Origin of the sequence: Streptomyces sp. NPDC048172 (genome assembly GCF_043202595.1) — a bacterium.
Taxonomy (GTDB): Bacteria; Actinomycetota; Actinomycetes; order Streptomycetales; family Streptomycetaceae; genus Streptomyces.
Genome location: NZ_JBIDAT010000010.1, coordinates 235,691 through 293,361 on the forward strand (window position 1 = coordinate 235,691; position 57,671 = coordinate 293,361).

At 73.4% G+C, this 57,671-nt stretch carries 40 protein-coding genes, 1 other RNA gene and 1 pseudogene (2 of these 42 running past the window's edge); 16 read left to right on the forward strand and 26 right to left on the reverse strand.

Features of this window, described 5'->3' with window-relative positions; all coding sequences use genetic code 11:
- The 7 genes from ACGF3A_RS37030 to ftsE form a co-directional block, all read right to left on the reverse strand.
- A protein-coding gene (locus ACGF3A_RS37030) for an oxygenase MpaB family protein (protein WP_393734894.1) crosses the window boundary here: on the reverse strand, positions 1–457 show its start. It extends 470 nt beyond the left edge of the window; only the first 457 of its 927 coding nucleotides appear in the window; the start codon lies at positions 455–457; its stop codon lies beyond the left edge, outside the window.
- A 119-nt stretch (positions 458–576) separates the two neighbouring features.
- Entirely contained in the window at positions 577–1,230 is a 654-nt protein-coding gene (locus ACGF3A_RS37035; protein WP_393734895.1) for a GPP34 family phosphoprotein, read from the reverse strand.
- A 122-nt stretch (positions 1,231–1,352) separates the two neighbouring features.
- Positions 1,353–1,724: a transfer-messenger RNA gene (gene ssrA, locus ACGF3A_RS37040) on the reverse strand.
- A gap of 134 nt (positions 1,725–1,858) precedes the next feature.
- Positions 1,859–2,383: an SsrA-binding protein SmpB gene (gene smpB / locus ACGF3A_RS37045; RefSeq protein ID WP_393734956.1), complete on the reverse strand. Its 525-nt coding sequence runs from the start codon at positions 2,381–2,383 to the stop codon at positions 1,859–1,861.
- A gap of 27 nt (positions 2,384–2,410) precedes the next feature.
- Positions 2,411–3,817, reverse strand: a complete 1,407-nt coding sequence (locus tag ACGF3A_RS37050) for a S41 family peptidase (protein WP_393734896.1) — start codon at positions 3,815–3,817, stop codon at positions 2,411–2,413.
- A gap of 67 nt (positions 3,818–3,884) precedes the next feature.
- Positions 3,885–4,796, reverse strand: a complete 912-nt coding sequence (ftsX, locus tag ACGF3A_RS37055; RefSeq protein ID WP_393734897.1) for a permease-like cell division protein FtsX — start codon at positions 4,794–4,796, stop codon at positions 3,885–3,887.
- A 68-nt stretch (positions 4,797–4,864) separates the two neighbouring features.
- Entirely contained in the window at positions 4,865–5,554 is a 690-nt protein-coding gene (ftsE, locus tag ACGF3A_RS37060) for a cell division ATP-binding protein FtsE (RefSeq protein ID WP_393734898.1), read from the reverse strand.
- A gap of 278 nt (positions 5,555–5,832) precedes the next feature.
- On the opposite strand from ftsE, the gene ACGF3A_RS37065 reads away from it, so the two are divergent.
- The gene (locus tag ACGF3A_RS37065; protein WP_393734899.1) at positions 5,833–6,027 is read left to right on the forward strand and encodes a hypothetical protein; all 195 of its coding nucleotides are present in this window, start codon (positions 5,833–5,835) and stop codon (positions 6,025–6,027) included.
- A gap of 112 nt (positions 6,028–6,139) precedes the next feature.
- On the opposite strand, the gene ACGF3A_RS37070 is transcribed toward ACGF3A_RS37065, so the two are convergent.
- The 4 genes from ACGF3A_RS37070 to ACGF3A_RS37085 all read right to left on the reverse strand — a co-directional run bounded on the left by ACGF3A_RS37070 (position 6,140) and on the right by ACGF3A_RS37085 (position 11,588).
- Entirely contained in the window at positions 6,140–7,018 is an 879-nt protein-coding gene (locus tag ACGF3A_RS37070; protein ID WP_393734900.1) for a collagen-like protein, read from the reverse strand.
- A gap of 222 nt (positions 7,019–7,240) precedes the next feature.
- Positions 7,241–8,356, reverse strand: a complete 1,116-nt coding sequence (prfB, locus tag ACGF3A_RS37075) for a peptide chain release factor 2 (protein ID WP_393734901.1) — start codon at positions 8,354–8,356, stop codon at positions 7,241–7,243.
- A gap of 108 nt (positions 8,357–8,464) precedes the next feature.
- Complete coding sequence (locus ACGF3A_RS37080) at positions 8,465–9,733, reverse strand: serine/threonine-protein kinase (RefSeq protein ID WP_393734902.1); 1,269 nt, start codon at positions 9,731–9,733, stop codon at positions 8,465–8,467.
- A gap of 124 nt (positions 9,734–9,857) precedes the next feature.
- Positions 9,858–11,588, reverse strand: a complete 1,731-nt coding sequence (locus ACGF3A_RS37085; RefSeq protein WP_393734903.1) for a serine/threonine-protein kinase — start codon at positions 11,586–11,588, stop codon at positions 9,858–9,860.
- A 595-nt stretch (positions 11,589–12,183) separates the two neighbouring features.
- Here ACGF3A_RS37085 and ACGF3A_RS37090 point away from each other — a divergent pair.
- The 4 genes from ACGF3A_RS37090 to ACGF3A_RS37105 all read left to right on the forward strand — a co-directional run bounded on the left by ACGF3A_RS37090 (position 12,184) and on the right by ACGF3A_RS37105 (position 20,104).
- On the forward strand, positions 12,184–16,122 hold the full coding sequence (locus ACGF3A_RS37090) for an FtsK/SpoIIIE domain-containing protein (RefSeq protein ID WP_393734957.1): 3,939 nt from the start codon (positions 12,184–12,186) through the stop codon (positions 16,120–16,122).
- Positions 16,123–16,357: 235 nt separating this feature from the next.
- Entirely contained in the window at positions 16,358–17,707 is a 1,350-nt protein-coding gene (locus ACGF3A_RS37095) for an ABC transporter substrate-binding protein (protein ID WP_393734904.1), read from the forward strand.
- Between the two features lie 211 nt (positions 17,708–17,918).
- Positions 17,919–19,199, forward strand: a complete 1,281-nt coding sequence (locus ACGF3A_RS37100) for a carbohydrate ABC transporter permease (RefSeq protein ID WP_393734958.1) — start codon at positions 17,919–17,921, stop codon at positions 19,197–19,199.
- Positions 19,196–20,104: a carbohydrate ABC transporter permease gene (locus tag ACGF3A_RS37105; RefSeq protein ID WP_393734905.1), complete on the forward strand. Its 909-nt coding sequence runs from the start codon at positions 19,196–19,198 to the stop codon at positions 20,102–20,104. Before ACGF3A_RS37100 ends, ACGF3A_RS37105 begins: the two co-directional genes overlap by 4 nt.
- Here the strand turns inward: ACGF3A_RS37105 and ACGF3A_RS37110 are convergent.
- The 3 genes from ACGF3A_RS37110 to ACGF3A_RS37120 are packed head-to-tail and all read right to left on the reverse strand — an operon-like array spanning position 20,097 to position 21,994.
- Entirely contained in the window at positions 20,097–20,528 is a 432-nt protein-coding gene (locus ACGF3A_RS37110) for a GtrA family protein (RefSeq protein WP_393734906.1), read from the reverse strand. The two genes, ACGF3A_RS37105 and ACGF3A_RS37110, sit on opposite strands and share 8 nt — an antisense overlap.
- Before the next feature lie 13 nt (positions 20,529–20,541).
- Positions 20,542–21,522, reverse strand: a complete 981-nt coding sequence (locus ACGF3A_RS37115) for a decaprenyl-phosphate phosphoribosyltransferase (protein ID WP_393734907.1) — start codon at positions 21,520–21,522, stop codon at positions 20,542–20,544.
- Complete coding sequence (locus ACGF3A_RS37120; RefSeq protein WP_393734959.1) at positions 21,512–21,994, reverse strand: phosphatase PAP2 family protein; 483 nt, start codon at positions 21,992–21,994, stop codon at positions 21,512–21,514. Before ACGF3A_RS37120 ends, ACGF3A_RS37115 begins: the two co-directional genes overlap by 11 nt.
- Before the next feature lie 239 nt (positions 21,995–22,233).
- Between ACGF3A_RS37120 and ACGF3A_RS37125 the strand changes: the two genes are divergently transcribed.
- From ACGF3A_RS37125 to ACGF3A_RS37145, 5 genes are all read left to right on the forward strand, one after another.
- Positions 22,234–23,649 carry an FAD-binding protein gene (locus ACGF3A_RS37125; RefSeq protein WP_393734908.1) on the forward strand — a complete coding sequence of 472 codons (1,416 nt, stop codon included), beginning with the start codon at positions 22,234–22,236 and terminating at the stop codon, positions 23,647–23,649.
- A 90-nt stretch (positions 23,650–23,739) separates the two neighbouring features.
- Positions 23,740–24,522, forward strand: a complete 783-nt coding sequence (locus tag ACGF3A_RS37130) for a decaprenylphospho-beta-D-erythro-pentofuranosid-2-ulose 2-reductase (protein ID WP_393734960.1) — start codon at positions 23,740–23,742, stop codon at positions 24,520–24,522.
- 128 nt (positions 24,523–24,650) lie between these two features.
- Positions 24,651–27,026 carry a CDP-glycerol glycerophosphotransferase family protein gene (locus tag ACGF3A_RS37135; protein ID WP_393734909.1) on the forward strand — a complete coding sequence of 792 codons (2,376 nt, stop codon included), beginning with the start codon at positions 24,651–24,653 and terminating at the stop codon, positions 27,024–27,026.
- Positions 26,975–29,257, forward strand: coding sequence for a CDP-glycerol glycerophosphotransferase family protein (locus tag ACGF3A_RS37140; protein ID WP_393734910.1), 2,283 nt, complete (start codon positions 26,975–26,977; stop codon positions 29,255–29,257). The genes ACGF3A_RS37135 and ACGF3A_RS37140 overlap by 52 nt, the downstream gene beginning before the upstream one ends.
- A gap of 72 nt (positions 29,258–29,329) precedes the next feature.
- A complete protein-coding gene (locus ACGF3A_RS37145) occupies positions 29,330–30,982 on the forward strand; it encodes a serine/threonine-protein kinase (protein WP_393734961.1) in 1,653 nt (550 codons plus the stop codon).
- A gap of 6 nt (positions 30,983–30,988) precedes the next feature.
- On the opposite strand, the gene ACGF3A_RS37150 is transcribed toward ACGF3A_RS37145, so the two are convergent.
- From ACGF3A_RS37150 to ACGF3A_RS37165, 4 genes and pseudogenes are all read right to left on the reverse strand, one after another.
- Positions 30,989–32,080 (reverse strand): glycosyltransferase family 2 protein, encoded by a 1,092-nt coding sequence (locus ACGF3A_RS37150; protein ID WP_393734911.1) that lies wholly within the window; start codon positions 32,078–32,080, stop codon positions 30,989–30,991.
- A 48-nt stretch (positions 32,081–32,128) separates the two neighbouring features.
- Positions 32,129–33,931 (reverse strand): hypothetical protein, encoded by a 1,803-nt coding sequence (locus ACGF3A_RS37155; protein WP_393734912.1) that lies wholly within the window; start codon positions 33,929–33,931, stop codon positions 32,129–32,131.
- A 90-nt stretch (positions 33,932–34,021) separates the two neighbouring features.
- A pseudogene (locus ACGF3A_RS37160) lies at positions 34,022–35,272 on the reverse strand (nucleotide sugar dehydrogenase); the annotation flags it as partial.
- Positions 35,157–36,872, reverse strand: coding sequence for a glycosyltransferase (locus tag ACGF3A_RS37165; protein ID WP_393734913.1), 1,716 nt, complete (start codon positions 36,870–36,872; stop codon positions 35,157–35,159). The gene ACGF3A_RS37165 and the pseudogene ACGF3A_RS37160, both read right to left, overlap by 116 nt.
- Before the next feature lie 269 nt (positions 36,873–37,141).
- Between ACGF3A_RS37165 and wecB the strand changes: the two genes are divergently transcribed.
- The 3 genes from wecB to ACGF3A_RS37180 are packed head-to-tail and all read left to right on the forward strand — an operon-like array spanning position 37,142 to position 42,053.
- Positions 37,142–38,245 (forward strand): non-hydrolyzing UDP-N-acetylglucosamine 2-epimerase, encoded by a 1,104-nt coding sequence (gene wecB, locus ACGF3A_RS37170; RefSeq protein WP_393734914.1) that lies wholly within the window; start codon positions 37,142–37,144, stop codon positions 38,243–38,245.
- A complete protein-coding gene (locus tag ACGF3A_RS37175) occupies positions 38,242–39,948 on the forward strand; it encodes a glycosyltransferase (protein ID WP_393734915.1) in 1,707 nt (568 codons plus the stop codon). The genes wecB and ACGF3A_RS37175 overlap by 4 nt, the downstream gene beginning before the upstream one ends.
- The gene (locus tag ACGF3A_RS37180) at positions 39,945–42,053 is read left to right on the forward strand and encodes a glycosyltransferase (RefSeq protein WP_393734916.1); all 2,109 of its coding nucleotides are present in this window, start codon (positions 39,945–39,947) and stop codon (positions 42,051–42,053) included. Before ACGF3A_RS37175 ends, ACGF3A_RS37180 begins: the two co-directional genes overlap by 4 nt.
- Before the next feature lie 96 nt (positions 42,054–42,149).
- Here the strand turns inward: ACGF3A_RS37180 and ACGF3A_RS37185 are convergent, their stop codons facing one another.
- The 3 genes from ACGF3A_RS37185 to ACGF3A_RS37195 form a co-directional block, all read right to left on the reverse strand.
- Positions 42,150–43,235: a Gfo/Idh/MocA family oxidoreductase gene (locus ACGF3A_RS37185; protein ID WP_393734917.1), complete on the reverse strand. Its 1,086-nt coding sequence runs from the start codon at positions 43,233–43,235 to the stop codon at positions 42,150–42,152.
- Complete coding sequence (locus ACGF3A_RS37190; protein WP_393734918.1) at positions 43,232–44,377, reverse strand: DegT/DnrJ/EryC1/StrS family aminotransferase; 1,146 nt, start codon at positions 44,375–44,377, stop codon at positions 43,232–43,234. The genes ACGF3A_RS37185 and ACGF3A_RS37190 overlap by 4 nt, the downstream gene beginning before the upstream one ends.
- Before the next feature lie 429 nt (positions 44,378–44,806).
- A complete protein-coding gene (locus tag ACGF3A_RS37195) occupies positions 44,807–45,391 on the reverse strand; it encodes a DapH/DapD/GlmU-related protein (RefSeq protein WP_393734962.1) in 585 nt (194 codons plus the stop codon).
- Positions 45,392–45,643: 252 nt separating this feature from the next.
- Between ACGF3A_RS37195 and ACGF3A_RS37200 the strand changes: the two genes are divergently transcribed.
- A complete protein-coding gene (locus ACGF3A_RS37200) occupies positions 45,644–47,458 on the forward strand; it encodes a hypothetical protein (RefSeq protein ID WP_393734919.1) in 1,815 nt (604 codons plus the stop codon).
- Positions 47,459–47,487: 29 nt separating this feature from the next.
- Here the strand turns inward: ACGF3A_RS37200 and ACGF3A_RS37205 are convergent, their stop codons facing one another.
- The 3 genes from ACGF3A_RS37205 to ACGF3A_RS37215 form a co-directional block, all read right to left on the reverse strand.
- Complete coding sequence (locus ACGF3A_RS37205) at positions 47,488–48,423, reverse strand: class I SAM-dependent methyltransferase (RefSeq protein ID WP_393734920.1); 936 nt, start codon at positions 48,421–48,423, stop codon at positions 47,488–47,490.
- Between the two features lie 186 nt (positions 48,424–48,609).
- Positions 48,610–49,986 carry an acyltransferase family protein gene (locus ACGF3A_RS37210; protein WP_393734921.1) on the reverse strand — a complete coding sequence of 459 codons (1,377 nt, stop codon included), beginning with the start codon at positions 49,984–49,986 and terminating at the stop codon, positions 48,610–48,612.
- Positions 49,986–51,080 carry an acyltransferase family protein gene (locus tag ACGF3A_RS37215; RefSeq protein ID WP_393734922.1) on the reverse strand — a complete coding sequence of 365 codons (1,095 nt, stop codon included), beginning with the start codon at positions 51,078–51,080 and terminating at the stop codon, positions 49,986–49,988. The genes ACGF3A_RS37210 and ACGF3A_RS37215 overlap by 1 nt, the downstream gene beginning before the upstream one ends.
- Positions 51,081–51,298: 218 nt before the next feature.
- Between ACGF3A_RS37215 and ACGF3A_RS37220 the strand changes: the two genes are divergently transcribed.
- Positions 51,299–53,716: a glycosyltransferase gene (locus tag ACGF3A_RS37220; RefSeq protein WP_393734923.1), complete on the forward strand. Its 2,418-nt coding sequence runs from the start codon at positions 51,299–51,301 to the stop codon at positions 53,714–53,716.
- Complete coding sequence (locus tag ACGF3A_RS37225) at positions 53,713–55,476, forward strand: glycosyltransferase family 2 protein (RefSeq protein WP_393734924.1); 1,764 nt, start codon at positions 53,713–53,715, stop codon at positions 55,474–55,476. The genes ACGF3A_RS37220 and ACGF3A_RS37225 overlap by 4 nt, the downstream gene beginning before the upstream one ends.
- On the opposite strand, the gene ACGF3A_RS37230 is transcribed toward ACGF3A_RS37225, so the two are convergent.
- Together ACGF3A_RS37230 and ACGF3A_RS37235 are read right to left on the reverse strand one after the other, a co-directional pair.
- Complete coding sequence (locus ACGF3A_RS37230; protein ID WP_393734925.1) at positions 55,434–57,533, reverse strand: hypothetical protein; 2,100 nt, start codon at positions 57,531–57,533, stop codon at positions 55,434–55,436. The genes ACGF3A_RS37225 and ACGF3A_RS37230 overlap by 43 nt on opposite strands.
- Positions 57,534–57,633: 100 nt before the next feature.
- Positions 57,634–57,671 carry the 3' portion of an NAD-glutamate dehydrogenase gene (locus ACGF3A_RS37235; RefSeq protein ID WP_393734926.1) on the reverse strand. 4,966 nt of this gene lie beyond the right edge of the window, so 38 of the gene's 5,004 nt are visible here — the last part of the coding sequence; the start codon falls outside the window, past its right edge; its stop codon occupies positions 57,634–57,636.

Here is a 57,671-nt window from a genome sequence, read left to right on the forward strand (position 1 = left end):
TGCTCATCCCGTACAGCCGCCACCAGCGCACGTGTTCGTCGAAGAGCCGCCGCTTCTCGTCCTCGGTCAGGCCCGGGCCGAGCCGGTCGGCGACCAGCACGGTGAGCATGAAGAAGGTGGCGTGCGCCCAGTAGAAGACGTCCGGGTTCAGCGCGTGGTACGGGCGGCCGCGCGCGTCCACCCCCTTGATGCCCTCGTGGTAGCCGCGTACCTGGTGCGCGGTCTCGACGGCGCGCGGGCCGTCGTAGACCACGCCGCCTATCGGGTAGAGCGAGCGCAGCAGCCGCTGCCAGCGTTCCTCGAAGAACCGCGAGTGCTCGGCGACCCCGGCGCCGAGCTGCGGATGCATGTTCTGCATTGCGCCCGCCCACGGAGCGAGCAGCACGCCGCGCCAGTCGCCGAAGTACTTCCAGGTCAGCGTCTCGGGCCCGAGAGGCTCCGGTGGTTCGTCCCGCATGGCACGCTCCCCTCCGTCACCCGCAGGGTAGATGCCTGAGCCAACGAAAACAGCCCCGCGCCGGACCTCAGCGTTCCAGCGGCTCCCCGGTCTCCCGATCTCCCCAGCCTCCCCGCGCTTCAGCCGCCCCCGCCGCCGCTCGACATGGCCGCCTGGCGTGAGTCGAGGGCCCTCTTGAGCGCGGCGCCCGTGACGCCGGTGTGCCGGATCAGTTCCTTCAGGCGCTTCCGGTTCTTGGCCGTGGCCCAGCGCGACAGCCCGGGCGAGAGGTGGGCCAGCGACGCCATCGTGGTCAGCGCGGCGCGCTGCCGGGGAACGGCTGTGACCGGGCCGCCGTCGAGCAGCGTCGCCTCGGCGTCGGAGCGCAGCCGTGCGGTGAGCGCCGGGTCGGCCACCTGGAACCGCTTCCGGCCGAACGTTCCCCGCCCGATCTTGATCAGGCCCGCGGACTCCAGCTGCTGCTCCAGCGCCAGGCAGGTGTCCTTCCGCTTACGGTGCACCAGCCAGTGCCACTTCCTGAGCCGCCCGTACCCGGCGATCTCGCGCAGCACCCCGTCGAGCACGGGGTCTCCCGTGCGCCGGTCCCCCGCGGGACGCGCCCGTCCGCCCTCGTCCCTGAGGCAGCCCCGCTCCTCCAGTTCCGAGAGCACGGCGGCACGCACCGCATACCCGAATTCCGCTCCCCCCGTCAGGCGGCCCTTCTGCGCGTCGCAGGCAAGCAGAAAGAGCCGCGCGGGCAGGGTGTCCGTCACACGCGTGTCCATACCGTTCATGACACCACGCTCACCAGCGCGGACGGCAGTGCTCCGCACGACGGAACAACGGAACACCTGCGGGAACGACGAAGGCGACGTGCCCCGCGCGGATTGCGCGGCACACGTCGCCTGTCGTCACCTTGTGGAGATGGCGGGAATCGAACCCGCGTCCAACGAAGTGGAAGAAGGGCTTCTCCGAGCGCAGTCTGCTGCGATTTTCTCAGCCCCGGAGATCACGCAGACAAGTCTCCGACGGGCTCAGTCACTGTTTGATGTCCCAGCAGGCCCCGTGACCGGGCCTACGTGGTGAGTCCCCTAGCTGATGCCAGGAACCGGGATGGGAACAACCCCGGGCTGACACTTCGCAAGTCGCTGCTTAGGCAGCGAGGGCGAAGGAATCGCGCTTAGTGTTGGCGATTATTTTTTTGCGGCACATGGTTAACGAGATCATTGCCGCGTTCCTCGGCTCGCTTCACCTGCTTCGACATCCGCTGTCGAAACCGATCATCCCCGTGTGGAATTTACAAGGTGCGCCGCCCTCTCGGGCGGTGCTGTGACCATGGTACGGGACCAGGGCGCACTGGTGCCAACCCTTTACGGGCCGGTCTTGTTCCCGTCGCCCCGTGGTCCCCCGCGGAGCCCACGATCACCCCGCGGCGGCCCGCTGCCGCCGCCGGACCGCCGAGATCGCACGGTCCGTCTCGCGGCGGTCCTGCTTCTCGCGGAGCGTCTGCCGCTTGTCGTACTCCTTCTTGCCCTTGGCGAGCGCGATCTCGACCTTCGCGCGGCCCCGGTAGAAGTAGAGCTGGAGCGGCACCAGCGTGTGGCCCGTCTCCTGGGTCTTGCCGATCAGCTTGTCGATCTCGGCACGGTGCAGCAGCAGCTTCCGCTTGCGCCGGGCCGCGTGGTTGGTCCAGGTCCCCTGCGCGTACTCGGGGATGTGCACGTTGTGCAGCCAGACCTCGTTGTCGTCGATCTGCGCGAAGCCGTCCACCAGGGAAGCCCGGCCCTGGCGCAGCGACTTGACCTCGGTGCCGCTGAGCACGATCCCGCACTCGAAGGTGTCCAGGATGACGTAGTCATGCCGGGCCTTCTTGTTCTGCGCGATGAGCTTCCGGGCGTCCTTGTCGTCCTTGGCCTTCGCCTTCGCGTTGCTCCGTTGCGTCTTCATCTTCGCCATAGCCAGGCCATTCTTCCACTACGACCGGGCTTCGAGGCCACTCAATACTGTGCGCGCACGCTCCGTGGACTCCTTCTTGGAGTCGACCGGGAGGTCCGGCGTGATGCCCTCGCCCTCCACGTCGCGGCCCGCCGGAGTCGTGTAGTGACCGACGGTCAGCTCGGCGACCGAGCCGTCCGGCATCGTGTTCGGCACCTGGACCGAGCCCTTGCCGAACGTGCGTGAGCCGACGACCACCGCGCGTCCCCGGTCCTGGAGCGCGCCGGTCAGCAGCTCGGCGGCGCTCATCGTGCCGCCGTCGACCAGCACGACCACGGGCCGCGCCGCGTCGCCCCCGCCCCGCTTCGCGTACAGGGCGCGCTGGGTGCCGTTGTCGTCGTACGTCGCGACCAGGCCGCCGTCCAGGAAGGCGGAGGCGGCGGTGACGGCCTCGTCGACCAGGCCGCCGGAGTTGCCGCGCAGGTCGAGGAGTATGCCCGAGCCGCCGGGGACGCGGTGCCGGACGGCGTCCCTGACCCGCTTGCCGGAGCCTTTGGTGAAGGAGCTGACCTTGATCCTCGTCGCGCCGGGGCCCAGCTCGTCCACGGTCACGGGCTCGGTGGCCAGGCGCTCGCGGACCAGCGTGCGCTGCCACTCGCGCCCGCCGCGCCGCAGGACGACGGTGACCTCGCTGCCCGCCTCGGCCGCCGCGCCCGGGCCGGAGTCCTTGTCAGCGCCCTGCCCCGTGCCCCCTCCGGTGCCCTGGCCCGAGCCGCGCAGCCGCGCGACCACGTCGGTGACCGGCAGCCCCGTCACGGTCTCGCCGTCGATGGAGCGCAGCCGGTCGCCCGCGCGGATGCCCGCGCGGTCCGCGGGGCTGTCCGGTTCGACGCGGTCGACCTCGACGTCGGGCCCGTCGGCGGCCTCACGCCCGCCGCCCCGGGGCTGCTTCCGGTGCCCCTGGGGCTCCTGGCCCTTCCCGTACTCCCGGCCCTTCTCGTGTTTCTGGTGCTCCCGGTGCCTCTGACGCACGGAGATCCCGACGCCGACGTACGAACCGTCGAGGGCCTGGCGCAGTCCCTCGTACTCGCGCGCCGAGTACGCCGCCGACCACCGGTCGCCGCTGCGGCTGACCAGCTCCTCGGCCGCGTCGGACCCCGTGCCGGAAGAGCCGCCCCTGCGGTCGCGGCGGAAGCCCTCGGGGCCGCCGCCCTTGCCGTCGTCGGCCGTGCCCGCCTCCGGCGTGCCCTCGGGGGCGCCGCCGCCCAGGGCGAGGCGGTCCGTCGAACGTGTGGCGGACCCGGGTGCGTTGGAACCGAGGTCGCGCACCTCGTCGCCCCATGAACCGGTCGCCGCGCCCGTCGCCAGGACACTCGCGAAAACCAATGTCAGGGCTGCCCCGCGGCGGATGCGGCGGGGCGGAGCGGAGAACCACGAGCCCTGCATGGTCCGGAGTCTAGGCCAGACGCGGTCGCCGCACGGGACGTTGGGCGTACGGCGGTCGCGGCATGCGTCACACCTTCAAGTACTTGCGCAGCGTGAAGAACGCGGCAACGGCCGGCATCAGCACACCCACGGCGACGATGAACGGCAGCACCCTGATCACCGCGTCCCAGCCGATGAAGTTGATCAGAACGATCTTCTCCTGCAGCCAGTTGTTGATCAGGAAGTACTTGCCCCCGACCAGCAGCACGCAGGCGAAACCGGCTCCGATCAGGCCCGCGATCGCGGCCTCCAGGATGAACGGCATCTGGATGTAGAAGCTGGAGGCCCCCACCAGCCGCATGATCCCGGTCTCCCTGCGCCTGCTGAACGCCGACACCCGCACGGTGTTGACGATCAGCAGCAGGGCAACCACCAGCATCAGCGCCATCACACAGAGTGCCGCGATGTTCATGCCGTTCAGCAGGTTGAAGAGGTTCTCCAGCAGGCTCCGCTGGTCCTGGACCTCCTGCACGCCCTGTCTGCCGGAGAACGCCGTCTGGAGCACCTGGTACTTCGTCGGGTCCTTCAGCTTGACGCGGTACGACTCCTGCATCTGGTCCGGCGTGAGCGAGTCGGCCAGGGGCGAGTCCTTGAACTGCTCCTTGTAGTGCTTGTACGCCTCGTCCGCCGACTCGTGGTAGACCTTCTCGACCACGTCGAGCTTGTCGAGGTCGGTCTTGATCTCGCTCTTCTGCTGCTCGGTGACGGCGCCCTTGGCGCAGGTCGGGTCGTTCGAGGCGTCGTTCTTGTTGCAGAGGTAGATCGAGACCTGGACCTTGTCGTACCAGTACCCCTTCATCGTGCTGACCTGCTCGCGCGCGAGCAGGGAGCCGCCCGCCAGGGCGAGCGAGAGGGCGACCGACACGATCACCGCGAAGGTCATCGTGAGATTGCGGCGGAGACCGACGCCGATCTCCGACAGTACGAACTGGGCGCGCATGGCGTCCTTTCTGAGCGGGAGCCTGGGGGCCTTGGTACCGGGGTGACCTGGTGCGACTAGTGCGTCGTCTAGTGCGAGTAGCCGTAGACGCCGCGCGTCTGGTCACGTACGAGGCGGCCCATCTCAAGCTCGACCACGCGCTTGCGCATCTGGTCGACGATCTGCTGGTCGTGGGTGGCCATCACGACGGTGGTTCCGGTGCGGTTGATGCGGTCGAGCAGCTTCATGATGCCGACCGAGGTCTGCGGGTCCAGGTTGCCCGTCGGCTCGTCGGCGATCAGCAGCATCGGACGGTTAGCGAACGCCCGCGCGATGGCCACGCGCTGCTGCTCACCGCCCGACAGCTCGCCGGGCATCCGCTCCTCCTTGCCGCCCAGCCCCACCAGGTCCAGCACCTCGGGGACGGTCTTGCGGATCTGGCCGCGCGACTTGCCGATGACCTCCAGCGCGAAGGCGACGTTCTCGCCGACCGTCTTGTTGCCCAGCAGGCGGAAGTCCTGGAAGACCGTGCCGAGCTGGCGCCGCATGTGCGGCACCTTCCAGTTGGAGAGCCGGGCGAGGTCCTTGCCGAGGACGTGCACCTGTCCGTGCGAGGCACGCTCCTCGCGGAGGATCAGCCGCAGGAAGGTGGACTTGCCGGAGCCGGAGGAGCCCACCAGGAAGACGAACTCGCCGCGCTCGATATCCAGCGACACATCGCGGAGGGCGGGGCGGTTCTGCTTCGGGTAGGACTTGGAGACGCTGCTGAATCGGATCACGGATACACCACGTCGGCCTGGGTAGGGGCATGCGGAAGCCGCGGTGCGGCCCCCTGGGGAGACCCCCGGCGCGGGCCGGAGGTCGGTGTGGGCGACCATACGCGAATCGGCGTGCGCCGCGCAGTCGGGCACTGGCCTTGGTCCGGTGTTGCGTGGTTTCTCCCCGCGCCACCTGCCCTTTTCTGCGGTACGCGCCGACACCTGGCAGAGTGGACGTATGAACCCCTGGGGAACGAATCACTCCCGGGTGGCGTTGGCGCGGCAGAGGAGGAGTTCGCATGACATGCGACCGACTGGTGTGTGCCAACTGCGCGGGTCCCGTCAGTGAGGGCCGCTGCTCGGTCTGCCGGGCCCACCGTGAGCGCCTGCACCGCGAGGCGCCCCTCGCGGGGCTCTCGCCCGCCGCGCTCATCGGGCTCCTGCTGACCCTGATCGCCGTGGCCCTGCTGGCCCAGCGTGTCGCGACCGCCTAGACCTTCCAGGGCGGATCCGCCCCACGAACACCGGAGAGGGCCGGGAACGCTGAGCGTTCCCGGCCCTCTCGTGTGCGCTGAGTGATCAGGCGCCGTGATCAGACTGCCGTGATCAGGCCGCCGTACGACGGTTGATCACGCGCGGCATCAGGCGGAAGCCGATGCCACCCGCGATCATGGTCGCGGCGCCGACCAGCAGGAAGGTCGTCTCGCCGGAACCGGTCTCGGCCAGCTCGTCCTGCGGCTTCTCCGGCGTGGTGGTGTCCTTCACCGGCTGGCTGCCCGCGCTGTCGGGGTTGGTGTTGCCCCCCTCACAGTTGACCTCGTCGCCCTCCAGCTCGCAGGTGTCGTCCCCGCCGCCGGAGCCGCCGATGGTCGCGGGCTCCTCGCCGCCACCGGTGCTGCCGCCGTTGCCGCCGGAACCGCCGGTGTCGCCGCCGTTCCCGCCGTTGCCGTTCCCACCGGAACCGCCGGTGTTGCCACCGTTGCCGCCGTTCCCGTTGCCGCCGTTCCCGCCATTGCCGGAGCCGCCGTCGTTCCCGCCGTCACCGCCGTTGTTCCCGCCGTTCGTCGGGTCGCCGGTGGTGGGGTCACCCGTGGTGGGGTCGCCCGTGGTGGGGTCACCGGTCGTCGGGTCACCCGTGGTGGGGTCACCGGTGGTCGGGTCGCCCGTCGTCGGGTCACCGGTCACGGTGCCCTCGGTGTCACCACCGGAGTCATCGCCACCGGTGTCGTCACCGCCGGAGTCCTCGCCGCCGATCGTGACGGTGCCGCCGGTGTCGTCGCCACCGTCGGTGTCGCCGCCGATGATGCCGCCGAGCGGATCGTCCTCGTCGGCCATCGCCTTCTTGGTCGAAACCTCGGTCTTGACGTCGCTGTCACCCAGACCGGCGGCCTGGGCGGCGCCGGCTGCGGTGAGCGAAGCGCCGGCGGCGAACACCGCGCCGGCGGCTATGCGCGCAACACGCAGCCGCGTCTTCGAATTGGTCATCTGCCAACTACCCCCAGTAGCTGTCTCGTCGATAGGGCAGCTATGTGCCGGGCTCGTTGACCGCGCCGGGCTTCCCTCCGCCGCTCTTACGCCTCTGACACAGGCATGCCGAGCGAACAGCTTTCCCAGTTTTCACATCTTCGTCAAGCGAGTGCAGGGCGAAATGTCCGGTGATCAGGGGGAGTTCACATGCCTCAAGGGGTGAAATACGTCCCGTGAGGGTCAGTCCTGAGCCTGCTCCTGCTGCTTGCGCCAGCGGATGCCGGACTCCAGGAAGCCGTCGATGTCGCCGTCCAGGACCGACTGCGGGTTGCCGACCTCGTGCTCGGTACGCAGGTCCTTCACCATCTGGTAGGGGTGCAGCACGTACGAACGCATCTGGCTGCCCCACGAGTTTCCGCCGTCGCCCTTGAGCGCGTCCATCTTGGCCTGCTCCTCCTGCCGGCGGTGGGCGAGGAGGCGGGACTGCATGACGCGCATGGCGGCGGCGCGGTTCTGGATCTGGGACTTCTCGTTCTGACAGGAGACGACGATGCCGGTCGGCAGGTGCGTCATACGGACGGCGGAGTCCGTCGTGTTCACGGACTGGCCGCCGGGTCCGGAGGAGCGGAAGACGTCGATCCGCAGCTCGTTCTCGGGGATGTCGATGTGGTCGACCTGCTCCACGACGGGCAGCACCTCGACCCCGGCGAACGAGGTCTGGCGGCGGCCCTGGTTGTCGAAGGGCGAGATGCGGACCATACGGTGCGTGCCCTGCTCGACGGAGAGCGTCCCGTACGCGTACGGGATCTTCACGCTGAAGGTCGCGGACTTGATGCCCGCCTCCTCCGCGTAGGAGATGTCGAAGACCTCGGTCGGGTAGTTCTTCCGCTCGGCCCAGCGCAGGTACATCCGCATGAGCTGCTCGGCGAAGTCCGCGGCGTCCACGCCGCCCGCCTCGGCCCGGACGCTGACGACCGCCTCACGCGGGTCGTACTCACCGGAGAGGAGGGTGCGGACCTCCATCTCGTCCACCGTCTTGCGGACGGACTCCAGCTCGCTCTCGGCCTCGGCCCGCGCGTCCGCGTCGTCCTCGCTCTCGGCCAGCTCGAACAGCACCCCGACGTCGTCGATGCGCCCCCGCAGCTCCTCGACCCTGCGCAGCTGGCCCTGGAGGTAGGACAGCTTGCTGGTCACCTTCTGCGCGTTCTCCACGTCGTCCCAGAGATCGGGGGCCGCCGCCTGGTCCTCAAGTGCGGCGATGTCCGACCGCATCTTGCCCAGGTCAAGGACGGCCTCGATCGACTCCATGGTGGAGGAGAGGGACTTCAGCTCTTCGGATACATCGACGACTGCCACGCCCTCCAGCCTAACGGCACACCGGCCCGGTCCCTCCGCCCCGAAGGGGCCGGGCGGAACACGTCCCGCGCCCCGCGCGCCTACCCGCCACCGGCGGTGAGCGCCTGGTCACCGACCGGTCGTGTACCGCGCCCCGGGTGCGGGCAGGGAGCCCGTCTCGCTGTCGGAGGTGGCCAGCCAGCCGCCGACGGCGACGATCACGCCCACCCCCACGGCGGCGGCACCGATCTTGAGCCGCCGCTTGCGCGACGCCTCCTGGTGACTCCGGTTGGTCCGGTTGCCCCGGTGGTTCCGCGCGGACCCGGCGCGCGGCTCTCCTACGGCCCGGGGCGTACGGGCGGTGCCGTGCGCCCCGCCCGCCAGCTCGTCCGCGCCGGGCACCCGCATGCTCGTATGCGTGTCCCTGTTCGAGTCGGGACCGGCCCCGCTGTGCACCAGCGGCACGGCGCCCACGCCCTCCTGGAGCGGCGTGGAGGCGGCTGCGGCGGGCTCGGCCTCGGCCTCCTCCGCGTACGCCGACTCCGGGTGCTCGTCGATGTCGAGCGGGGGCAGCCCGGCCAGCGAGGGCAGCAGCTCGTGCAGCCGCGCGGCCATCTCCGCCGCCCGCAGCCGGGACGCGGGGGCCTTGGCGAGGCACTGGTGGATGAGCTGCCACAGCTCGTCGGGGATGCCGGGCAGCGGCGCGACCGTCTCGGTGACGTGCCGCCGCAGCACGGCGCCGGGGTGGCCGCCGCCGAACGGCGTGAACCCGGCGAGGAGTTCGTAGAGCACCGTGGCCAGCGCGTAGATGTCCACGGAGGCGCGGGGCGGGAGGCCCTCGACGATCTCGGGCGCGAGGTAGTCGGGGGTGCCGATGATCGACGTGGCGCGCGTGCGGCGCGGGATGTCGATGAGCTTGGCGACGCCGAAGTCCGTGAGCAGCGCGGGCGGCGCGCCCCCGGGGCCGGTCGGCGCGAGCGCGTCCAGCAGGACGTTCTCGGGCTTCACGTCGCGGTGGACGATGCCCGCCGCGTGGGCGGCGGCGAGCCCGTCGGCGACGTCGGCGGCGATGGCGGCCGCGGCCTCGGGCGCGAGGCGGCGCTCGTGCTCCAGGCGCGTGCGCAGGTCCGTGCCGCGCACGAGGTCCATCACGAGCGCCAAGTCGTTCCCGTCCACCACCAGGTCGCGGACGCCGACGACCCGTGGGTGGTCGAGGCACAGGAGCGCGCTGCGCTCCTGCACGAAGCGCTCGACCAGGTCCTGGTCGGAGGCGAGGTCCTCGCGCAGCAGCTTGACCGCGACATCCCCCTCGGGACCCGTGCCGAGCCACACCGTGCCGGCGCTGCCGCGTCCCAGGATCTGGTGAGCGGTGTAGCGACTGCCGATCTTCCGTGCCATGGCGACAAAACTACGCGGCGCGGGTGGGGTTGGGAGCCCCGGATGCCGTTAACCGTCACTTCTGTGGGGGAAATCCCCCGCTGGAAGTCGACAAATCCCCAGACTCGCTCCGGTGTACGGACAGTCAGCCGTTGAGCTTGCTCGCGAGGTCTCCGATCTTCCCGAAGAAGTCCTGGGTCTTCTCCCAGAAGCTCTGGCCCTCCGCCCACCACTTGGGCGCGTCCGTGAAGTTCCAGATCAGCACGCCCGCCACGACGATGAGCACGATCATGAAGAGGCAGCCCTTGAGACAGCCGAGCCCCGGGATGCGCATGGGGTTCGCGCTGCGCTGACGCGGCTCGCGGCGGGGCCTCGGCTCGCGCGGCGGACGTTCCTGACGGCGCTGCGGAGGCTCCTGGCGGCGCTGCGGAGGCTGCGCGGGCGGACGCTGCGGCTGCTGCTGCCCGTACCCCTGGCCGTACTGCTGCGGCGGGGGCTGCTGGCGCTGCTGCTGCCGCTGGGGCGGCTGCTGCGGCGGGCCCTGACGGCGCTGGGGGCGGCGGCGCAGCGGGTCGAGGTTCGGGTCGACGGGCTGGACCTGCGTCTGCTCGTTCCGGTCCCGGGCCGCGCGCAGCTGGCTCTCCCAGGGGTGCGGCCCCTCGGGCTGCGGGGGCTGCTGGGGCTGCGGGGGCGCCTGCGGCGGGCCGCCGGGAACGGGCGGCATGACCTGGGTCGGATCGGCGTCGGGGTTGCCCTGCGCGCCGTTCGGCCCGGTCTGCGGGAGCACGTTGGTGGGCGCCGCCGGGTCGTACCCGCCGGGGCCGGGGGTCTGGGGCAGCACGTCGGTCGCCGCCGCCGGGTCGTACCCGCCCTGCTGGCCGCCCTGCTGGGGGCCCGCGCCGTGCGGCAGGACCTGCGTGGGGTCGGCGTCCCCGGCCGGACCGGACCCGGGCACGTGCGCGGGCGTCGGGTCGGGCGCGAGCATCGCGGCGACGCCCATGGCGGCGGCCGCCGCCTGGGGCGTGGCGTCGCCACTGATCCCGGCGGCGACGGTACGCAGGGAGCGGCCGAGGTTGACGGCGCTGGGGCGCTCCTCGGGCTGCTTGCGCAGGCAGCGCTCCAGAACGGTCCACAGCGGGTCCGGCAGGCCCGGCGGGCGCTCGGCCTCCTGGCCGAGGTGCTGGTGGATCACGGCGAGCGCGTTCTCCCCGCTGAACGGCGGGCGCCCGGTGACCAGTTCGTAGAGCAGGATCCCCGCGCCGTAGATGTCCACGGCGGAGGTCTGCGGGCGGCCCTCGGCCGACTCCGGCGCGACGTACGCCGGGGTGCCGACGAACTCCTGAGTCCTGGTCAGACCGGGGGAGTCCGCGAGGCGCGCGATGCCGAAGTCGGTGAGCATCGGCCGCATCCCGTTCTCGTCCTCGGTGAGGAGGACGTTCGCGGGCTTGAGGTCGCGGTGCACGATGCCGTCGGCATGGCTGACGGCGAGCGCGTCGGCGACCTGGGCGGTGACGAGACAGGCCGCCACCGGCGAGAACGGGCCGCTCTCGCGCAGATAGCGGTGCAGGTCCGGGCCCTCGATCAGGTCCATGACGAGTGCGAGCAGATCGCCCTCGACGACGAGGTCGCGGGTTCGCACGATGTTGTGATGCTGGAGCCTGAGCAGGACAGAGCGCTCCCGCAGGAACCGCATCACCACATCGGGGTCGTTGGCCAGCTCCTCCTTGAGGACCTTGATAGCCACGGTCTCGCCGGGCTGTCCGGCCACTGCCGCCTCGGAGCCCGCTGTCTCGCGCTGGCGGGCCCGCCAGACGGTGCCCGTAGCGCCGCGTCCGAGCGGCTCTTCGAGCAGGTACTTGCTGCCTACCGGCCGCACGTCATGCGCTCCCTGGTCTCGTACTGCTATCCCGCCCACACTATGCCGTCCCGCAAGGACGGTGACCGGCCGTGCGCGTGCCCTTCGGCACACGGAGAGCCGGGACGGCTCCCCGGGAAGACGCGCGGTACGGACGGATGGTTGCGGTCCCGTTCCGGTCGCCGGAAGAGACCGTTCCGAAGTGGACAAAGGGTGGTCAGTGATGTGGTCCACCGACGCCTTCCCCCGTCCCCCTCCGGTCACTCCCCGCCTTCTTGCAGAGATTTCCCCCGCCCTAACGGACAGGGAGGATCTCCTTGCAGCGCAGGCGCGGCAAGGCGGAGGGCGAGGCGGACAGGGCGCGGACAGGGCGGAGCGGACTCGGGGAATCCACAGGTTCCGACCTGGCCCCCTTGCGGATGGACCAGTCCAATCAAGATCATTGGGTGGCCGGTACGGGGAGACTTCGAGCGGCGGTGTCAGTGGCGGGTGCGAGTATGCATCCAGCATCACGAGCAGTGGACTCAGTGGACGAGAGAGTGTGCCAGCGCGCGAGCGCTGCGACGGGGTGGGCGGCCCGTCGCGCGCGCCGTGCGCACGGGACCTGGAGGGGCCGATGCAGATCCGGCTGACTGTCGCCCTGGCGCCGCGTGGCGTCGGGCGGGGTGCGGGGGGCGCGGCAGCGCTGTCGGGACCGGGTGCCGGGAGCGGAGACGGCGCCCCCGGCGGAGCGGTCGCGGAGCGGGCGCACGTCCAGGTGACGGCCCCGGCGGGCACGGTCCTCGCGGCGATCACGGGCTCCCTCGCGACCACGGCTGCCTCGGCCCTCGCGTCGGCCTCGGCCGGCGGGACCGCGGGTTCCGCTGCCGGGACGTCCGCCGAGGAGGGCGGAAGAGCCGCCTCCGGTGAGCCCCAGGCGGCATCGGCCGCCGCCTCGGTCCCCCCGCAGGAGCCCGTGGTGGTGTACGCGGGGACGGAGCGCCTCGATCCGCACCGCCAGATCATCGGCGAGCCCCCGCTGCTCGACGGCGCGATGGTCTCGCTGCACGGCCCGGTGATGCCCGCGGCGCTGCCCGCGCACGGCGCGGCCGTCTCGGCGTACGGATCGGCGAAGGCCCGCCTCCATGTCGTCGCGGGCCCCGACGCGGGCGGCATCCATCTGCTCCAGGGCGGCAAGGTCCACCTGGGACGCTCGGCCGAGGCGGACGTGCCGCTGGACGATCCGGACGTCTCCCGGCTGCACTGCGCGGTGACGGTCACCGACGGCGGCGCCGTCACCGTCACCGACCTCGGCTCGACCAACGGCACCTCTGTCGACGGCGCGCCCGTCGGCCCCCAGCCGGTGCTCTTCCGGCCCGGATCGACCCTCCGTATCGGCGAGACGGCGATCCGTCTGGAGGGCACGGGCGACTCGGCTGCCCAGGCGCTGCGGACCGTTCCGGACGGGGAGGGGCGGCTGCGCGTGGTGCGCGAGGAGCCCGCCCCGGCGGCCCCCTCCGGTTCCGGCCACGCTTCCCCGGCGCCCGCGTCCGCGCCCGCGCCCGCCCCCGCGGACCCGATCCCCGCCGTCCCGCCCGCCGCGCCCCAGGGGGCGCCGGGCCAGGGCGGGCACGCTTACGCACCGGGGGGACCGTTCCCCGGCACCCCCGGCGAGGGCGTCACGCACGGCTCGGGGTTCGCACAGCCACCGGTGACGAGCCGCGAGCCCGCCGACCAGGAGCGGCGGCGCGGCCGGGCGCGGGGCGGCTGGAAGCGGCGCTTCTCGGGCGGCCGCGCGGACCTCGCACAGGATGGCGGTTCCGGTTCCGGGGGATCCGGCGACCTTGCCGGTGCCCCGGGCTCCGACGGACCGGGCGGACCCGGTGCCCCGGGTGGACAGGGCGGTCCCGTGGGCCCGTTCGCCCCCGCCGATCCCGGTGCGCCCGACGGCTTCGGCGGCCCCGGGGGCACCTCACGCCCCGGTGCCCCGTTCCCTTCCGGTACGGGCTCGTCCGCCGCCCTCGCGCCGGGCACGCCCTCCTCGCACCACGGCCCGGCCGGGTCCGGTGCGTCCGAGGCGCAGGTGCGGGCGTGGGACGCGCGCTGGCCCGATCCGGCGGCGGCGCTGCTCACGGCGCTCGGCCCCGGCCCCCGCCTCTGGGAGCGCGAGCCCGGGCATCCCGACGCGATGACCGTGCGGCTCGGCAGCGCGCACCGGGGCGGCGGGCACGGCGAGCCGGTGACCGTCGATCTGCGGCAGGCGGGCGCGCTCGGGCTGGCGGGTCCGCGCTCGCGGCTGGCGGGGCTGGCACGTTCGGTGCTGGCCCAGCTCACGGCGCTGCACGGGCCGAGCGCCCTGGAGGTCGTGCTGCTCTCCACCGACCGGGCGCGCGGCGCCGGGCTGCGCGCCGAGGAGTGGTCGTGGCTCGGCTGGCTCCCCCATCTCCGTCCCGGTCACGGGCAGGACTGCGGCCTCCTCGTCGCCTACGACCGCGAGCAGGCCGCGGCCCGTACGGCCGAGCTGCTGCGCCGCCTGGACACGCAGACGGAGGCCCGTACGCGCGCCGGGGGCCAGGCGGCACCGCCCGGCCCCGCCGCGCTGCTCGTCGTGGACGGCGACCCCGGATCGGCGCAGCTGCGCGAGAGCGTGGCCCGGCTCGCCCGGGAGGGCTCCGCGGCGGGCATCTATCTGCTGTGCCTCGCCGAGACGCCGCCCGCCAGTCCGGCCTCGCCGGTGGAGGCGACGATCGAGGCGGCGAACGCGGCGTGCGCGGCGTTCCCTGAGTGCCACACCCTCGCCCTGCTGAGCGGTGACGTGGCGACGGCGGTGCGGATCGTGCACCGGGACGCGCCCTCGACGGCGGGCCCGGTGGCGACCATAGACGCGGTGTCCGCCGCGTGGGCCGAGCGGTTCGCGCGCGCCCTGGCGCCGCTGCGCGAGCCGGAGGGCGCCGCCGAGCGCGCGGGCTCGCGGCCCGCCGTGACGCTCCCGCAGAGCTGCCGCCTGCTCGACGAGCTGGGCCTCGCCCGGGCCACCCCGGCGGCGCTCCTCGCCCGCTGGTCGGAGCGCGGCGCCGAGACCGCGGGCCGCGCGCCCCTGGTCTTCGGCGCGGGCCCGCACGGCACGCTGGAGACCGACCTCGCGCGGCTGCCCGGCCATGTGCTGATCAGCGGCGGCCCCGGCGCGGGCAAGACCGAGCTGGTCCACTCGCTGGCCGCCTCGCTCGCCGCGGGCGAGCGCCCCGACCGGCTGGCACTTCTGCTGGTGGACGGCGCGGGCTCCGAGGCGGGCGACGGGCTGCGGGCGTGCGCCGATCTGCCGCACGTCACGGGCCATCTGACGGCGGGTGACCCGGTCCGGATGCGGGACTTCGCACAGGCCCTCACGGCGGAGCTGAAGCGCCGCGCCGAGGTGATCGGCGACGAGCGGACGTACGAGGAGTACGCACGGGTGAGTTCCCGTCCCGCGGACCGGGTGATCTCCCCGCGCCGCTCCCCCGACCGCGAGCGCGAACGGGAGCGCGACAGGGAGCGCGACAGGGAGCGGGACCGCGCTCCGGCGCGCGTGCCCGAGGGCGCGCGGGAGTCGCGCACCGGTCAGCCGGTCCTCCAGACGGGCGGCGGCAGCGGCGGCGCGCAGGAGAACCCGGGCACGGGCCCGGCCCCCTCCCCCGCCCCTTCCGGCCCCGCCAACCCGGGCGCCCTCGACGCGCTCGGAAGCGCGGCCGCGCGCCCGCCCGAGCCCGGCACAGGACCCGCGACCGGCTCCGGAGCCGGATCCGGCTCCGCGTCCGGCGGCGAAGGCCCCGACTCCCCGTCGCCCGGCAGGGGCGGTACGAGCGCGGCGGACGTCGAGCCCGACACCACGCGCCGCACCCTCCGCCTCCGCCCGCGCGGCGGTGACGGCGGGGAGGGCGACGGCGGCACCGGCGCCCAGGGCCCCGCGGCCTCGCGGCGTACGGACGTGCCCTCGCCCGCGCCCGCCACCATGCCGACGGCGACGGCGGCGGCCGGAGGAGACGGCGCGGTGCTGCCCCGTCTGGCCGTCCTCGTCGACGACTTCGACACCCTGGTGGACCCCGCCCTGGGCAACCCCGGCCGTCCCGCCGCCGGTTCGGTCGTCCGTGCGCTGGAGGCCGTCGCCCGCGAGGGCACGCGGCTGGGCGTCCATCTGGTCGCCGCGACCGGCCGCGCGGAGCGTACGGCGGGCACGGCGGTCGCCCAAGCGGCAGCCCTGCACGCCCGGTTGACGGGCGGAGCACCGGCGGCGGGCGCGGGCACCGCCGGGGGCGGAGAGGCAGGTCAGGACGGTGTGCCGGCCGGAAGGGGCGTCCTGGAGACGGCAGGTTCCGGCGCCCAGGGGCCGTCGAGCACCCCGTTCCAGGCGGGCCGTGTCACGGGACGCATCCCGCGCACCGCGACGCTCCGGCCCACCGTCGTCCCGCTGGACTGGGCGCGCACCGGTGACCCGCCCGCGCGCCGCCCCGTCAGGGAGCTCGGCAACGGCCCCACGGACCTCGCTCTGCTCGCCAGTGCCATAGGCCGCGCGGCGCAGCAGTCCGGACGTCACGGCTGATTCCGGAACGTGTCGGGACCGCTTGCGACCTGGAGTGCCGCCAAGGTCACGGAGTGGTCAAGAAGCAGCCCTTGACAGCCGACACGGTATTGCGGGGTGTCCTGATCGGGGCGTACAACCTTCCGCACGGGACGGACGGCGATGGGGCCGCTCCGACGGGGTTGCCCTGTGACGGGGTGAGCTCTGTCGTCGACCTTCCTGCCACAAAACTACGGGGGAGGGACGGCGGGAGATCATGCGTATCTCGCACGGCGCGCGCACGGCCCTGGCACTCGGTTCGGCGGCGGTCCTCGCCCTGGCCACGGCGGGCTGCGCCGCCGAGGACGAGGGCAGCGCGTGGGCCAAGTCCCACAAGCCGACCGTCGAACTCCCCAAGCTGAAGGGCGAGAAGCTCCAGGTGGCCGCCGTCTGGACGGGCGGCGAGGAAGAGAACTTCCGCAAGGTTCTGGACGAGTTCGAGCGGCGCACGGGCGCCAAGGTCGAGTTCGTCCCCACGGGGGACAACGTCGCGACGTACGTCGGCTCCAAGGTCGAGGGCGGTGCGCCGCCCGACATCGTGATGGTGCCGCAGGTGGGCGTCCTGCGGCAGTTCGCCGAGGAGGGCTGGGTCAAGCCCCTCGGTCCGGAGGCGCGGGCCGAGCTCAAGAAGAACTTCAGCAAGGGCTGGCGGGACCTGGGCTCGTACGAGGGCAAGCAGTACGGGGTCTACTACAAGGTCGCCAACAAGTCCCTGATCTGGTACAACACGCAGGCCTTCCGGGACGCGGGCGTGGGCGAGGCGAAGACCTGGAAGGAATTCCTGGCCGACGCGCAGGCCCTCTCCGACTCCGGGGTCGACCCGGTCTCGGTCGGCGGCGCCGACGGCTGGGTGCTCACCGACTGGTTCGAGAACATCTATCTCTCCCAGGCGGGCCCCGAGAAGTACGACCAGCTCGCGCAGCACAAGATCAAGTGGACGGACCCGACCGTCAAGCGGGCGCTGACGACCCTCGGCGAGCTGTTCGAGCAGCGCCATCTGATCGCGGGCGGCAACAAGGGCGCGCTCCAGACGGACTTCCCCAAGTCGGTCACCCAGATCTTCGGCCAGCTCGCCGACCCCGAGGCGGCCCTCGTCTTCGAGGCCGACTTCGTGGGGGTGAACATCGAGGGCGACACCAAGGCCCGTATAGGCAAGGACGCGCAGGTCTATCCGTTCCCGAAGGTCGACGGCCAGCCGCCGGTCGTGACGGGCGGCGACGCGGCCGCGATCCTCAAGCAGGGCAAGGGCGCGCAGGCGCTCGCGACCTTCCTCGCCTCGCGCGACGCCGCGGGCATCTGGGCCTCCGAGGGCAGCTACGTCTCGCCGAACCGCAACCTCGAACTCTCGGCCTATCCCAACGCCCCGCAGCGCGAGATCGCCAAGGCGCTGGTCGGCGCGGGCGACGACTTCCGCTTCGACATGTCCGACCAGGCCCCGGCCGCCTTCGGCGGCACCAAGGGCGAGGGCGAGTGGAAGGCGCTCCAGGACTTCCTGATGAAACCGAACGACGTGGAGGGCGCCCAGCGCGCGCTGGAGGCCGCGGCGTCGAAGGCGTACGAGAAGTGAGCGGTACGCCCGGCGCGCTTCCGCACCGGAGCGCGCCACGCCGCGACAACAGCCCCAACTGACGGATCCGGACAGGGAGATCACCGTCATGTCGACCCCGACGACGCCGCCCGATCCGGGCGAAGAACCACCCCGCGACGTGAGCGAGGCACAGCCGGGCCCCGCGCCGGTCGCCCCGGCGAGGCCGGGCCGCCCCGACCGGGTCTCGGTGATGCGCCGCCGGCCCTGGCTCGCGGCCGGCTTCCTGCTGCCCGCGCTGGTCCTGCTGGGCGCCCTGGTGGTCTACCCCATCGGGTACTCGATCGTCCGCTCCTTCCTGGACAAGGACGGCAGCGGCTTCGTGGGCTTCGACAACTTCTCCGAGGTCTTCAGCGATGACACCACGCTGACCGCGTTCAAGAACAACCTCATCTGGGTCATCGTCGCCCCCGCGGTCTGCACGGCGCTCGGCCTGATCTTCGCGGTGCTGACCGAACGGGTGCGCTGGGGAACGGCGTTCAAGCTGCTCGTCTTCATGCCGATGGCGATCTCGATGCTCGCCGCGGGCATCATCTTCCGGCTGGTGTACGAGCAGGACCCGGACCGCGGCGTCGCCAACGCCATGTGGACGACGGTGCACGACACGTTCGTGGACACCGCGCCGTGGCCCGACGCGCGCCCGCGCCCCGACGCGCCGCTGAAGGCGTCCGGCGACGGCGCGTACACCACGCGCGGGACCGTGTCGGCCGCCGACCCGGCGAGCATCCCGCTCGTCGGCATCCCGCCGCGCGAGACCGCGGACGCGACGCCCGCCGCGAAGGCGGAGCCCGGCGGCAAGGGCGAGATCACCGGCACCGTCTGGCAGGACTTCGTCAAGGGCGGGCGCAGCAAGGACGGCGTCATCGACCAGGGCGAGAAGGCCCTCAAGGACATCAAGATCGAGGCGGTGAAGGACGGCCGCGTCGTCGCCAAGGCCACGAGCGGCACGGACGGCACCTTCACGCTGCCCGCGAAGGCGGACGGCGCCCAGCTGCGGCTGCCGTCCTCGAACTTCGCCGCGCCCTACGGCGGCGTCGACTGGCTCGGTCCGACGCTGGTGACGCCCGCGATCATCGGCTCGTACGTGTGGATGTGGGCGGGCTTCGCCATGGTGCTGATCGCGGCGGGCCTGGCGGGCGTGCCGCGCGAACTGCTGGAACAGGCGCGGGTGGACGGCGCCAACGAGTGGAAGGTCTTCCGCAAGATCACCGTGCCGCTGCTGGCGCCGGTCCTCGCGGTCGTGACCGTCACCCTGATGATCAACGTCCTCAAGATCTTCGACCTCGTCTACATCATCGCGCCAGGGGCCACCCAGAAGGACGCCAACGTCCTCGCGCTCCAGCTCTATCTGGAGTCCTTCGGCGGCGGCGCGAACCAGGGCGTGGGCAGCGCCATCGCGGTGATCCTGCTGCTGCTCGTGGTCCCGGTGATGGTCATCAATGTCCGCCGCCTGCGGAGGGAGTCCCGCCGATGACCACGGTGCCTGAGAGTGTGCGCGGCAAGCGCTCCGCCGGCTCACGGCTGGCCTCCCTGACGGGGCACTGGGCGGTGCGCTTCGCGCTGATCGTGATCGCCCTGTTCTGGCTGACGCCGACGGCCGGTCTGCTCGTGTCCTCGCTGCGCGATCCGGCCGACATCTCCATCTCCGGCTGGTGGAAGGTCTTCGACTTCAACGGCAGCTTCCCGTGGATCATCGATCCCGACCAGATCACCTGGGCGAACTACGACGCGCTGTTCCAGAACGACCAGGTGATGGACTCGCTGCTCACCACGGTCCTCATCACCGTCCCGGCGACGGCGCTGGTGGTCGTCATCGGCGCCCTGGCGGGGTACGCGTTCGCGTGGATGGACTTCCCGGGCCGCGACTGGTGGTTCCTGGTGGTCGTGGGGCTGCTGGTGGTGCCGGTGCAGGTGGCGCTGATCCCGGTCGCGAAGCTCTTCGGCTGGCTGGGCATCTTCGAGACGACCACGGGCGTGATCCTCTTCCACGCGGCCTTCGGCCTGCCGTTCGCGGTGTTCCTGCTGCGGAACTTCTTCGCCGAGATCCCCCGTGAACTGCTGGAGGCGGCGCGGCTGGACGGCGCGGGGGAGCTGCGGCTCTTCACCCGCGTCGTGATGCCGCTGGGCGGCCCGGCCATCGCCTCGCTGGGCATCTTCCAGTTCCTGTGGGTGTGGAACGACATGCTGGTCGCCCTGATCTTCGCGGACTCCACCAATCCGCCGGTCACGGTCGCCCTGCAGCAGCAGGTACGCCAGTTCGGGAACAACATCGACGTCCTGGCGCCCGGCGCGTTCATCTCGATGCTGGTGCCGCTGGCGGTCTTCTTCGCCTTCCAGAAGCAGTTCGTCTCCGGAGTGATGGCCGGGGCCGTCAAGTAGCCCGCGCGCCGGGGGAGGTCCCGAAGACCAGGGTGCGCGTCCCCCAGAAGCGCAGCACGGTGGCGAGCGCCATCCCGACCCCGGCGCCCGCCACCACGTCGGCCCGCGCGGACGTGAGGCCGAGCCCGTAGTGGGAAACGCCCAGGCAGGCCAGCTGCACGGCGGCGCCCGCCACGTTCACCAGGAAGAAGACGAGGAACCGCCGCCCCGCGCCGCCCCGGGCCCCGTTCGTCCGGTAGGGGCCCAGCGCGTTGCCCGCGTACGCCACCGCGCATCCGGCGACGAAGGAGAGCGCCTTGGCGGCCAGCGGGTCCATCCCCTGAGGGCCGCGCAGCCAGACGAAGAGGCCGACGTCGACCCCGTACGCGCACACCCCGGCCAGCGCGAACCCGGCCAGCTCGCGCCGGATCCCGCCCGCCGTCACCGCCCGGCCTCCGTCACAGTCCGGCCACCGACAGCCCGTAGAGCAGTCCCCAGCACAGGCCGATCACGGCGAGCGGCCGGTCGCGCAGGATCACGTCCTCCGGTGCCCCGGCGCCGCCCCGGTCGGCGAAGACCGCGTACCGCAGCACGGCCAGGATCAGCGGCACCATCGAGAGCTGCCGCCACAGCGAGGTGCCGTCGCCCGTGCCGCCCTCCAGCGCCCACAGGCAGTATCCGAGGACGGCGACCCCGGCGGCGAGCTGCCACACGAAGCGCAGGTAGCCCACGGTGTACTCGCGCAGCAGGGCCCGCGTCTCCCCCTCGCCCTCGCCCATGAGCAGCGCCTCGGAGTAGCGCTTGGCGGCGACGATGAAGAGCGCGCCGAACCCCGCCGTGATCAGGAACCAGCGCGACAGCCGGATGTCGAGCGCCAGCCCGCCGCTCATCGCCCGCACCACGAACCCGGCGGTCACGACGGCCAGATCGACGACCAGGACGTGCTTGAGCAGCAGGCAGTAGGCGATCTGCATCACCACGTACGCGGCCAGCAGCGCCGCCGTCGCCCGGTTGCAGAGCAGCGCGGCGAGCCCGGTGGAGGCCAGCGCCAGCAGCGTGCCCATGGCGTACGCGACGGGTACGGGCACGATCCCGGCGGCCACCGGGCGGCGGCACTTCTCCGGGTGCGCGCGGTCGGCGGCGGCGTCGCGCGCGTCGTTGAGGAAGTAGACGGCGGAGGCGGCGGCCGTGAACAGCACGAAGACCAGGACCAGCTGACGCAGCGTGTGCGGCGAGGCCAGCTCGCCCGCCGCCGCGGGCGCGGCGACGACCAGCACGTTCTTCACCCACTGCCGGGGTCGCGCCGTGCGCAGCAGCCCGCCCGCGAGGGAGCCGCCGCCTCCGTCGCCGTGCCCGTCCCCGTCCGGCCGTACGGGCACGGGGACGGCACCGGCCCGCGCCTCCTGCCGTACGAGCGACCCTGTCCGCTCAGCAACCATGGAACCGCTCCCTCCGCGCGCCGAGCCGGACGGTCAGCGCGCCCAGCGCCGCGCCCGCGACGACGTCCGACGGGTAGTGCACCCCGGCCACCAGCCGCGACACGCAGACCAGCGCGGCCAGCGGCGCCACGCCCAGCCCCGGCCGGACCGCGCCGAACGCCACGGCCGCGGCGCCCGCCGAGGCCGCGTGCGAGCTGGGGAAGGAGTGCCGCCCCGCCGTCCTTACGAGCGGGGCGCGCCCCTCCAGCAGGGGGCGCGGGCGGCGCACGACGCGCTTGACGCCCATGCTCGCGAGGTGCGCGGCGGCCACCAGGGCCGTGCCGCGCAGCCATCCGTCGCGCCGCGCGGGGTCGGCCGCCGCGCCGGCGAGCCCGGTGGCGAGCCAGACGGCGGCGTGTTCGCCGCACCAGGACAGGGCGCGCGCCGAGGCGGCCACGCGCCGGTCGGCGGCGCAGTCGCCGAGCGCGCGCAGGGCGTGCCGCTCCCGGGCGCGCAGCCGGGCCTCCTGGGCGTGCAGCCATGCCCCCTGGGCGCGCAGCCAGGTGTGCGGCGTTTCCACGGTCGTCGTCCTCGCAGCCACGTTCCGAGGGTCGCCGTGGCGGGCCCGGCAGGCCGTTACCCGAAGATCCGACACTCAGATTTTCACCCTTTCAGCCAGAATTGGCCTGGCTAATCCGGCTGATGGCGATCTGGGGCGATACGGTCGCCGTCATGCCTGTTCAGCAGACGACGTCCCCGGCCCCGCGGATCCTCACCGGCTGGGGCCGGACAGCGCCCTCCCGTTCCACGGTGCTGAGGCCGGGGTCGCCGGGGGAGGCAGTGACCGCCGTCGCCGCCCTTCGCGCACGTGGCGGGCGCGAAGGGCGCGGCGGCACCTCCCACGGGCTCGCTCCCCGCGGGCTGATCCCCCGCGGGCTGGGCCGCGCGTACGGCGACGCGGCGCAGAACGCGGGCGGCACCGTCCTGGACGCCACCGGGCTCGACCGCGTCCGGTCGATCGACGCGGAGCGCGGTCTCGTCGAGTGCGAGGCCGGGGTCAGCCTGCACCGGCTGATGGAGGTGCTGCTGCCGCTCGGCTGGTTCGTGCCGGTCACGCCCGGGACCCGCTATGTGACGGTGGGCGGCGCGATCGGCGCGGACATCCACGGCAAGAACCACCACGTCTCCGGCGGCTTCACCCGGCACGTCGTCTCGATGGAGCTGCTCACCGCCGACGGCGAGGTGCGTACCGTCACGCCCGGCACGGAGCTGTTCGACGCGACGGCGGGCGGAATGGGACTGACCGGTCTCGTCCTGAGCGCGACGCTCCGGCTGCACCCCGTCGGGACCTCGCTGATGTCCGTCGACACCGAACGGCTCCCCGACCTCGACGCGCTGCTCGCCCGGATGGCCTCGACGGACCATCTGTACCGCTACTCGGTCGCCTGGATCGACCTCCTGGCGCGCGGTGCGGCAGTGGGGCGCGCGGTGCTCACCCGGGGCGACCACGCGCCCTTGGAGGCGCTCCCCCGGCGGCTGCGCGCCGCGCCGCTCGCGTTCCGCCCCGGGCAACTCCCGCCCGCGCCCCGGGCGCTGCCGAACGGGCTGCTGCGCGGCAGCACGGTCGGCGTCTTCAACAGGTTCTGGTACCACAAGGCGCCCCGCAGCCGGACGGGCGAACTCCAGAGGCTGGCCGCCTTCTTCCACCCCCTGGACGGGCTGCCGCACTGGAACCGCATCTACGGCAGCGCCGGGTTCGTGCAGTGGCAGTGCGTCGTGGGGCACGAGCACGACGACACGCTGCGCCGCATCGTGCATCTCATCTCGCGCCGGTCCTGCCCCTCGTTCCTCGCCGTGCTCAAGCGGTTCGGCGAGGGGGATCCCGGCTGGCTCTCGTTCCCGAAGGCGGGCTGGACCCTCGCGCTGGACATCCCCGCGGGGCTGCCGGGGCTCGCGGGCTTCCTCGACGAGCTGGACGAGGAGGTCGCCGGGGTCGGCGGGCGGCTCTACCTCGCCAAGGACGCCCGGATGCGGCCCGAGCTGCTGCCCGCGATGTACCCCCGGCTCGACGACTTCCGCGCGCTGCGCGCCCGCCTGGACCCGGAGGGGGTCTTCACCTCCGACCTGGCCCGCCGCCTGGCCCTGTGAATGGCCCGCCGTCTGGTCCTGCGAATGACCCTGTGAATGGCCCTGCGAATGACCCTGCGAACCCGTTACCCGTTCATCGAGGAGCTCTCCATGAAGGACGCCTTCGGCGCCCCGCAGTCCCTGCTCGTCCTCGGCGGCACGTCCGAGATCGCGCTGGCCACGGCCCGCCGCTGCCTGGCGGGCCGCACCCGTACGGTCTGGCTCGCGGGCCGCCCCTCGCCCGCGCTCGACCAGGCCGCGGCCAGGCTGCGCGAGGACGCCGTCTCCCTCGCTCCCCCGGGGGCCGAGGTCGCCGTCCGTACGGTCGCCTTCGACGCGCTCGCGACGGAGACGCACGAGGAGGTGCTCGGCAAGGTCTTCGCCGAGGGCGACATCGACATGGTGCTGCTCGCCTTCGGGGTCCTCGGCGACCAGACGCGCGACGAGCACGACCCGGCGGCCGCCGTCCGTATCGCCCAGACGAACTACACGGGCGCCGTCTCCGCCGGGCTCGTCTGCGCCCAGGCTCTGCGCGTGCAGGGCCACGGCTCGCTCGTCGCGCTCTCCTCCGTGGCGGCCGAGCGCCCCCGCCGGGCGAACTTCCTGTACGGCTCCAGCAAGGCCGGGCTCGACGCGTTCGCCCAGGGCCTGGGCGACGCGCTGCACGGCTCGGGCGTCCACGTGATGGTCGTACGGCCCGGCTTCGTACGGACGCGGATGACGGAGGGCATGGAGCCCGCGCCGTTCGCCACGACGGCCGAGGCGGTCGCCGAGGCGATCGAGGGCGGGATGCGGCGCCGGGCCCACACGGTATGGGCGCCGTCGGTGCTGCGGCCGGTGATGAGCGCGCTGCGGCATCTGCCGCGGGGCCTCTTCCGCCGCCTGCCCTCCTAGGCCCTGGCGTCAAGCTCCCGGCAAGGGCCCGATCGGGGCATTTTCGGGGCGGGGACGGGCCACACTGACCACTTCGGGGCATTAATACGACATTTAGGTCAGACAGCCCAACACCGACTGGACTCGCCGTGCCCCGATTCAGCGTGATCGTCCCCGTCCACAAGGTGCAGGCGTATCTGCACGAGTGCCTCGACTCCGTCCTCCTGCAGTCCTTCTCCGACTTCGAGCTGATCGCCGTCGACGACCGCTCCCCCGACGGCTGCGGCGAGATCCTGGACGCCTACGCGGCCGACGACCCCCGCGTCACCGTGCTGCACCTGCCGGAGAACGTCGGCCTCGGCCGGGCCCGCAACCGGGGCACCGCGCGGGCTCAGGGCGACTACCTGCTCTATCTCGACAGCGACGACACCCTCGCGCCCGGCGCCCTCCAGGCGATCGCCGACCGCCTCGACGCGACAGGCGCCCCTGAGCTGCTGGTCTACGACTACGCCCGTACGTACTGGGACGGCACCGTCTCCCGCAACGCCCGCGCAGGCCTGCTGACCGAGCGCGTCGAGGGCTCCCCCGAGGTCTTCCGGCTCGCGGACCGGCCCGAGCTGCTGCGGCTGCTGGCGGTCGTGTGGAACAAGGTCTACCGCCGCGACTTCGTCGCCCGCCAGGGACTGACCTTTCCGCCCGGCTATTACGAGGACACGCCCTGGACGTTCCCCGCGCTCCTGACGGCCGACTCGATCGCCACCCTCGACCGCGTCTGCGTGCTCTACCGGCAGCGGCGCAGGGGCAACATCCTGTCCACCACGAGCCGTCGCCATTTCGACGTCTTCGCGCAGTACGACCGGGTGTTCGCGTTCCTGGACGCACGCCCGGGGCTGGAACGGTGGCGCCCTGTGCTCTACCGCAAAATGGCCGACCATTTCGCCGCCATCCACAACAACCCCGAACGGCTGCCCCGTTCGGCACGGGCCGAGTTCTTCCGGATCAGCCGCGCCTACTGCCGCCGCTACCGCGCGGCGCCCGCCGCGACCTGCCCGCCGCAGCCCGCGCTGCTGCGGCTGCGCCGCCTGCTCGTCCGGCTGGGCACCCACCGCACCTTCCGGCTGCTGTCCCGCGCCGGGCGGCTGCGCGCGTTCCTGGCGGCCCGTACGCGCGCGGTCCACGCGTCCGCCCGTAAGGCGGCCCTGCGCGTCCACTACGCCCTCCAGCGGCGCCGCCCCCTCGACGACTCGCTCGCGGTCTTCTCCGCCTACTGGAACCGTGGTTACGCGTGCAACCCCGCCGCCGTCGAGGCCAAGGTGCGCGAGCTGGCCCCGCACATCCGTACGGTGTGGATCACCACGCCCGAGCACGCCCATACGCTCCCGCCGGGCGTGCGGCGGATCAACCCCGGCTCCCCCGCCTTCTGGTCGGCGCTGGCGCGCGCCCGCTATCTGGTGAGCAACACCAACCTGACGCAGGCCTACGCCAAGCGCCCCGGACAGGTCCACCTCCAGACCCACCACGGCACGCCTCTGAAGTCGATGGGCCTCGACCTGCGGCACTACCCCGCGGGGGCCGACGGGATGGACTTCGCCAAGCTCCTGGAGCGCGCGGACCGCTGGGACTACAGCCTCTCCTCCAACCCGCACTCCACCCTCGTCTGGGAGCGCGCCTACCCGGCGTCGTACACCACGCTGGAGTTCGGCTATCCCCGCAACGACGTGTTCCACACGGCCACGGCCGAGGACGTCGCGCGCCTCCGTGCCGGTCTGGGCATCCCCGGCGACGCGACGGCCGTCCTGTACGCGCCCACCCACCGGGACTACCGGCGCGGCTGGCGGCCCCATCTGGACCTGGCCCGGGTCGCGCGCCTGCTGGGCCCCGGCTTCGTGCTGCTCGTACGGCCGCACTACTTCTACGACGGCGAGCCGGAGGGCGAGCTCCCCGAGGGCGTGCTGGACGTCTCGCGGCACCCGTCCGTCGAGGACCTGTGCCTCGCCTCGGACGCGCTGGTCACGGACTACTCGTCCCTCATGTTCGACTACGCCAACCTGGACCGCCCCCTCGTGCTGCACGCGCCCGACTGGGAGGCCTACCGGGCGGCGCGCGGCACGTACTTCGACGTCACCGAGACCCCGCCGGGGCCCGTCGCGCGCACCGAGGACGAACTGGTCGACCTGTTCGCCACCGGCGCCTGGACGGGCCCGCACGCGCGGGAGCTGCGGGCCGCGTTCCGGGAGCGGTTCTGCCCGTACGACGACGGGCGCGCCGCCGAACGCGTCGTACGCCATCTCTTCCTCGGCGAGCCCCGCGCGGCCCTGCCGCAGCCCGTGCCGCCAGCCGAGCGGAGCCCGGCGCCGCCGTACGCCCCGCCCGTACCCGGCGTACCCGGCGTCCCCGGTCCCGAAGGGCCCCCCGAAGAAGCCCGAGAAGAAGCCCCGGAAGAAGCCCCAGAAGGAGCCCTCGAAGGAGGATCATGCCCCGCTTCAGCGTCGTCGTCCCCGCTTTCCAGGTCCAGGGCTATCTGAGGGAGTGCCTCGACTCGGTCCTCGCGCAGCCGTTCGGGGACCTGGAGGTGATCGGGGTCGACGACTGCTCCCCGGACGGCAGCGGGCGGATCCTGGACGAGTACGCGGCGCGCGATCCGCGCGTACGGGTGCTGCACCTGGCGGAGAACGGCGGCCTGGGGCGGGCCCGCAACACCGGGGTGGCGCACGCGACGGGCGAGTACCTGCTCTTCCTGGACAGCGACGACACGCTGCTGCCCGGCTCGCTGGCCGCGATCGACCGCCACCTGAGCGCCTGCGGCGACCCGGACGTGCTGGTCTTCGACCACCAGCGCTCGTACTGGTGGGGCGAGATCCGGCCCAGCATGTTCGCCGAGCAGCTCGCCGCGACGGGCGCCCAGACGTCCGCGGTCGCCGAACGGCCGGATCTGCTGACCCTGTTCCACGTCGCCTGGAACAAGGCGTACCGGCGTGACTTCTACCTGCGGGAAGGCTTCGCCTTCGAGCCCGGACTGTACGAGGACGCGCCACTCTCTTACGAGGTGATGATCTGCGCCCGTTCCATCGGCTGCCTCCCGCGCGTCTGCGTGGACTACCGCCAGCGCTACCAGGGGGCCATCACGCGCTCGCCGGGCAGGCGGCACTTCGACATCTTCCCGCAGTACGCCTCGCTCTTCGCGTTCCTGGACCGCCGCCCGGAGCTGGACGCCCACCGGCCGCTGCTGTTCGAGCGGATGATCTCGCACTACCTGTTCTGCCTGCGCCGCACCGCACGGGTGCGTCCCGCGGACCGGCGCGCGTACTTCCGGCTGGCGGCGGCAGACCACCGGCGGCACCTGCCGCCCGGCTTCCGCCCGCCCCCGGGCGCTGAGCGCGACTTCCGGCTGCTGCGGCGGGGGTCGTACGCCCTGTTCGCCGCGCGCGAGCGGGTGCGCCGGGCCGCGGGGCGGGCGCGGGGGCTGCGCGGACGGCTGCGGAGCGCCCTGGGCCGGCACGTCCACCGCGCCTACTACGCCTTCCAGCGGCGGCTGCCGCTCCGTCCCGATCTCGCCGTCTACTCCGCCTACTGGGACAGGGGCGTGGCCTGCAACCCCGCCGCCGTCCACGACAGGGCGCGCGAACTCGCCCCGCACATCAAGGGCGTGTGGGTCGTACGCCCAGGGGCCGTCGCCTCCCTGCCGCCCGGGACCGACCACGTGCGGCCGCGCTCGCGCCGCTACTGGCAGCTCCTGGCACGCGCCACGTATTTCGTCAACAACGTCAACTTCCCCGACCATCTGGTCAAGCGCCCCGGACAGCTCCATGTGATGACCCACCACGGCACGCCCCTGAAGTCGATGGGGCTCGACCAGCAGCCGTATCCGGCCGCCGCGGCGCGTACGGACTTCACGAAACTGCTGCGCCGTTCCGACCGCTGGGACTTCAGCGTCACCTCCAACCCGCACTCCGCCGAGGTGTGGGACCGCGCGTTCCCCTGCCGGTACGAGGACCTTCCGGCGGGCTATCCGCGCAACGACCGCCTCGCGAGGGCCACTCCGGAGGAGACGGCCCGTACGCGCGCCCGGCTGGGTGTTCCGGAGGGCCGTACGGCGCTGCTGTACGCGCCGACCATGCGGGACTACCGCAGGGGCTATGTGCCCCGTCTCGACCTGGAACGGCTCTGCGCGGCCCTGGGCGACGGATGGACGGTCCTGGTGCGCACCCACTACTACTACGGGCGCGACCAGGCCCTGCGCGAGCTGCACGACAGGGGCCTGGTCACCGACGTCTCGCGGCACCCCTCCGTCGAGGACCTGTGCCTCGCCTCGGACGTACTGGTCACGGACTACTCGTCCCTGATGTTCGACTACGCCGTGCTGGACCGCCCGCTGGTGATCCACGCCCCCGACTGGGAGACGTACCGCGACAGCAGGGGCGTCACCTTCGACCTCCTGTCCGGCCGTCCGGGGGAGACACCGGGCGCCACGGCGCGCACCGAGGACGAACTGGCCGGGGTGCTCCGCTCGGGCGCCTGGCGCGGCCCGGAGGCGGAGGCGCTGCGGGCCGCGTTCCGGGAGCGGTTCTGCCCGTACGACGACGGGCGCGCCGCCGAACGCGTCGTACGGCGCGTGCTGCTGGGCGAGGCCCGGGAGGCGCTGCCCTGGCCGGAGGCCGGGACGGCGGGACCGAAGCCGACCCGATCGGGTGAACGGGAAAACGATTCGCAGGACGATCCGGACGACGACGGTCAACTGGTCCTCTCCGCCCCCTAGTTGCCTTGTCAGTAGCGGAACGGTCAGGGATGATCGCTCCTCGTGACGGACGGGGCACGGTCGGGGGATCAGGTGGCGGGCCGCTATCGGCTGCTCGAACCCCTGGGATCCGGTGGCATGGGACGGGTCTGGAAGGCGCACGACGAGCGGCTCGACACGCATGTGGCGGTCAAGGAACTCTGGCTGCACCTGGGCATGCCGCCCGAGGAGCGCGCCGAACGGCTGCGGCGGGCCGAGTTCGAGGCGCTCAGCGCCGTCAAACTGCGCGACCATCCGCACGTCGTCACCGTCCATGACGTCGTCGTCGAGGACGAGCGCCCCTGGATCGTGATGCAGCTCGTCGACGGCGGCACGCTGCACGAACGGCTGGCCAAGGGCCCGCTGTCGGTGGCCGCCGGGCGCAGGCTGGCCACGGCGCTGCTCGACGCGCTCGACGGCGCGCACCAGCAGGGCATCGTGCACCGCGACGTGAAACCGGCCAACGTGATGGTCACCAAGGACCGGCAGATCCTCCTCACCGACTTCGGGATCGCCGCCTCCGAGACCGGCCCGAGCCTCACCACCACCGGCGCCGTCATCGGCTCCGCGCCCTACCTCGCGCCCGAGCGCGCCCAGGGCCGCAAGGCCCGCTCCGCGAGCGACCTCTTCTCGCTCGGGGTGACCCTGTTCGAGGCGCTGGAGGGCGTCTCACCGTTCCAGCGCGACTCCGCCGCGGCGTCCCTGCACGCTGTCGCCTACGACGATCCCCCGCCGATGCGGCGCGCGGGCGCCCTCGAACCGCTCGTCACGGAGCTGCTGGAGAAGGACCCGGACACGCGTGCGAGCCTCGCCAGGGCCCGCGAGCTGCTCCCGTCGAAACGTGCCGCCGGAGGGAAGGACACCTCCTCCGCTCCGCCGGGGGACTCACAGCAGCCTCCTAAGAAGACCAGGAAACAGACCTCGGTCCACTCCCCGCCCCCGACGGCCCACCTGTCGGCCGTCGTCAAGGTCAAGAACGAGGGCACGGTCCCGCTGGACGTCCTCATCAGCGGACGGGACCTCGGCGAGGTTCGGCCCGATACGACAGGCGTCTTCAAGGCCGAACCGGGCGTCCGTACGGTCCAGGTACGGGGCCGTGGGATCAAGACGGACCCGTGGGCGCTCCGGCTGAAGGAGGGCGTGACGGTACGCCTCCGGGCATGGGAGGACGCCAAGAGGCCGCGGCTCGGCCACGCGAACGGCTCGGCCTCCGCTCCGAAGGCGAAACCGAAGCCGAAACCGAAGCCCAACCCCAAGCCGAAGCCACAGGCCGCGAAGGCGGCGGCGCCGAGCGGCGGTTCCAGCGGCTCCGGCTCCAGCGCCAGCACCTCGTCGGGCAACGACAACTCGGCGGTGGGCTGGGGTCTCGCCGTGGCGGCCCTGATCCTCGGTCTCGTCCTCTACGCCGAGAACGCGTCCTTCTCCGGATGGGTCAGCCATTATCTGAACGACCCCGTCTCCAAGGCGGAGACCGGGGACTGCGTCTACTTCGACGACTGGAAGGAGGGCGAGGGCGAGAACACCGAGTACACCCGGGAGTGGGTCGAGGTCCCGTGCTGGTCCGGCGCCGCCCAGTACAAGGTGAACAGCGTCGTGTCCGCCGCTTCGCGGATCAGCTCCACCCCCGGCTCGGCCCCGCGCTCGCCCTGCCTCGGCGCGCGGGAGATACCGGCGGGCGGGGTCACCCTCTGCGCGACGCCCGCGTAGCGCGTGTCAGGCGGGCTGCCGGTCGCCCTTGCGGGCGCCCCGGACGCCCCGCGTGCCCCGTACGGGCGCGAGGAGCCACCGCACCAGGGAGAAGCCCTCCTGCGCCGTCGCCGCGTCCCCGGTGCGCTCGGGGTCGCGGCGGATCTCCTCGCACAGCGCCTCCGTCTCGCCCCTCCGGGCGAGCTCCAGGGTGCGTCTGCGGCGCTCGTCCAGCCGTTCCAGCACGCCGTCCCCGTGCGCCCCGATCAGCCGCGCGGCGCCCGTGACGACGCGTTCGCGCGCCTCCGGGGCGAGCGCGGGGAAGTCGGGGCCGAAGAGCTGGAAGAGCTCGACGTGGAAGTGGCGCCGGTGGAATCCCGTACGCAGCGGACCCGGCTCCAGGAAGCGGCAGGTCGTCTCGAACAGCTTCGCCGCGCAGCGCAGCCGCAGCTCGGGCCCCGCGCGGAAGGTGATGTTGCTGGAGTCGGCGCGCCGTACGGCGAAGTAGTAGTCCTGGTCGGCCAGTACGGAGATGCGGCGGGCCCGGAAGCACGCCTCCAGGACGAACGGCTGGTCGCTGAAGGCGGGCATGTCCTCGTCGTAGCGGATGCGGTTCCGCTCGACCATTTCGCGGCGGAACAGCTTGGTGTTGGACAGCGCCCAGGGAAGCCCGTCCCCGACCAGACGGATGGCGGGAGCGGTCTCCTTGAACACACCCGTAGGGACGGTCCGTTCGCCGACGGCGGCCATTTTGCACAGGAGCACGTCGGAGCCGTACTGGTCGGCCATCGCGACCATCCGTTCCAGCGCGTCCGGTGCCAGATGATCGTCGGCCCCGAGGAAGAAGACGTACCGTCCGGAGGCCAGTTCGAGCCCCCTGTTGCTGGGGGCCGCCGGTCCGCCGGAGTTGGGCTGGCGCAGCACGGTGAAGAGGGCGGGATGGAGCCGCGCGAAGCGCTCGATCTCCTCCGTGCTCCCGTCGGTCGAGCCGTCGTCGACGACCACGACCTCCGTCCGGCGCTCCCCCAGCGTCTGCCGGGTGAGCGATTCCAGGCAGCGGGTGAGGTACGGCATGGTGTTGTAGACGGCGACGACGACACTGACGTCGGGAGTGCTCACGGGGCGCTCTTCTCTCTGGGGCTGTGACGGTCCATACGGTTCATCCGGTCAGCACTGCGGGCCGAGGAACGGGAACTCGCCGACGTGCCGCCGCAGCACGGCCGCGTCCGTGACGCCGTTCTCCCGCTGCGCCACGGAGGCCGCGCGGGCGAGCCGCTGCCGCGCCCACGTCTCCCGGCCGGGCCGTACGAGCACGTCCTGCCAGGCGGTCGTGGTGAAGCGCAGCCGCGCGGCCGAGGTGAACCCGGCGCCGTACGCCTGCCGCACCAGGGGCAGCGAGGAGACCGTCGTGGCGCGCAGGCCCCTGGGGTCGCCCGGGGTGCCGACCACCACGACGGCCTGCACCTGGCGCCCCATCAGCGCGCGCGGCAGCGGGCCCCGGTGCAGATAGGGATCGGCGAGGCCGCGCAGGTCGTAGACGCTCCGCCCGGCGGCGCCCGTGCCCATGCAGAACGGGGCGATGCCCGCGTCCCCGATGGCGACCGTGCCGCGCGGCGCGTCCTGGGCGAGGAGCGCCCTGCCGAGTGTCTGGTGCGCGTACTCCAGCCGGTGCCGGTAGGCGGCGAGCTTCGTGAGCTCGGTGTGCGGCACGTACGAGACGAGGACGGCCGCGAGGACCGCCACCGCCACGGGCAGCGCGGCACGCGCCCTCGGGGCCCGTACGGCGGCCACGGCGAGGGCGGCGACGCCCGCCACGGCCGCCGCCATCGGCGTCGTCAGCCGCCCGGCCTCCGCCCACAGCCAGAGCTGCGTGAGGGCCGCCAGCGCGGCGGCCGCGAGGGGCCAGGCGGCGGGGGCGCCGCGCGGGCGGCACAGGGCGACCACGGCGACGGGGAAGAGGATCTGCCAGGTGAACCGGTTCGCGTAGTCCATGGCCAGCGTCGAGGACGCGTACAGCCCGAACTGCACGGTCACGGCGGTGACGGCGAGGACGAACGGCGTGGCCTGGCGCAGCCGCTCGGCGTCCGCCGCCGTCCAGGCGCGGCGCGTGTGGCGCGTGCGCCGCCACAGGGACGTCCCGGCGAGCGCGAGTCCGCAGGCCGCCACCAGGAACGCGGCGGCGACGGCGGGCCCGCCCCCGCCCTGTCCGGTGAGGGTTCCGGCGGCCCGGTCGATCCAGCCGTCGTTGCCCAGGGACTTCTGGTAGAAGGTATTGGGGAACAGGCGTCCGAAGTACCAGGTACGGGCGCCCCAGTACGCGCAGAGGACCCCGCCGACCGCGAGCGCCCCGCGCAGGTCGTCGCGGCGTCTGCCGACGCCCCAGGCCCACACTTCCGCGACGGCCGCGAACAGCATCCCCTCCGGTCTGCTCAGCGCCACCGCGAGCGCGACCAGATGACCGTGCCGGGCCAGCGTCCCCCTGCGGTAGACCCAGGCGAACAGGAGCGCCGTCAGCAGCGCGAAGGAGACCGTCTCCAGACCGCTGTAGAGGTGGATGAAGAAGACCGGGCTGAGCAGCGCGATCCCCCACAGGGCGACCCGTTGCGCGTACGGGACGCGCACGAGGCGGACGGCCACCAGATAGGCGGCGAGCAGGGCGACGCCGAGCAGTTTGGCGAACAGTTCCACCGGGACGCGCAGCAGGGCCGGAAGGACGAACAGCGCGGTGTAGAGCGGATTGGTGTACGCCTCGACCCGCTCACCCCCGCTGTTCCAGTTCCAGACCCCGGCGTGCACGAGGTTGTGCCCGTAGCGCCAGGAGATGTACGCGTCGTCGACGGTGTAGCGCACGAACAGCCAGGAGAGCGCGGCCGCCATCACCCCCATGCCGACGGGCACGAGCCCCCGCGCGGCGCGGGCCCTGGCCCTGCGGTCGTGACGGTCGAGCGGCCCCGAGGTGATGACGGCCATGGGTCACGCCGGGGCGGGCGCGCCGTCGGCCGGGAAGGCCGTACCGTCCGCCTCCGCCGGGTAGGCCGTCCCGTCGGCCGGTACGGGCGTGCCGCCGAGGACGACGCGCCGTACGCCCTTCCACAGCGCCGGGTCCGTGGCCCGCCGCCCGTCCACCAGGACGCGTACGTGGGGCAGCGCGGCGGGGGTCAGCGAACGGTACTCCGCGTGGTCGGCCTGGAGGACGGCCGCGGTCACCGGCTGTCCGTCGTGCGGGGTCAGCCCGAGCGCCGTCAGTTCGTCCGCGCCGTACATCGGGTCCGCCACGTACGGCCGCGCCCCGCGCGCCCTGAGCGCCTCGACGGTGGGGAAGACGCCGGAGAACGCGGTCTCCTTCACGCCGCCCCGGTACGCCGCGCCCAGGACGAGCACCTCGGCGTCCCGCAGGTCGCCGTAGTGGTCGGCCAGGACGTCGACGGCGTAGTGCGGCATGCCCGCGTTGGCCTCGCGGGCCGCGCGGACGACAGTGGCCTCCGGGTCGTTCCACAGGTACATCTGCGGATACACGGGGATGCAGTGCCCGCCGACGGCGATGCCGGGGCGGTGGATGTGGCTGTACGGCTGGGTGTTGCACGCCTCGATGACGGCCTGGGCGTCGATCCCGGCCCGGTCGGCGAACCGCGCGAACTGGTTGGCCAGCGCGATGTTCACGTCCCGGTACGTCGTCTCGGCCAGCTTCGCCATCTCCGCGGCCTCGGCCGAGCCCAGGTCCCACACCCCGTTGGGGCGCGCCAGGTCGTCCCGTACGTCGAAGTCGAGCACCGACTCGTAGAACCGCTTCCCTGCGGCCGCTGAGGACGGTCCGAGGCCGCCCACGAGCTTCGGGTAGCGCCGCAGGTCGGCGAAGACCCGTCCGGTCAGCACGCGTTCGGGGCTGAAGACCAGCGAGAAGTCCCGTTCGGCGGCGAGGCCCGAGCCCTCCTCCAGCATCGGCGCCCAGCGCTCCCTGGTCGTGCCGACGGGCAGGGTCGTCTCGTAGCTGACGAGCGTGCCGGGACGGAGGCCCGCGGCGACCGCGCGGGTCGCGTCGTCCATCCAGCCGAAGTCGGGCTCGCCCCCGGCGTCCACGAAGAGCGGCACCACCAGGACGACGGCCTCGGCCTGCGCGACGGCGGCCGTGGTGTCGGTGGTGGCCTTCAGCCGCCCGGCGGCGACGGTCTCCTTGAGACGGACGGCCAGTCCGTGCTCACCGGGGAACGGCTCCGTCCCGTCGTTGACCAGCCGCACCACGCGCCCGTCCACGTCGGCGCCCGTCACGTGATGTCCCTTGGCCGCGAACTGGACGGCCAGCGGCAGCCCGATCTTCCCGAGCGCCACCACACAGATCCGCATTCTCGTCTCCTTCCCGGAGGGGTTCCGGCTCGTCGGTCAGGAGGCGGGCGTAGAGGCGGTCGAGCTTCTGCGCCTGCGCCTCCCAGGTCCACTGCTCCAGCAGTCCCGGCTCGTCGTAGGCGGCGCGGTAGCGCCCGGGGACGTCGAGCACGGCGCGTACGGCGCGCACATAGCTCTCGGTGTCCTCCGCCTGGAAGACCTCGCCCTGTCCCGTCTCGCGCGTGGTCTGCGCCATGGTCCGCACGTCGCTGACCACGAGGGGCAGCCGGGCGTGCGCGTACTCGAAGAACTTGGTGATGAGGGCCAGTTCGTGGTTCGGCCAGTGGTGGATCGGGATGACCCCCACGTCGGCCCGCGACAGGAACGGGACGACCTGCCAGTACGGCACGTACGGCACCACGTGCAGCCGGTCGCCGACCCCGGCGTCGGCGGCCCGGCACTCGATCTCGCGGACGTAGCGCGCCCCGGGGTCGGGCGCCACCAGCGCGGCGTGCACGCCGGGGAGCCCGGCGAGTCCGTCGACGACGGTGGTGATGCCGCGCTGGGGCGCCATGCCGCCGCTGTAGACGAGCAGCGGGGTGTCCTCGCCGACGCCGCACAGCTCCCGCAGGTCGGGCACGGGGTCCTCGCGCTGGTCCGGCGTCAGCTCGCCCACGGGCGCGTTCAGCAGCACCTCGGGCAGCTCGCGCAGGCCGTGCCGGACCTGGAGCAGCCGCGCGAGGGTCGGCGAGACGGTCGCGACGGCGTCGGCGTACGGCGCGTACGCGCGCTCGTAGCCGCACATGCCGGCCTGCCAGCGGGCGCTGTGGGGGCGGACCCCGGGCACGTACTCGTGGGCGTCCCAGAGCAGCTTCACGCGCCGTCCCGCGCCTCTCTGCCGTACGGCCGCGCGGGCGCCGACGCCGAGCATCCGGCAGTCGTGCGCGTGGATGATGTCGGGCCGCAGCAGGTCGATCTCCTTGGCGAAGGCCAGTTCGAAATCGAGCAGGTGCGGCTCCAGGCGGCGCCAGGCGTTCCGGCCGAGCAGGGTGCGCCACAGGACGACGGCCAGCCGGTCCAGCACGCCGTCCATCCGGGCGCGCCTGCCCTCCAGGACGGTGCGCTCCCGTACGCGCAGGGCGACCCAGCGGCGGGTCGCGGCAGCGGCGAGGCGCGGGACGTACAGCCAGCCGTGCCGCAGCGTGAGCCCCGGGCCCTCGCGCCCCTCGCGCCGGTCGGCGGCGACGGCGGCGCGGCGGGTGCGCAGCTCGGCCTGCCAGGCGCGCACCCACTGGGTGCGGTAGTTGGCGATACGGGCGTCGCGGTAGGCGAGCGGACGGCGCACCAGGGGCGTGCGCAGCAGATGGCGCCGTACGGACAGGGGCGAGGGTTTCGGCAGCAGCCGCACCTCGGCGCCCTCGTGCCGCCAGTGGTGCCGCTTGCGGTCCTTGGAGGCGCCGAGGAGGAACACCTCCCAGCCCGCGGCGGCCGCTGAGGCCGCGGACTTCTGAACCCGGGAGTCACCTGCCACGGCGTTGTCGACCAGCATGACGACGCGTCCCCGGGCCCGGCCCGGCTCTTCTGACCCCATGGTGAACTCCTCCAGGTCCCGCCGAACACCGCGGGTTCCAGCCGAACGGACGAATGGCGGGAGGAACGGACTGCTTTTCCGTTCTTCCGCTGACCGCAATTCCGGATTCTTTCCTGAGCATATGCACGCACCGGCGGGCCGCCTCCTCCCCTGAGCGGCGCATTCGCTCAACCGTGGGTCGCGGGGCTCCATATGGCCCATACAGGGGTGCGGACGCCGTACGCCGCTCACACGGTGGTCAATGTCGCGACAGAGAGGAACCGGCTTCCATGAAGGTCGTCAGCATCGTCGGCGCCCGCCCGCAATTCGTGAAACTGGCCCCCATCGCCGCCGCCATGCGCGAGGCGGGTCACCGGCACCACATCGTGCACACCGGCCAGCATTACGACGCCGCACTCTCCGACGTCTTCTTCTCCGGTCTCTCCATTCCCGATCCGGACACCCATCTGGGCGTCGGGTCGGGAAGTCACGGGGCGCAGACGGGAGGGGTACTGGCGGCACTCGACCCCGTTCTCGAAAAGGAACGGCCCGATTGGGTGCTTGTCTACGGGGACACGAATTCCACGCTCGCCGGGACCCTTTCCGCCGTGAAGCAGCATCTGCCCGTCGCCCATTTGGAGGCGGGCCTCCGTTCGTTCAACCGGCGCATGCCGGAGGAGCACAACAGGGTGCTCACTGACCACGCGGCCGATCTGCTGCTCGCGCCGACGGCGGAGGCGCTGCGCCATCTGGCGCGGGAGGGCCTGGAGGACCGCGCGGTGCTGGCCGGGGACGTGATGGTGGACATCTGCCTGTCCATCGGCGAGCGCGTACGGGCGGAGGGCCGGTCCCCCGCCGGACTGCCGGAAGGCATCGACCCCGGCGCCCCGTACCTGCTGGCGACGATGCACCGCGCGGAGAACACCGACGACCCCGACCGGCTGGCCGCGCTCGCCGACGCGCTCGCCGACCTGCCGCTCCCGGTCGCCCTGCTGGCCCACCCGCGGCTGCTGGCCCGCGCGGAGGAGCACGGCGTGAAGCTCGCCCGGGGCGCCGTCCGGGTGGGCGAGCCCCTGCCGTACGCCGGGATGGTCGCGGCCGTCCTGGGCGCCCACGGGGTGGTGACGGACTCGGGCGGGCTCCAGAAGGAGGCGTATCTGCTCGGCCGTCCCTGCACGACGCTCCGTCCCGAGACCGAATGGCCCGAGACCCTCGCGGGCGGCTGGAACGCGCTCGTGCCGCGTCCCTGGGAGCGGGGCGCCGCCGCCTGGGCCGACCTCGCCGCGCGCCCCTCGCCCCGCGCCCCGCGCGGCACGCCCTACGGCGACGGGCACGCCGCCGCACGCACCGTACGACTGCTGGAGGAGCACCGAGTGACGGAGGTACCCCGATGACGCCGACGACGCCGACGACGCCGATGAAGGCGACGACGTCGCGAGCGCCCGCCGTACGGCGGCCGGAGCCGCGCCCCCACCGGCCGCATCTGCTCTACCTGGCCATCGGCTTCCCGCCCGCCGCGAAGAGCTGCGCGTACCGGATGCTGGAGACCGCGAACCAGTTCCGCGCACAGGGCTGGGACGTCACCGTGCTCACCATCCGCCCGGAGGCGTGGGAGCGCGACTCGGGGCTCGACCACTCGCTGTCGGAGCGCGTGGACCCGGGCGTACGCCTGATCGAACTCCCCTTGGAGCGCGAGGACCTGGAGACCGACGTCCGGGCCTACTCCGAGGCGCGCGCCCTCGACCCCACGGGCTGGGTGCGGCGCTGGCACCAGCGGCAGCGGGCGCACTTCCCCGAGCCCGCGTTCGGCGGCTGGCGCGCGGCCCTGGAGCGCGCCGTGCTGCGCGCCCACCGCGAGCACCCCGTGGACCTGATGCTGGCGACCTGCGTGCCGTACGTCAGCCTGGCGGCGGCGCTGCGGCTGCACGAGGAGCACGCGGTGCCCTACGCGGTGGACTTCCGCGACGGCTGGTCCCTGGACGTCCTCAAGGGCGTGCCCGCCTTCGAGCGGGACTCCGACGAGGGCCGCTGGGAGGAGCGCGCGCTGCGCCACGCCCGCGAGCTGTGGGTCGTCAACGACCCCATCGCCGACTTCTACCGCGAGCGCCACCCCTCCCTCGCCGACCGCGTCCGGGTGGTGCGCAACGGCTACGACGAGGACAGCGTCCCCCCTGCGCCCCGTACGCCCGCTCCGGGCGACCGGCTGACCTTCGGCTACCTGGGCACGGTCAACTTCTCCCTGCGGCTGCTGGAGACCGTGCTGGAGGGCTGGCGGCTGGCACGGGAGCGCGAACCGCTGCTGCGCGACGCGCGGTTCGAGGTCCGCGGCCACCTCGGCGCGGGCGCGGGCCGGGGCGCCACCGCCCACGCCGACCTGCTGTCCCGCGCGGCGGACGACGGGGTCTCCGTCGCGGGCCCGGTCGCCAAGGCGGACGTCGGCGCGCTGTACGGCCGCTGGGACGCGCTGGTGCTGATGCTCACCGGGGGCCGCTACGTGACCTCGGGCAAGGTCTACGAGTACATGGCCAGCGGCCTCCCCGTCGTCTCCGCGCACGAGCCGGACCACGACGCGGCGGTCGTCCTGGAGGGGCACCCCCTGTGGACGGGCGCGCGGGGCGTGGACGCGGAGGCACTGGCCGACGCCTTCGCGCAGGCGGCGCGGCTCGCGACGGGCGTGGACGCGGACGCCGAGGCGCGCGTCGCCGCCCGCGCGCACGCCGCGCGCTTCGCGCGCCTGGCGCAGATCGCCCCGGCCGTCGAGGGGCTGGCCACGTCCGTGGCCCCCGGACCGCAAGTGCCGCTGGCCCCGCAGACCGCTCAGGCCCAGCAGGATCCGCAGACCGCTCAGGTCCAGCAGGACCCGCAGGACCCGCAGGACCCGCAGAGCCCGCAGACCGCTCAGGTCCAGCGGAACCAGCAAGGCCCGCTGGCCCCGCACAGCATGCGCCGTACGCGGCCGTCCGGGCCGCCCCAGGCCGTCGTTCCCTCGACGGACCCCGACGGCCCGTCCGGCTCCTCAGATCCCTCCGGCTCCTCCGGCTCCTCAGATCCCTCCGATCCCTCCGACCCGGATCTCCTGGAAGGAGCCCCGCGATGATCGAGGTCCTGCTGATCGCCGGGGACACCCCGCGGGAGGGGGCTCTCGCTTCGTCCGTCGCCGCGCTCCGCGAACGGGGCGCGCGCGTCCGTCTCGCCGGGTACGTCGACCCCGTACAGCTGCCGTCCGAGCTCCAGCGCGTCGAGGTCGTCAGGCTGCCCTGGGAGCGCCCCTCGCGGACCTCGGCCGTGCCGCGCCGGATGTGGCAGCACACGCGCGGGGACGGCGTGCTGCGCCGTCACGCGCGCGAGGCGGACGTCCTGGTCGCGCTCGACCCCAAGTCGGTCTACACGGTCTGGCAGCTCGCCCAGCGCAACGTCCGCGCGGACGCGGTGCACGGCGTCTCCCCCGCCCTCACCGCCGTCGAGGCCCGGGCGGCCGGACGGACGCGCGGCGCCGCGGCGTACCCCCCGCTGGTGCCCGCCCTCCACGCCGCCTCGCTCTCCCGCCGGATGGGCCGCGGCGTGCGGAAGGGATGCGCCAGGGCGCTGCGGTTCCCGTACGGGCGCAGGGTCCTCCGTACCGGCGCGGGCGCGCGCACCTGGCGGTACGCGCTGGCGGCACCCGGCATCCCGGACGGGCTGCGCGCCCGTGCCGCGCGGGGCATCGCCCGGCGGCTGCGGAAGGCTGGCCGCCCGATGGGCGCGGCGCTGGCCCTGAGCGACGTGGCGCGGCGCGTACGGGCGCCCCGGCTGCGCGGCGAGCTGCTCGTCGACGCGGCGGCCGAGGAGCTGCGCGCGGGCAAGGACACCGCACGCGTCGCCGACGGCGTGGCCTCCGCGCTCGCCACCGCCGACCGGCACCACGCCAGGAACGCGCACAAGCAGACGGCCACCTGGCTGCTGCGGGCGCTCAATCTGCTCTTCCACCGGCAGCGTCATCTGGACGCGCTCGCCTCGCCCCTGGCGAGCAACCCGGAGGGCTACCTCAACGCCTGGAACGCCAGCCGGGCCGCGCGGACGGTGCTCGCCCCGCGCGGACGCTCCGTACCGGCCGCGCCGCCGCCCCGGGGACGTCCCCTGCGGCTGCTGACGGTCACCTCGGGCAACGCGAACTTCATGCCGCTCCTCCAGGACGAACTCGCCGCCGACGGACGCGTCGAGACGCGCACCCTGGACCTCACGCAGCATCCTCAGTTGAGGCACCTGACGGTCGCACCGCACCGGCAGCTGGAGACGGCGCTGCGGGGCGGGAACACCGAGTACGGACGGCTGACGGAACGTCTGCTGCGTCCGTACCTGGACTGGGCGGACACGGCGTTCATCGAATGGTGCGCCCCGCAGGCCGCCCTGCTGACGTCCCTCGATCCGGGCACGACCCGGATGGTGATCCGGCTGCACAGTTACGAGCTGTTCACCCTGTGGCCGCAGCTGACGGACTTCTCCCGGGTGGACGACGTGGTCTTCATCGCCGACCACGTACGGGACCTCGCGCGGGACGTCCTTCCGGCGCTCGACGGGGAGGACGCGCCCCGGCTGCACATGCTGCACAACGCGCTCGACCTGGCCCGTTTCACGCGCCCCAAGGACGACGCGGCCCGCTTCACCCTGGGGCTCGTCGGCGCCACTCAGGTGGTCAAGGACCCGCGCTGGGCCCTGGACGTCGTACGGCTGCTGCGCCGTCACGACCCGCGCTACCGGCTGCTCATCGCCAGCGGCCCGCTCAACCCGCGCGTCGGCGCGGGCGCGCGGGCGTACAACGAACTGCTGGAGCGGGACTTCGCCGAGCTGGAGCCCGCCGGGGCCGTGCGCCGGCTGGGCGCGCGGGACGACATGCCCGCCGAGTTCACGCGGATGGGCGTCGTGCTCAGCTCCTCCGTCCGCGAGGGGAGCCACTGCGCGGTGATGGAGGGCGCGGCCAGCGGTGCCGTCCCCGTCGTGCGCGACTGGCCGTTCTTCGCGGAACGCCCGACGGGCGCGCGCACCTTCTGGCCCGGGGAATGGGTGGTGGGCAGCCCGGAGGAGGCGGCCGAGCGGATCCTGGCGGTGACCAGGACGGAGGGGACCTGGCGTGCGGCGGGCGCGGCTGCGGCCCGGCACGCGAGGGAGAACTGGGACTGGCCGGTGATCCGCCCCTCTTATGAGGAGCTGCTGTTCGGCACCTGACCGGACGGGCCTCCGTGCACGCGGAGAGGCGGGGAGGACCGGATTCCGGTCCTCCCCGCCTCTCCGCGTGCACGCGTATCCGCGTCCCAGGGGCCGTCAGTGGAGCCCGACCGCCAGGCCGTCCCGTTCCGTCGCCGGGGACCACCGCGCGGGGGCGCCGTCCCGGGCGTCCTGGGCGGACTGAGCCGACTCCAGGACGGCCGCCGACACCTCCACCGTCCGCAGCCCCTCCCGCGCGGTCACGATCTCGCTGTGCTTGCCCTCCACGGCGTCACGGAACCGCTCGTGCTCGACGACCAGGGGCTCGCGCTTGGGGAACGCGTACCGGATCATGTCGCCCTCCGCGACGCCCCGGAACGCGCGCAGGGCCTCCCACTCGGTGGCGAACGCCCCGTTGGCGTGGAAGGTGAGGTCCGCCGTGAGGGTGTCGGCGACGAAGCAGCCCCGCTCCCCCGTGACGGCCGTGAACCGCTCCTTGAGCGGGCTGAGCCAGTTGACGAGATGGCTGACCATCGTGCCGTCCGTCAGGGACCCCACGACGGCCACCATGTCCTCGTGCTCCCGGCCGCTCTTGGAGACCGTACGGGCCGACAGGGTGGCGTACTCGTGCCCGGTGATCCAGCTCGTCAGGTCGATGTCGTGGGTCGCCAGGTCCTTCACCACGCCCACGTCGGCGATGCGGTGCGGGAACGGCCCCTGCCTGCGGGTCACCACCTGGAAGACCTCGCCCAGCTCGCCCGACTCCAGACGGCTGCGCAGCTGCTGGAGCGCCGGGTTGAACCGTTCGATGTGGCCGACACCGGCGACCAGCCCGCGCGCCTCGAAGGCGTCGACCAGACGGCGTGCCGCCTCGGCGGAGTGCGCGAGGGGCTTCTCGATCAGCGCGCACACCCCGTTCGCGGCGAGCTGAAGCCCCACTTCCTCGTGCAGGGCCGTCGGGCACGCGATCACCGCGTAGTCGACGCCCAGCGCGATCAGGGACTCCACGTCCGGCAGCACGGGCACGCCGTGCAGCGAACCGTGCTGGTCGCCCGCCGGGTCGACGGCGCCGACGAACTCCACGCCGTCGAGCTGGCCGAGGATACGGGCGTGGTTGCGGCCCATCGCGCCGAGCCCGACCAGCCCGGCGCGCAGCGCGGGCCGGGGCGGCTTCCTGGGCGTCGAGCAGTCCATCGCCGTCATGAGGGCACCGCCTCTGCCCGCGCACGGCCCCCTCCGGCCCCCGCCGCGCGTACGGCCTCGTTCGCCGCCGCCACGATGTGGTCCAGGTCGCCGGGGGTGAGCCCCGGGTGGACGGGGAGCGAGAGCACCTCCTCCGACGCCCGGTCGCTCACAGGCAGATGGACGCCCAGGTCCTCGTACGGGCGGAGCCGGTGGATGGGCGTCGGGTAGTAGACCGCGCTGCCCACGCCGAGCGTCCGCAGCTCCTGCTGCACGGCGTCCCGTACGGCCCCGCCGCCGGGGACGCGGACCGTGTACTGGTGGTAGACGTGCCGGGCGCCGTCGGCGACGGGCGGCACGGTCAGCTCCGTGATGCCGGAGTCGAGCACCTTGGCGTTGCTCCGGCGCCGCTCGGTCCAGCCCTCCAGCCGCTCCAACTGGACGCGCCCGATGGCCGCCGCCACGTCCGTCATCCGCATGTTGGCGCCGACGATCTCGTTGGCGTACCGCTGCTCCATGCCCTGGTTGCGCAGCAGCCGGAGGGTCCTCGCGTGCCCCTCGTCGGGGACGACCACGATGCCGCCCTCCAGGGCGTGCATGTTCTTCGTCGGGTAGAAGCTGAAGCAGGCCGCTTCGCCGAACGTGCCGACCGGTCTGCCGTGCAGCGCGGCCCCGTGCGCCTGGCAGGCGTCCTCGACGACCGCGAGCCCGTGCCGCTGCGCGAGCCGCGTGAGCCCGCCCATGGGCGCCGGATGCCCGTACAGATGGACCGGCATCAGCGCGGCCGTACGCGGCCCGATCGCGTCGGCCACCGCGTCCGGGTCCAGGCAGAAGGTGTCCGCGTCGATCTCCGCGAAGACGGGCTCGGCCCCCGCGAGGCGTACGGCGTTGGCCGTGGCGGCGAACGAGAAGGACGGCACGACGACCTCGTCGCCCCGGCCGATGCCGAGGGCCAGGAGCGCCAGGTGGAGCGCGGAGGTGCCGGAGTTCACGGCGACGCACGCGCGGCCGCCCACGAGCGCCCCGAACTCCTCCTCGAACGCCGCGACCTCCGGCCCCTGCACCACCTGGCCGCTCCGCAGCACGCGGACGGCGGCGTCGATCTCCTCGTCGCCGATCACCGGCTTCGCAGCGGGAATCATGTCCCTTGGCAGTCCTTGCATGACGGATTCCTCCGGTCGCCCCCTCGCCCCCTCTGCGGATTCGCCGTTATGTGGACCCGCATCGGCGGGGTGAATCGCACGATGAGCTGAGGATTCGCCCGTACGGAGGGGGCATCTGCGGCCAGGTGGGCGGGCCGCCCCGCACCGGACGGTGCCCGGCATCGGGGCCGCACAGGGGGTGCCCCGCTGCGATGCCTCGCAGGCTGCGGCTGCGTCGTGGTCACTCGCGCAGTTCCCCGCGCCCCTGACGGGGCGCGTCCCCCTGAACGCCCCGAAGGGGCCGTTCAGGGGCGCGGGGAACTGCGCGGCCAGCCACGGCGAACGTCGCAGCCTGCACTGCGCGGAAAGGGGCAGCCCCTGCCCAGCGGCCCGCACCCGCAGAAGAGGCACAAGCAGCGTTCCGGTGTCCTCTTCAGAAGAGGTGTCCTCTTAAGAAGAAGGGCGCGGCACCAGGACGTCGAGGCCCTCGTCGAAGAGGTCGCCCGACTCGGGGCACTCCCATACGCCCGGCTCCCGTTCCCGCAGCCGGACGCCCGCGCGGCCGACCCAGCCGATACGGCGCGCGGGGACCCCGGCGACGAGCGCGAAGTCCGGGACATCGGCCGTCACCACGGCCCCGGCCGCCACCATCGCCCAGCACCCCACCCGGACGGGCGCGACGCACACCGAGCGGGCGCCCAGGGAGGCGCCGTCGGCGACGGTGACGCCCACGGCCTCCCAGTCGCCCGCGCGCTTGAGCGCGCCGTCCGCGCCCACCGAACGGGGGTTGCGGTCGTTGGTGAGCACCACGGCGGGGCCGACGAAGACGCCCTCGCCGAGCCGCGCGGGCTCGTACACCAGGGCGTGGTTCTGGAGCTTGGTACGGCTGCCCATGTGGACGCCGGGACCGACGTAGGCGCCGCGTCCGATCACGCAGTCCTCGCCGAGGACGGCGTGCTCGCGGATCTGGGCCAGCTCCCACACGGTCGTCCCGGCGCCGACCTCGGCGTCCTCGGCCACCTGCGCGCCGGGCATCGCGCGAAAGCCCCTCCTCCCGCTCCCGGTGCCCCCGGTCCCTTCGGTCTCCTCGGTCGCTGTCACGCGGTCTCCCTGTGTTCCTCGGTTTCTCGGTCCCTCAGTTCCTGTGGCCGAGGATGCGGGCCGTCCCGCCCCCCGTCCCCAGGGGCGCGCCGCGCGGCCGTGGGGGCGTGGGCCGCACGGGTGAGCGGGGCGTGCGCGGCGTGCCGTGCGCGCCGGGGCCGCGGGACGGCGGGAATGGTGGTCGGCATGGCCCGTCTCGACCAGTTCTCCGCCTCTCAAGCCGCCGAGGGCGCACGGGGGTTCAGCCTGCCGGGCACCCTCGCCCAGCGCTGGAACGCCTGTCTCGTCGCCGCCTGCGGCCTCGCCGTCCTGCTCGGCGGGTACGCGCACCGCTGGGCGAACGACGACGCGTTGATCTACACCCGCGCGGTCCGGCAGATCCTCGCGGGCAACGGTCCGGTCTACAACATCGGGGAGCGCGCGGAGAGTTCGACCGGGACGCTCTGGCAGTGGATGCTCGTCGCGGGCAGCGCGGTCCCCGGGGTGGCCGATCCGCTGCGCCTGGCGGTCGCGCTCGGGCTGTTGCTGACGGTGGCGGGATACCTGCTGGCCCTGGACGGCACCCGCCGCCTGTGGCGGCTGCGGCATCCGTCCGGGGCGCTGCTGCCGGTGGGCGTACTGGTGCTGCTGCCGCTGCGCGCCGCCTGGGACTACGCGACGTCCGGACTGGAGACGGGGCTGTCGTTCTTCTGGCTGGGCCTGTGCTGGTGGCTGCTCGTCAGGGCACGCGGCGGAGCGGGCCGTACGGACGTGACGGTGTTCGTCTTCGGCCTGGGGCCGCTCGTACGGCCCGATCTCACCCTGGTCACCGTCGTCTTCCTGACGGCCCTGTGGGTGGTGGAACGGCCGTCCCGGCGCTCCCTCGTGAAATGGGCGTGCGTCGCGGGCGCGCTGCCCTTCGGGTACGAGGTGTTCCGCGCGGGCTACTACGGCGTGCTGGTGCCCCTTCCCGCCATCGCGAAGGAGGCGTCGGAGACCCAGTGGCAGTTCGGCTTCGACTACCTGCGCAACACGGTCGTCCCGTACCACCTGTGGGTGCCCCTGCTGCTCCTCGCCGCCTACGGGGCCGCGACGGCGCTACGGGCCCGGGGCCAGGGCCGTACGCCGGGCCGCCGCCCGGACCTCAGGGACCGCGCGCGGCAGGCCGACGTGGCGCTGGTGGGCGCGCCGGTGCTGGCGGGCCTGCTGTCGGCGTTCTTCGTCGCGAAGGTCGGCGGGGACTTCATGCACGGCAGGATGGTGCTCCCCGCGCTCTTCCTGGTGATGCTCCCCGTGGCGCTGCTGCCGTACGGACGGGAGACCCGGGTGCTGTCGGCGGCGCTCGCGGTGTGGGCCGTGGCCTGCGCGGCGCTGTTCCGCCCTCCCATGGAGTCCCCCGAGCCCCGGGTCGTCTACGACTCGCACCGGGTCTACCAGCGCGGCCTGGCGCATCCGTACCCGACCAGCCAGGCCGTCCATGTGGAGCACGACCTGCCGTTCACGGCGGCGGTACGCACCGCCCAGCGCGCCCAGGAGCGGCACGGCACCCGTGGCCTGGTGCTGGAGACGGTCTACGACGAGCAGTACCCCGCCCTCCCCCTCGCCCCGCACGTACGGGCCGGGCTCGCGGGCGCCGAGGCGCGGCTGGGCAACGCGGGCGCCGTCCTGCCGCTCGACGCGCTCGCCGTCGACACACTGGGCCTCGCGAACCCGCTGGGCGCCCACACGCTGCCGACGCGGCGCTTCAAGGCGGGCCACGAGAAGCCCCTGAACCGCGCGTGGATCGTCGCCGACCTGACGCCGCCGGGGACGCCGCTGCCCGCGTACGTCGACCCGCTGCGCGTCCGCGCGGCCCGGCACGCGCTCACGTGCGGGCGCCTCGCCGAGCTCCAGGCGTCGGTACGGGCCCCGATGACGCCCGGACGGTTCTTCCAGAACCTCGGCGGGGCCTGGTCCCGCACCCAGTTCCGCATCCCGGCCGACCCGGTCGCGGCGGAGCGGCAGGTGTGCGGCGGGCGCTGAGCGCCCCCGCCACCCGCCCGTACGCCGGGCTACTTCCGGCCGTTCCCGCGCGCCTTCACCAAGGCCCGGGTCACGACGGGCGGCAGCAGGTCGGCCGCGACCTTCTTGGCGAGCTTGCCGCCGCCTCCGCCGCCGCCACCGTTGCGCGCGGGCTCGGCCGAGGCGGCGGTCCCGTGGCGGGACGGGGGCAGCGGCGGCGCGTCCGCCTTCCGGGCGCCCACCAGGAGCAGCCGGTGCCCGGCCACCTCCTGCCACTGGAGCCAGCACTTGCCGCGCTCCCGCAGCGCCGCGTGCAGCTCGTCCTGCCAGGGCGCGGGGTCGCCCCAGGTGCCGTAGAACTTGTGGCCGGACACGCAGATGGGCCGCAGCCCGCTCTCCAGAACGGCCTGCCAGGTGGCGCAGGCGACGCCCGGGGTGTGCTCGGAGCGGTAGTCGTCCAGGACGACGAGGCCCTCCGGGGTGAGCGCCTCGCAGGCGGCCTGGATGTCGCCCCGTACGTGCGCGTACAGGTGCGAGGCGTCGACGTGCACGTAGCGGCAGCTTCCGGAGGTGATCTCCTCCGGCACGACGGAGGTGGGTGCCTGGACGACGCGCGGCAGCTCGTCGTGGAAGGAGAGGAAGTTCGCCTCGAACGCGCGCCGGGTGAGCGTCGAGTAGGAGCCGCGCATCTCCCGTCCGTTGGCCTCGTCGGGCGCGGCGTCGGAGTCGAAGAGGTCGCAGACGGTGAACGTCTCCTCCGGGCGGAGGTACGACTGCATCATGACGGCGCTCTTGCCCATGTAGGCGCCCATCTCCAGCAGGTCGCCCCGTTCGCCGATCCGCCGCTGACGGTCCAGGAACCAGTCGAAGAGGATGAGATCCGTGCGGTAGAACCAGCCCGGCACGTCGTCGAACGAGCGTGGGGCCGGGAGTTCCTCATGGGTCAGGGGGGCGCGCTTGCCGTCTGCGACTGGTGCGGTGCTCATACGGAGCGGGTCTCCTCTGGTGGTGACGGGAGCGTTCGAGGGGCCTGGGGCCTCTGTATAGGGGTCGTGAGGCGGATGACGCACCCGCGGGAAGGGGCAATCGGGAGAGCTTCCGCCGCCTGCCGTCCGGCGTGCACCGGGAGTTCAGCTCGCGTTACGGGGGTGCCAGGGGCGCACCGAGGGGCGCTAAGTGCGCACCGGGGAGGCCGTGCCGCCCTGTGTCGTCGGCCCTCCGGCACGCCCGCGCACCCGCTTCCCCGCCCTGCGGGCCGCCTTCGCCGCGGGCCGTCGCGGAGCTCCGGGAGAGCCGCCGCCCGGGGTGCCCTCGTCGGCACGGCCGTCCGGGCTGAGCCACCGGGGGAAGCGCGGTTCGACCAGGGGCCACAGGGCGCGCCGTACGGGCGCCGAGCTGAGCAGTACGGCCCACGCGACGGCGACCACGGTCGTCGCGGCGACGGCGAGGAGCCCGCCGTCGTACACCGGTCCGTATCCGCCCAGCCCCTCCACCGGCTTGAGCAGCAGCCCGTGCAGCAGGAACGGGTACACCGTGACGGCCCCGAGCGCCGTGAAGCCCGTACGGCGCGAGGGGACCAGGGCGAGGAAGGCGGCGACGAGCACGGCGGAGACCGCGAACAGCCCGAGCCGCACCCCGGCGTAGACGTACGGTTCGACGCCGAGCTGGGCGCTGCCGTGCTCCATCAGCACCCAGCGCCGGTCCACCCGTGGCGCCGCCCAGTACGCGCCGACGGCGGCGAGCGCCATCAGGGGCAGCGCCCAGCGGCGTGCCGCCCTGTTGCGCAGGGGCCGCAGATGCTCGGAGCGCAGCCGCAGCCCCAGGACGAACCAGGGCAGGAACATCAGGACGCGTGACAGGGCCAGCTCGCTGCCCAGGTCGGTGAGCCCGGCGCCGACCGAGAGGACCACGGTGACCGCGACCGGCCAGCGCACCGCGCGCCACAGGGGCGAGGTCAGCCGCCAGACGAACAGGGCCGCCAGGAACCAGCACACGAACCGCGGCTCCGTGGGCGTGACGGCGAACGGCTGGTCCAGGAAGAGCGCGTAGACGCCCGCGTACACGGCCTCGAAGACCAGGTAGGGCAGCAGCACCCCGGCGAGCAGTCTGCGCACCTGCTCGGGCCGTCCGGTGAAGCTCCGCGAGAAGTAGCCGCAGAGCATCACGAAGGCGGGCATGTGGAACGCGTACACCAGCAGATAGGCCGCCTTGACGCCCCGCATGCCCTCGACGAGCGGGTCCCAGTTGTGCCCCGCCACGACGAGGACGACGAGCAGGAACTTGGCGTTGTCGAGGAAGGGGTCGCGCCCGCCGGGCGCCGAGGCGCCGGACAGCCGGCGGAAACGGGCGCGAGGCTGCCCGCCGCCCGCCCGCGCGGATCCGCTCCCGCCCGCCCGCGCGGATCCGCTCCCGGGCGCCGTGCCGGGCGGCGGCACCGTCGCGGACGCGCCGGTGTCCTCCCCGCCGTACGGCGGGGAGGGGGCTGAGGCGGGGGCGGGGGAATCGGGGGCAGGGGGCGCCGCGGGCGCGCTCGGGTGCTCTCTGTGCATCACGCCGTCCTCGGTTCGCTCGTTCCGGGCTGGTCGCTCTTTCCGGACCGCTCCGTCCGTCCCGTGAGGCCCGGCAGCGGCGGCTCCACCAGGGGCCGCGCGAGCCGCCGTACGGGCGCGCTCGACAGCAGCACCGCGAGGGCGGCGCCGAGCACGGTCAGCAGCACGGCGCCGGACAGGTCCCACGGCAGGAGCGGCGCGTGCCATCCGTAGGCGGAGGCGGCCGACGTCAGCAGACCGTGCAGCAGATACGGGTACAGGGTCACGGCGCCCAGTGCGGTGAACCAGGTGCGGCGCCCGGGCACCAGCGCCAGGAAGGCCGCGGTCATCGCGGCGCCGATCGCGAAGAGCGCGACCCGTACGAGCAGGTACCGCACCGGCCCCGCGCCCAGCCCCTCGTACCCGGAGCTCATCCACGTCCAGTGGAGGTTCGTGCCGGGCGCGAAGGCGTAGGCGCCCACGGCGGCGCCCAGCAGCACGAGCGGCGCCCAGCGGCGCACCCGGGGCTCCCGGAGCCGCGCGAGGTGCTCGGGGCGCAGCCGCAGGCCCAGCACGAACCAGGGCAGGAACATCAGCACGCGGGGCAGCGCCAGGTCGTACCCCAGGGTCGTGGTCCCGGCGGCGAGGGAGATCAGCACGGCGACCGGCACGGGGTACGGCACGGCGCGCCATACGGGCGCGGTCAGCCGCCAGACGAAGAGCGCCGCCAGGAACCAGCACAGGAACGTCGGCTCGGTCGGGGTGAGCGCGAAGGGGCGGTCCCGGGCGGCGGAGTCCAGCGCGGTGTAGAGCGTCTCGAAGACGAGATACGGCGCCAGGACCCCGGCGAGCAGTCTGCGCACCTGGTCGGGCCGTCCCGTGAAACCCCGCGACAGGTAGCCGCACAGCAGCACGAAGGCGGGCATGTGGAACGCGGTGATCCACAGGTAGCCGGCCTTCGCCGGGCGGACCGCCTCGACCAGCGCCAGGGGCCAGACGTGGCCCACCACGACGAGGACGATCAGCAGGAACTTGGCGTTGTCGAGGAAGGCATCGCGATCCGGGGGCGCGGGCACGCTGCCCGGCCCTGCGCGGTCCGCGATCTCGGTGGCCATTGATCAGACAGTAAGCGCGGTATTGCGCGCGTCCGGCGCGAAATGCCGCCGCGCGGCCGAACGGGGTACAGAACGGCCGATCGCCCCACGACCGCTCCGCACACCCCCATATCGCGCCTCTCACACCCCACAGGAATAATGGCGCAACACGGACATCGCGCTGCCCATGCCCAGTGCGGGTCCGCGCACCACCTGAGGACGAAAGATGCGGAGCCCTGATGAAGATCGCGTTCCTGCTGGACAACGCCTATGGGATCGGCGGGACGATCAGGTCGACGGTGAACCTCTCGCGGGCCCTCGCCGAGCGCCACGAGGTCGAGGTGGTCAGCCTCCGCAGGGCCGCGGAGCACCCGGCCCTCCCGTTCGATCCGCGGATCACGCTGACGCACCTGATCGACCTGCGGCGCTCCTCCCCCGCGTACGACGGTGACGACCCGCTGTACCACCGGTTGAGCGAACGCTTCACCGAGGGGACCGACCATTTCGCGCGGGGCATCTCGACCCGCCTCGGCGATGTCCGTACGGAGGAGTTCCTGCGGAACACCGACGCGGACGTCGTGATCGGCACCCGTCCCAAGATCAACGACTACCTGGCGGCCTACGGCAGCGACCGGTACATACGCATAGGCCAGGAACACCTCACCCAGGCCATGCACCGCGCGCACATACGCACGCACCAGAACGCGGCGATACCCTCCCTCGACGCCTTCGTGACCGTCTCCTACGCCGACGCGGTCGACTACCGCAACGCGCTCCCCGAGGCCCTGGAGACCGGCACCCGGATCGTCTGCGTCCCCAACGCCGTACCGCCCGCGCAGGTCGCGCCCTCCGACGGCGAGGCCAAACTGATCGTCGCGGCGGGCCGCCTCATCAGGGTCAAGCGTTACGACCGCCTGATACGCGCCTTCGCGCTCGTCTCCGAGCAGCACCCCGACTGGAAGCTCCGCCTCTACGGCAGGGGCAGGCAGCACGACACACTCCGTGCGCTCGTCAACAAGCTCGGCCTCTACGACCGCGTCTCCCTCATGGGCCCCCGCTCGCCCCTGGACGCCGAGTGGGCCAAGGGCTCCGTCGCCGCCGTCTCCTCCGACGCCGAGTCCTTCGGGATGACCCTGGTCGAGGCCATGCACTGCGGCGTCCCGGTCGTCAGCACCGACGCCCCCTACGGCCCCGGCGAGATCATCGCCAACGGCCGCGACGGACTGCTCTCGCCGCTCGGCGACGACGAGGAGATCACCGTCCGCGCGTACGCCGACGCGCTCCTCCAGCTCATCGAGGACCCCGCGCTGCGCCACCGGATGGCGCGGGCCGCGCTCGACAAGGCCGCGCGGTACGCGCCCGACCGGATCGCCGCCGAGTACGAGGCGCTGATCGAGGGCATCCGCGCCGAACGGCCCGAGCGCGTCACCGTCGACTCCCCGGCCCGCCGGGTGCCCACGGCCCCGCCGACGACGACCGCCGCGGCGGCCCCCGCGTCCGCCCCCGGGGCGCCCCAGCGGCCCGTGCGGGCCGCGGCGCCCACCGCCCCCCGCACACCCCGCGCCGTCCGTCAGCGGCCGTCAGCGGCCCGTCAGCGGCCCGCTGCGGCGGCGCGCGCACGGCGCCCGCTCACCCCGCGCCGCGTCGCGGCCACCGTGCTGCGGCCCGTCCTGCGGCTGGTGCGCGAGCCCGGCAGCCCCCTGCCGCTCGCCGAGGCCCACGTCACCGTCGCGGAGGACGGCTCGCTGGCCGTACGGCTGCCCGTGGCCGGGGTGCCGCGGGAGGGCGGCTCCCTGCTGCTGCGCCCCCGCAGGACGACGGGCGTCTCCCCCGTGCGCGTCGCCCTGCCGCCGCGCGAGCAGGCCGTGGACGGCTGGCTGGAGGCCCGTCTCGACCACGCCGCGCACGCGCTGGCCGAGGCCCGCTGGGACACGTACGTCGAGCGCGCCACCGACCGCAGGCGCCGCCGCGTCCGGGCGGGCACGGTCGAGACGGCGCGGCTGCTCACCCTCGACCCGCCGCTCCCCTCCGACGCGGAGGGCCGCCTCAATCCCTGGGTGCCGTACGCGACGTCCGACGGCTATCTGGCGGTACGGGCATGGCGCCGCACGAGCCACGCCGAGGTAACCTCGCTCTCCCTGGACGGCCGCGCCTTCACCGTCCGGGCTGCCCTCCACGGGGAGGCCGGTCCCGGGGAGGCCGTGGGGGCGGTGGAAGGCGTGTCCCTGGTCGGCGTCTCCCGTACCGACCCGGCGCACGATTTCTCGCTCCCCCTGGACGCCGCGCCCGGCGCCGACGGCGCGCTCTCCTTCGCGCTGCCCTACGACCTCCCCGCGGCCCTCGGCTCCCGGGACGAGGACCCCGTCTGGGACCTGTGGGTCCAGCCGGGGCACGGACGGCCGCGCGTACGGATGGCCCGACTGCTGGGCGACCTCGCCGACCGGAAGAAGACCGACGTCTCCCCCGTCGCCCGGCTGGGCGACAGCGAGACCGGCGTACGGCTCCACTTCACGCTCGACAACGGCCTGGCCGTCGGCCTCCAGCCGCTGCCCGGCGAGCCCTCCGAGCACGCCGTGCCCGTCCCGGAGCGCCCCGCGGCGCGCCGTACGGCACCCACCGCACCCGACACCACCGGATCCACCCTGGAGGCGGCGTGACAGCCCCGGCCCCGACACCGGCCCCGACGACCGACCGGAACCCGGCGGCGCTCAAGGTCAGCGTCGTCGTCCCGACGTACAACACGGGCCCGACCGTGCTGGCGGGACTGCGGGCCCTGCGCGAGCAGACGCTCCCGCGCGAGGAGTTCGAGGTCATCTACGTCGACGACGGCTCCACCGACGACACGGCGGAGATCCTGGAGCGCGAACTGGCCGACGAGCCGAACATGCGGGTCGTACGGATCGAGAACTCCGGCTGGCCCGGCAGGCCCCGCAACGTCGGTACCGACGCCGCGCGCGGCGAGTACGTGCACTATGTGGACGACGACGACTGGCTCGCGCCCGAGGCGCTGGAACGGCTCCACGCGCGGGCGCGCGAGACGGACGCCGACGTCGTCATCGGCCGTATGGCCGGACACGGCCGCGGCGCGCCCCGCGCGGTCTTCGACAAGCCCCTGGCCCGCGCGAGCCTGCGCAGGAACACCGTGCTGCTCGGCTCGATGACCGTGCACAAGCTGTTCCGGCGCGCGTTCCTGCGCGAGAAGGAGCTGCGGTTCGCCGAGGGCAAGGTGCGCCTGGAGGACCACATCTTCATGCTGCGCGCCTACCTGCTGACCGAACGCGTCTCCACGGTGCACGACTACACCTGCTACCACTGGGTCCGTCACAGCAACGGCCAGCACAACATCAGCTACCAGCACATCGACCCCGTCCCGTACGTCGACAGCATCCGCAGGGTCCTCGCCGTCCTGGACGCCCCGGAGACGCGCGTACCGTCCGGGCGGCTGCGCAACAAGCTGCTGGCCAACTGGTACGGCTACAAGGGCCTGCGCCGCCTCACCGGCCGGGGCCTCCTCATCCAGCCCGCGGAGCACCGCTACGCCTGGTTCGACGCGGTCAGCACGCTGGCCGCCGACATCCCCGAGGAGGCCGACGCCCACCTGCCCGCCCGGCTGCGCGTCGTCTCGGCGCTCGCCCGGCACGGCGACCGGGACGCCTGGGAGGACTTCGCGGTCTTCGAGGCGGGCATCGCGCACGAGCACCAGGTGCGGTCGGCCGAATGGCACGACGGACGGCTCACCGTGCGCGTCCGTACGCGCCTGGTGCACCCGGAGTTCGCGGGCGCGCCCGTAGAACCCGTGGCGTTCACCCGGCGCGGGAAGAGCTACCGCTGGGAGCTGCCCGCCTCCGTCGCGGCCGTACCCGGCGTCGCCGAGGCGGCGGACTTCACGGAGGACGCCTCCGGCGGCAAGGCCCGCGGCCTGCTCCACCACACGGAGGGCGGCACGATCCTCGCCGTCCGGGGCACGCGCCGCTTCACCGCGGTGCCGCTGGACGAACCGCACGAACCGCACGGCCAGTACGAGGGCCAGGACGGCGGCGGCCTCCTGGGCCGCGTCGCCCGGCGGCTGCGCGGCGCGTCCGGAACGGCGCGTACAAGTACGCCGGAGCGCTACGCGCTGCGCTACGAGACGGAGTTCACCGTCGACCCCGCCACCGCCGACCAGGGCGGACCGCTCGCACCGGGCACCTGGCACGTCAAGACGCAGACGAACAGCTGCGGCTGGATCAGCGCCCCCAAGCTGCGCGGCCTGCGCGTCGAGGGCCCGCAGGAGGAGGGCACGGAGACGGAAGGCACGGGGACGGAAGGCACCGAGGCGGCGCACACGGCTCCGGAAGGCGCGCGTACGGGCGGGGGCGACGACGGAGACAGCCGTCAGAGCCTGTCGTCGTCGCCGAGCGCCTCAGCGAGCGCCTGAGAGCCGTTCAGCTCGTGCTCGGCCTCCACCTCGGCCTCGGCGTCGACCGGCTCCACCTCGCGCGCCTGGGCCGCCTGACGGGCGTTGCGTGCCTCGGCCTCGGCGGCGAGGTCGAGGCACGCGGCGTTGAAGCGGGCGAGGGACGGCGGCTCGGCCGGGCCGAGCAGGTGGACCTTCAGCGCGCGGCGGGCCTCCGCGAGCAGGTCCCGCTCCGGGTGCCGGACCGTCTCCAGCAGCTCCGGCACCCCCTCGGCTCCGGGCGTCAGGACGGTCGCGGCCCGCACGGTGGGGTAGGCGGTGCGGTACTCCTCCTCGCTCATCCCTGAGGTGTTGGCGACCGCGTACGGCTTCTCGCTGACCAGGTAGTCGGAGACGACCGAGGAGACGTCGGAGACCAGCAGGTCCGACTGGTTGAAGCAGGAGTAGATCCCCGGCATGGGCCCCGTGACGACCTGGTGCTCCCAGGCGGGCAGCGAGGCCCAGTACGCCTCCTCCCACGCCGCCGTGGCCTCCGCGACCCGGTCGGCGTGGCCGGGCTCCGGGCGGGACTGCGCGAGCATGCGCTCCACCTCGTCGGCCCCCGGGCGGGCGGCGCTGACGGTCAGCTCCGCCAGCTCGACCGCGGCCCGTTCCAGCCCCGCCACCGTCTCGGGCCCCGGACGCGGCCCCGTACGGCGCGCGTTGGCCTCCGTCACCAGCTGGCGGATCCTCATGTCGGCCTCGCGCGCGCGGGGATCGACCGAACCGGTCATGGGGTGCGGCTTGTAGAGGAGCCGCATCTTCGGGTCGGCCAGCAGGGCGCGCACGATGTTCTCGCCCGCGAGGATGACGGAGGTGTTGCCCGGATCGGTCGTCCAGCCCTCCCAGGTGGGCGCGTACAGGACGGTCAGCATGTCCTTCCCCCGCGGAGGCTCCGCGGGGCGGATGGGCGCGAGCTGGGGGCGGCCCACCTCGACCACGTCCTTGTCCTCCACCCCGATGTCCGCCGCCCGGTACCGCTCCCGCGCCGCCTCACCGGCCACCCACACCTGGTCGTACGCCTTCGCGTACGGATTGCACGAGGACAGCTTGTCGCTCTCCCCGTGGTTGATGAACGCGTGCTTGAGGGTGGGGATGCGCAGCGCCTGGGAGGTCTTCCCGGAGTTCGCGGGGTGCAGCAGCACGCGCAGCGCCGAGTGCTCCAGGTGCATCAGGTGCGCGACCTTGGGGAGGCACAGGACGGGGATGTCCGTGGCGCCGAGCTTGCGCACCATGAACCGCTCGCGCAGCACGATCAGGGGCCGTCCGTCCAGCGCCGCCAGGGTGGAGAGCCACATGTTCGCCTGGTACGCCGAGGAGGTCCCGCCGGAGAAGTAGAGAGCCAGGGTGGGGCGGTACTCCTCCAGCCAGCCGTCCAGCCAGTCCAGCGCCCGCTCCTCGTCGGCCACCCGTTTGCGTGACAGCAGCCAGCTGCCCAGATGGGCCGTGCCCGCGAGCAGGCCCGCGCAGCAGCAGCTCGCCACGAGCGCCGCCCACAGCGCGTCCCCCGTACCCGCCGAGACGGCCGCGCCCACCGTCACCAGCGCCCCCACTCCCGTCAGCCGCAGGGTGCCCTGGCGGGCGAAGAGGGCGGGCGGGGCGGGGGTGAGGCCGAGGCCCGTGGCGTCGATGTTGCGGATGACGAAGGGCAGCCTGCGCCGCGTCCGTACGGCCCCGGCCACCGCCTGGCACAGGAAGTGCAGGGCCCAGCAGCCGAGCACGGCCACCAGCAGCCAGGCCCCCTTCCCGTCGGGGCGCAGCGCGTCCAGCCGCGCCAGGCCGCCCAGGAACAGCCCGTCGCGCAGCAACTGGCGCACGGGCGCGGTCATCTGGGCCCGCCCCAGCCGTCTGGCGGCGCCGCGCTGCCACCGGAACAGCAGGACGTCCGTGAGCACCCCGAGCACGGCCCCCGCGACGGCGGGCACCGCGCCGGGCAGCAGGATGCCCAGCAGCTGCAGGACGTACCCCAGGGCCAGCAGCGCGAGCGTGCCCCCGAGGGCGGCCAGCTCACGCAGCGAGCGCGCGCCTGTGCGTGCCAAACGACACCTCCCGGCCTACCGAACTTTCACGGTAGGCCGGGAGGGACGCTCACGTCGCGTCAGCGACGGCCGAACGGGGGCACCGGCGCCCCCTCGGCCCTTACCGGTTGCTCCTCAAGAGCGTCCGCATGGTCCGCA

Bases quoted from the DNA above. Each gene is read 5' to 3' on its own strand.
- ACGF3A_RS37035 (WP_393734895.1), bottom strand. From the start codon at position 1,230: ATGAACGGTATGGACACGCGTGTGACGGACACCCTGCCCGCGCGGCTC.
- smpB (WP_393734956.1), bottom strand. From the start codon at position 2,383: ATGAAGACGCAACGGAGCAACGCGAAGGCGAAGGCCAAGGACGACAAG.
- ACGF3A_RS37050 (WP_393734896.1), bottom strand. From the start codon at position 3,817: ATGCAGGGCTCGTGGTTCTCCGCTCCGCCCCGCCGCATCCGCCGCGGG.
- ftsX (WP_393734897.1), bottom strand. From the start codon at position 4,796: ATGCGCGCCCAGTTCGTACTGTCGGAGATCGGCGTCGGTCTCCGCCGC.
- ACGF3A_RS37065 (WP_393734899.1), top strand. From the start codon at position 5,833: ATGACATGCGACCGACTGGTGTGTGCCAACTGCGCGGGTCCCGTCAGT.
- ACGF3A_RS37070 (WP_393734900.1), bottom strand. From the start codon at position 7,018: ATGACCAATTCGAAGACGCGGCTGCGTGTTGCGCGCATAGCCGCCGGC.
- ACGF3A_RS37080 (WP_393734902.1), bottom strand. From the start codon at position 9,733: ATGGCACGGAAGATCGGCAGTCGCTACACCGCTCACCAGATCCTGGGA.
- ACGF3A_RS37090 (WP_393734957.1), top strand. From the start codon at position 12,184: ATGCAGATCCGGCTGACTGTCGCCCTGGCGCCGCGTGGCGTCGGGCGG.
- ACGF3A_RS37095 (WP_393734904.1), top strand. From the start codon at position 16,358: ATGCGTATCTCGCACGGCGCGCGCACGGCCCTGGCACTCGGTTCGGCG.
- ACGF3A_RS37100 (WP_393734958.1), top strand. From the start codon at position 17,919: ATGCGCCGCCGGCCCTGGCTCGCGGCCGGCTTCCTGCTGCCCGCGCTG.
- ACGF3A_RS37105 (WP_393734905.1), top strand. From the start codon at position 19,196: ATGACCACGGTGCCTGAGAGTGTGCGCGGCAAGCGCTCCGCCGGCTCA.
- ACGF3A_RS37115 (WP_393734907.1), bottom strand. From the start codon at position 21,522: ATGGTTGCTGAGCGGACAGGGTCGCTCGTACGGCAGGAGGCGCGGGCC.
- ACGF3A_RS37125 (WP_393734908.1), top strand. From the start codon at position 22,234: ATGCCTGTTCAGCAGACGACGTCCCCGGCCCCGCGGATCCTCACCGGC.
- ACGF3A_RS37130 (WP_393734960.1), top strand. From the start codon at position 23,740: ATGAAGGACGCCTTCGGCGCCCCGCAGTCCCTGCTCGTCCTCGGCGGC.
- ACGF3A_RS37140 (WP_393734910.1), top strand. From the start codon at position 26,975: ATGCCCCGCTTCAGCGTCGTCGTCCCCGCTTTCCAGGTCCAGGGCTAT.
- ACGF3A_RS37155 (WP_393734912.1), bottom strand. From the start codon at position 33,931: ATGGCCGTCATCACCTCGGGGCCGCTCGACCGTCACGACCGCAGGGCC.
- ACGF3A_RS37165 (WP_393734913.1), bottom strand. From the start codon at position 36,872: ATGGGGTCAGAAGAGCCGGGCCGGGCCCGGGGACGCGTCGTCATGCTG.
- wecB (WP_393734914.1), top strand. From the start codon at position 37,142: ATGAAGGTCGTCAGCATCGTCGGCGCCCGCCCGCAATTCGTGAAACTG.
- ACGF3A_RS37175 (WP_393734915.1), top strand. From the start codon at position 38,242: ATGACGCCGACGACGCCGACGACGCCGATGAAGGCGACGACGTCGCGA.
- ACGF3A_RS37180 (WP_393734916.1), top strand. From the start codon at position 39,945: ATGATCGAGGTCCTGCTGATCGCCGGGGACACCCCGCGGGAGGGGGCT.
- ACGF3A_RS37185 (WP_393734917.1), bottom strand. From the start codon at position 43,235: ATGACGGCGATGGACTGCTCGACGCCCAGGAAGCCGCCCCGGCCCGCG.
- ACGF3A_RS37190 (WP_393734918.1), bottom strand. From the start codon at position 44,377: ATGCAAGGACTGCCAAGGGACATGATTCCCGCTGCGAAGCCGGTGATC.
- ACGF3A_RS37195 (WP_393734962.1), bottom strand. From the start codon at position 45,391: ATGCCCGGCGCGCAGGTGGCCGAGGACGCCGAGGTCGGCGCCGGGACG.
- ACGF3A_RS37200 (WP_393734919.1), top strand. From the start codon at position 45,644: ATGGCCCGTCTCGACCAGTTCTCCGCCTCTCAAGCCGCCGAGGGCGCA.
- ACGF3A_RS37205 (WP_393734920.1), bottom strand. From the start codon at position 48,423: ATGAGCACCGCACCAGTCGCAGACGGCAAGCGCGCCCCCCTGACCCAT.
- ACGF3A_RS37210 (WP_393734921.1), bottom strand. From the start codon at position 49,986: ATGCACAGAGAGCACCCGAGCGCGCCCGCGGCGCCCCCTGCCCCCGAT.
- ACGF3A_RS37215 (WP_393734922.1), bottom strand. From the start codon at position 51,080: ATGGCCACCGAGATCGCGGACCGCGCAGGGCCGGGCAGCGTGCCCGCG.
- ACGF3A_RS37220 (WP_393734923.1), top strand. From the start codon at position 51,299: ATGAAGATCGCGTTCCTGCTGGACAACGCCTATGGGATCGGCGGGACG.